At 55.2% G+C, this 57,671-nt stretch carries 52 protein-coding genes and 1 pseudogene (1 of these 53 running past the window's edge); 37 read left to right on the top strand and 16 right to left on the bottom strand.

The window, feature by feature from the left end:
• The 24 genes from ACQ4N7_RS06485 to ACQ4N7_RS06370 all read left to right on the top strand — a co-directional run.
• Positions 1–143 carry the 3' portion of a glycosyltransferase gene (locus tag ACQ4N7_RS06485; protein ID WP_430710799.1) on the top strand. It extends 742 nt beyond the left edge of the window, so the window shows 143 of its 885 coding nt (coding positions 743–885); its start codon lies beyond the left edge, outside the window; its stop codon occupies positions 141–143.
• 58 nt (positions 144–201) lie between these two features.
• Positions 202–1,110, top strand: a complete 909-nt coding sequence (locus ACQ4N7_RS06480; RefSeq protein ID WP_430710798.1) for a sulfotransferase — start codon at positions 202–204, stop codon at positions 1,108–1,110.
• A 230-nt stretch (positions 1,111–1,340) separates the two neighbouring features.
• Complete coding sequence (locus ACQ4N7_RS06475) at positions 1,341–2,267, top strand: sulfotransferase family protein (protein ID WP_430710797.1); 927 nt, start codon at positions 1,341–1,343, stop codon at positions 2,265–2,267.
• Positions 2,264–3,388: a glycosyltransferase gene (locus ACQ4N7_RS06470; protein WP_430710796.1), complete on the top strand. Its 1,125-nt coding sequence runs from the start codon at positions 2,264–2,266 to the stop codon at positions 3,386–3,388. Before ACQ4N7_RS06475 ends, ACQ4N7_RS06470 begins: the two co-directional genes overlap by 4 nt.
• Before the next feature lie 68 nt (positions 3,389–3,456).
• Complete coding sequence (locus ACQ4N7_RS06465; RefSeq protein ID WP_430710795.1) at positions 3,457–4,332, top strand: sulfotransferase domain-containing protein; 876 nt, start codon at positions 3,457–3,459, stop codon at positions 4,330–4,332.
• A 104-nt stretch (positions 4,333–4,436) separates the two neighbouring features.
• A complete protein-coding gene (locus tag ACQ4N7_RS06460; RefSeq protein WP_430710794.1) occupies positions 4,437–5,333 on the top strand; it encodes a sulfotransferase family protein in 897 nt (298 codons plus the stop codon).
• A 387-nt stretch (positions 5,334–5,720) separates the two neighbouring features.
• A complete protein-coding gene (locus tag ACQ4N7_RS06455; RefSeq protein ID WP_430710793.1) occupies positions 5,721–6,719 on the top strand; it encodes a glycosyltransferase family 2 protein in 999 nt (332 codons plus the stop codon).
• Positions 6,720–6,884: 165 nt separating this feature from the next.
• On the top strand, positions 6,885–7,796 hold the full coding sequence (locus ACQ4N7_RS06450) for a glycosyltransferase (RefSeq protein ID WP_430710792.1): 912 nt from the start codon (positions 6,885–6,887) through the stop codon (positions 7,794–7,796).
• Positions 7,797–7,808: 12 nt separating this feature from the next.
• Complete coding sequence (locus ACQ4N7_RS06445) at positions 7,809–8,915, top strand: glycosyltransferase family 2 protein (RefSeq protein ID WP_430710791.1); 1,107 nt, start codon at positions 7,809–7,811, stop codon at positions 8,913–8,915.
• A gap of 317 nt (positions 8,916–9,232) precedes the next feature.
• The gene (locus ACQ4N7_RS06440; RefSeq protein WP_430710790.1) at positions 9,233–10,354 is read left to right on the top strand and encodes a glycosyltransferase family 4 protein; all 1,122 of its coding nucleotides are present in this window, start codon (positions 9,233–9,235) and stop codon (positions 10,352–10,354) included.
• Between the two features lie 37 nt (positions 10,355–10,391).
• Complete coding sequence (locus ACQ4N7_RS06435; protein ID WP_430710789.1) at positions 10,392–11,303, top strand: sulfotransferase domain-containing protein; 912 nt, start codon at positions 10,392–10,394, stop codon at positions 11,301–11,303.
• Between the two features lie 206 nt (positions 11,304–11,509).
• Positions 11,510–12,781: a glycosyltransferase family 4 protein gene (locus ACQ4N7_RS06430; RefSeq protein WP_430710788.1), complete on the top strand. Its 1,272-nt coding sequence runs from the start codon at positions 11,510–11,512 to the stop codon at positions 12,779–12,781.
• Between the two features lie 17 nt (positions 12,782–12,798).
• Positions 12,799–14,043 (top strand): glycosyltransferase family 4 protein, encoded by a 1,245-nt coding sequence (locus tag ACQ4N7_RS06425; RefSeq protein WP_430710787.1) that lies wholly within the window; start codon positions 12,799–12,801, stop codon positions 14,041–14,043.
• Positions 14,044–14,050: 7 nt separating this feature from the next.
• Complete coding sequence (locus tag ACQ4N7_RS06420; protein WP_430710786.1) at positions 14,051–15,175, top strand: glycosyltransferase family 4 protein; 1,125 nt, start codon at positions 14,051–14,053, stop codon at positions 15,173–15,175.
• Between the two features lie 297 nt (positions 15,176–15,472).
• Positions 15,473–16,636, top strand: coding sequence for a hypothetical protein (locus ACQ4N7_RS06415; RefSeq protein ID WP_430710785.1), 1,164 nt, complete (start codon positions 15,473–15,475; stop codon positions 16,634–16,636).
• A 128-nt stretch (positions 16,637–16,764) separates the two neighbouring features.
• Complete coding sequence (gene hpsJ-C / locus ACQ4N7_RS06410) at positions 16,765–17,370, top strand: HpsJ-like protein, cyanoexosortase C-associated (protein ID WP_430710784.1); 606 nt, start codon at positions 16,765–16,767, stop codon at positions 17,368–17,370.
• A gap of 10 nt (positions 17,371–17,380) precedes the next feature.
• Entirely contained in the window at positions 17,381–18,298 is a 918-nt protein-coding gene (crtC, locus tag ACQ4N7_RS06405) for a cyanoexosortase C (RefSeq protein ID WP_430710783.1), read from the top strand.
• A 495-nt stretch (positions 18,299–18,793) separates the two neighbouring features.
• Positions 18,794–19,564, top strand: coding sequence for a cistern family PEP-CTERM protein (locus ACQ4N7_RS06400; RefSeq protein ID WP_430710782.1), 771 nt, complete (start codon positions 18,794–18,796; stop codon positions 19,562–19,564).
• Positions 19,565–20,036: 472 nt separating this feature from the next.
• Positions 20,037–22,613 (top strand): DUF4347 domain-containing protein, encoded by a 2,577-nt coding sequence (locus ACQ4N7_RS06395; protein ID WP_430710781.1) that lies wholly within the window; start codon positions 20,037–20,039, stop codon positions 22,611–22,613.
• Positions 22,614–23,139: 526 nt separating this feature from the next.
• Complete coding sequence (gene hpsJ-C / locus ACQ4N7_RS06390) at positions 23,140–23,769, top strand: HpsJ-like protein, cyanoexosortase C-associated (protein ID WP_430710780.1); 630 nt, start codon at positions 23,140–23,142, stop codon at positions 23,767–23,769.
• 432 nt (positions 23,770–24,201) lie between these two features.
• Positions 24,202–25,383, top strand: a complete 1,182-nt coding sequence (gene sat / locus ACQ4N7_RS06385) for a sulfate adenylyltransferase (protein WP_430710779.1) — start codon at positions 24,202–24,204, stop codon at positions 25,381–25,383.
• 149 nt (positions 25,384–25,532) lie between these two features.
• Positions 25,533–26,096, top strand: coding sequence for an adenylyl-sulfate kinase (gene cysC / locus ACQ4N7_RS06380; RefSeq protein ID WP_430710778.1), 564 nt, complete (start codon positions 25,533–25,535; stop codon positions 26,094–26,096).
• Between the two features lie 387 nt (positions 26,097–26,483).
• Complete coding sequence (locus tag ACQ4N7_RS06375) at positions 26,484–28,382, top strand: SLC13 family permease (RefSeq protein WP_430710777.1); 1,899 nt, start codon at positions 26,484–26,486, stop codon at positions 28,380–28,382.
• Between the two features lie 178 nt (positions 28,383–28,560).
• Positions 28,561–29,520, top strand: a complete 960-nt coding sequence (locus ACQ4N7_RS06370; protein WP_430710776.1) for a 3'(2'),5'-bisphosphate nucleotidase — start codon at positions 28,561–28,563, stop codon at positions 29,518–29,520.
• Between the two features lie 143 nt (positions 29,521–29,663).
• Here the strand turns inward: ACQ4N7_RS06370 and ACQ4N7_RS06365 are convergent, their stop codons facing one another.
• The 4 genes and pseudogenes from ACQ4N7_RS06365 to hflX form a co-directional block, all read right to left on the bottom strand.
• Positions 29,664–30,623, bottom strand: coding sequence for a bestrophin family protein (locus ACQ4N7_RS06365; protein ID WP_430710775.1), 960 nt, complete (start codon positions 30,621–30,623; stop codon positions 29,664–29,666).
• Positions 30,624–30,661: 38 nt separating this feature from the next.
• Positions 30,662–30,924 (bottom strand): annotated as a pseudogene (locus ACQ4N7_RS06360) (Txe/YoeB family addiction module toxin).
• Positions 30,921–31,157 carry a type II toxin-antitoxin system Phd/YefM family antitoxin gene (locus ACQ4N7_RS06355; protein WP_430710774.1) on the bottom strand — a complete coding sequence of 79 codons (237 nt, stop codon included), beginning with the start codon at positions 31,155–31,157 and terminating at the stop codon, positions 30,921–30,923. Before ACQ4N7_RS06355 ends, ACQ4N7_RS06360 begins: the two are co-directional and overlap by 4 nt.
• A gap of 86 nt (positions 31,158–31,243) precedes the next feature.
• Positions 31,244–33,010, bottom strand: a complete 1,767-nt coding sequence (gene hflX / locus ACQ4N7_RS06350; protein ID WP_430710773.1) for a GTPase HflX — start codon at positions 33,008–33,010, stop codon at positions 31,244–31,246.
• Between hflX and ACQ4N7_RS06345 the strand changes: the two genes are divergently transcribed.
• From ACQ4N7_RS06345 to ACQ4N7_RS06335, 3 genes are all read left to right on the top strand, one after another.
• Positions 33,004–33,180: a hypothetical protein gene (locus ACQ4N7_RS06345; protein WP_430710772.1), complete on the top strand. Its 177-nt coding sequence runs from the start codon at positions 33,004–33,006 to the stop codon at positions 33,178–33,180. The genes hflX and ACQ4N7_RS06345 overlap by 7 nt on opposite strands.
• 234 nt (positions 33,181–33,414) lie before the next feature.
• A complete protein-coding gene (locus tag ACQ4N7_RS06340; RefSeq protein ID WP_430710771.1) occupies positions 33,415–33,864 on the top strand; it encodes a CAAD domain-containing protein in 450 nt (149 codons plus the stop codon).
• 129 nt (positions 33,865–33,993) lie between these two features.
• Positions 33,994–35,295 carry a hypothetical protein gene (locus ACQ4N7_RS06335; RefSeq protein WP_430710770.1) on the top strand — a complete coding sequence of 434 codons (1,302 nt, stop codon included), beginning with the start codon at positions 33,994–33,996 and terminating at the stop codon, positions 35,293–35,295.
• 82 nt (positions 35,296–35,377) lie between these two features.
• Here the strand turns inward: ACQ4N7_RS06335 and ACQ4N7_RS06330 are convergent, their stop codons facing one another.
• The 7 genes from ACQ4N7_RS06330 to ACQ4N7_RS06300 all read right to left on the bottom strand — a co-directional run bounded on the left by ACQ4N7_RS06330 (position 35,378) and on the right by ACQ4N7_RS06300 (position 42,490).
• Positions 35,378–36,652, bottom strand: a complete 1,275-nt coding sequence (locus ACQ4N7_RS06330) for a serpin family protein (protein WP_430710769.1) — start codon at positions 36,650–36,652, stop codon at positions 35,378–35,380.
• Between the two features lie 227 nt (positions 36,653–36,879).
• A complete protein-coding gene (locus tag ACQ4N7_RS06325) occupies positions 36,880–37,995 on the bottom strand; it encodes a tRNA (guanine-N1)-methyltransferase (protein WP_430710768.1) in 1,116 nt (371 codons plus the stop codon).
• Positions 37,992–38,291 carry a DUF2103 domain-containing protein gene (locus ACQ4N7_RS06320; RefSeq protein WP_106867967.1) on the bottom strand — a complete coding sequence of 100 codons (300 nt, stop codon included), beginning with the start codon at positions 38,289–38,291 and terminating at the stop codon, positions 37,992–37,994. Before ACQ4N7_RS06320 ends, ACQ4N7_RS06325 begins: the two co-directional genes overlap by 4 nt.
• 39 nt (positions 38,292–38,330) lie before the next feature.
• On the bottom strand, positions 38,331–38,648 hold the full coding sequence (clpS, locus tag ACQ4N7_RS06315) for an ATP-dependent Clp protease adapter ClpS (protein ID WP_430710767.1): 318 nt from the start codon (positions 38,646–38,648) through the stop codon (positions 38,331–38,333).
• Positions 38,649–38,798: 150 nt separating this feature from the next.
• A complete protein-coding gene (locus tag ACQ4N7_RS06310) occupies positions 38,799–40,067 on the bottom strand; it encodes a sensor histidine kinase (RefSeq protein WP_430710766.1) in 1,269 nt (422 codons plus the stop codon).
• Between the two features lie 147 nt (positions 40,068–40,214).
• Positions 40,215–41,264: a thiamine-phosphate kinase gene (gene thiL / locus ACQ4N7_RS06305; RefSeq protein WP_430710765.1), complete on the bottom strand. Its 1,050-nt coding sequence runs from the start codon at positions 41,262–41,264 to the stop codon at positions 40,215–40,217.
• 92 nt (positions 41,265–41,356) lie between these two features.
• Entirely contained in the window at positions 41,357–42,490 is a 1,134-nt protein-coding gene (locus tag ACQ4N7_RS06300; protein ID WP_430710764.1) for a peptidylprolyl isomerase, read from the bottom strand.
• Between the two features lie 295 nt (positions 42,491–42,785).
• On the opposite strand from ACQ4N7_RS06300, the gene efp reads away from it, so the two are divergent.
• From efp to pyrF, 3 genes are all read left to right on the top strand, one after another.
• Positions 42,786–43,343, top strand: a complete 558-nt coding sequence (gene efp, locus ACQ4N7_RS06295) for an elongation factor P (protein WP_194050656.1) — start codon at positions 42,786–42,788, stop codon at positions 43,341–43,343.
• 111 nt (positions 43,344–43,454) lie between these two features.
• Positions 43,455–43,946, top strand: a complete 492-nt coding sequence (accB, locus tag ACQ4N7_RS06290) for an acetyl-CoA carboxylase biotin carboxyl carrier protein (protein WP_430710763.1) — start codon at positions 43,455–43,457, stop codon at positions 43,944–43,946.
• Between the two features lie 19 nt (positions 43,947–43,965).
• Complete coding sequence (gene pyrF, locus ACQ4N7_RS06285) at positions 43,966–44,691, top strand: orotidine-5'-phosphate decarboxylase (RefSeq protein ID WP_430710762.1); 726 nt, start codon at positions 43,966–43,968, stop codon at positions 44,689–44,691.
• A gap of 607 nt (positions 44,692–45,298) precedes the next feature.
• Here pyrF and cofH read toward each other — a convergent pair.
• The 3 genes from cofH to thrC form a co-directional block, all read right to left on the bottom strand.
• Positions 45,299–46,540 carry a 7,8-didemethyl-8-hydroxy-5-deazariboflavin synthase subunit CofH gene (gene cofH, locus ACQ4N7_RS06280; protein WP_430710761.1) on the bottom strand — a complete coding sequence of 414 codons (1,242 nt, stop codon included), beginning with the start codon at positions 46,538–46,540 and terminating at the stop codon, positions 45,299–45,301.
• 151 nt (positions 46,541–46,691) lie between these two features.
• The gene (locus tag ACQ4N7_RS06275; protein WP_106868885.1) at positions 46,692–46,967 is read right to left on the bottom strand and encodes a MoaD/ThiS family protein; all 276 of its coding nucleotides are present in this window, start codon (positions 46,965–46,967) and stop codon (positions 46,692–46,694) included.
• A 135-nt stretch (positions 46,968–47,102) separates the two neighbouring features.
• The gene (thrC, locus tag ACQ4N7_RS06270; protein ID WP_430710760.1) at positions 47,103–48,407 is read right to left on the bottom strand and encodes a threonine synthase; all 1,305 of its coding nucleotides are present in this window, start codon (positions 48,405–48,407) and stop codon (positions 47,103–47,105) included.
• Between thrC and ACQ4N7_RS06265 the strand changes: the two genes are divergently transcribed.
• The 5 genes from ACQ4N7_RS06265 to ACQ4N7_RS06245 all read left to right on the top strand — a co-directional run bounded on the left by ACQ4N7_RS06265 (position 48,406) and on the right by ACQ4N7_RS06245 (position 52,477).
• A complete protein-coding gene (locus ACQ4N7_RS06265) occupies positions 48,406–48,834 on the top strand; it encodes a hypothetical protein (RefSeq protein ID WP_430710759.1) in 429 nt (142 codons plus the stop codon). The genes thrC and ACQ4N7_RS06265 overlap by 2 nt on opposite strands.
• A 164-nt stretch (positions 48,835–48,998) precedes the next feature.
• Positions 48,999–49,670 (top strand): global nitrogen regulator NtcA, encoded by a 672-nt coding sequence (gene ntcA, locus ACQ4N7_RS06260; RefSeq protein WP_017297200.1) that lies wholly within the window; start codon positions 48,999–49,001, stop codon positions 49,668–49,670.
• Positions 49,671–49,815: 145 nt separating this feature from the next.
• Positions 49,816–51,240, top strand: coding sequence for a DUF3084 domain-containing protein (locus tag ACQ4N7_RS06255; protein WP_430710758.1), 1,425 nt, complete (start codon positions 49,816–49,818; stop codon positions 51,238–51,240).
• 208 nt (positions 51,241–51,448) lie between these two features.
• A complete protein-coding gene (locus ACQ4N7_RS06250) occupies positions 51,449–51,838 on the top strand; it encodes a PadR family transcriptional regulator (protein ID WP_106868888.1) in 390 nt (129 codons plus the stop codon).
• Positions 51,839–51,937: 99 nt separating this feature from the next.
• Positions 51,938–52,477: a cofactor assembly of complex C subunit B gene (locus tag ACQ4N7_RS06245; RefSeq protein WP_430710757.1), complete on the top strand. Its 540-nt coding sequence runs from the start codon at positions 51,938–51,940 to the stop codon at positions 52,475–52,477.
• 101 nt (positions 52,478–52,578) lie between these two features.
• Here the strand turns inward: ACQ4N7_RS06245 and ACQ4N7_RS06240 are convergent, their stop codons facing one another.
• Entirely contained in the window at positions 52,579–52,905 is a 327-nt protein-coding gene (locus ACQ4N7_RS06240) for a DUF3155 domain-containing protein (protein WP_106868889.1), read from the bottom strand.
• 243 nt (positions 52,906–53,148) lie between these two features.
• On the opposite strand from ACQ4N7_RS06240, the gene ACQ4N7_RS06235 reads away from it, so the two are divergent.
• Together ACQ4N7_RS06235 and ACQ4N7_RS06230 are read left to right on the top strand one after the other, a co-directional pair.
• Positions 53,149–54,714 (top strand): GAF domain-containing sensor histidine kinase, encoded by a 1,566-nt coding sequence (locus tag ACQ4N7_RS06235; RefSeq protein WP_430710756.1) that lies wholly within the window; start codon positions 53,149–53,151, stop codon positions 54,712–54,714.
• Between the two features lie 235 nt (positions 54,715–54,949).
• Positions 54,950–56,116 (top strand): pyridoxal-phosphate-dependent aminotransferase family protein, encoded by a 1,167-nt coding sequence (locus ACQ4N7_RS06230; RefSeq protein ID WP_430710755.1) that lies wholly within the window; start codon positions 54,950–54,952, stop codon positions 56,114–56,116.
• 96 nt (positions 56,117–56,212) lie between these two features.
• Here ACQ4N7_RS06230 and glyQ read toward each other — a convergent pair whose 3' ends face one another.
• Positions 56,213–57,100, bottom strand: coding sequence for a glycine--tRNA ligase subunit alpha (glyQ, locus tag ACQ4N7_RS06225; protein WP_430710754.1), 888 nt, complete (start codon positions 57,098–57,100; stop codon positions 56,213–56,215).
• Between the last annotated feature and the right edge of the window lie 571 nt (positions 57,101–57,671).

Here is a 57,671-nt window from a genome sequence, read left to right as displayed (position 1 = left end):
CTCCGGTTAGCCACTTGCGGCACATTCTTCTTCGAAGTGATATCAAAAGTATTGGCAAACGGATTTTAGTGATCTATGTCTATATGTATTTAAAAGTAGCCAAAGCGCTAGTAAACGTTCGACTCTATTGGAGTAATAGCTAGAGATTAATTAGGCGATATAAACGCTCTTGCCTATCAATATTCCTTAAAGGAAATTAAAATGCATCAAAGTCCAGTTGATTTTTTAGGTATAGGGGCTCAAAAAGCAGGTACAACCTGGCTTTGGAGTATTCTAAAAAGCCATCCTGATGTTTGGATGCCGCCCAAAAAGGAATTGCACTATTTTGACCGCGATCGCAAGTACCCATCCTGGAGTTATTTATCAGAAAAGCACCTTCTTAACCGCCTCACTGGATCAGAAACCTACCACAAAGAATTTCGTCGGTTGCTGAAAGAAGATCTAACCAGTGCCGTCCGATCGGGTAGCTTGCAACAAATGCGCTGGATGATGCGTTTTTACTTTGGATCCTATGATGACCCATGGTACTTATCATTATTTGCTGACGGTGAGAATCTGCTCAAGGGTGAAATTACTCCTGATTACTCTCTAATTGATTTGGAAGATATTCAGGCAATTAAAGCTCTATTGCCAAAGCTAAAAATTGTTTTGCTGTTGAGAAATCCTATAGATCGAGCGTGGTCTCAGGTGCGATTTGAGTATACAAAAGGGCGATTTGATCAACTCGACGAATCAGCAAAAATTAGGCATATCTTAGATCAGCCTAAAGTGTCTAAGCGCAGTGAATATGTTCGCATGGTCAATGATTGGATCTCGGTTTTTGGCAAAGAATCGGTGTTTGTCGGTTTTTATGATGAAATAGTTTCTAACCCGCAAAATCTAATTCAAAAGGTTTGCGATTTTCTTGATTTAGACGCTTCTAAATTACCTCAAAAAGACTTGAGTGAACGAAAAAATGTGTCTGTGGCGAAAAATATTCCGGTGGAAATAGAATTTTTGCTAGCTGGGAAATACAGACATGATATCCAAGAGTTAATGAATGTTTTGAATAGTGATTATGTGGTGAAATGGCTTGGTAAAACAGAATCTATATTGTCTAGGATGGCTTAGTAAAATCCTAGTGAGCTAAAAGTTTAAGTGCGCCTATGGCCAACAAACTATAAATATTCTAAGAATAATTACTTGGGCAAACCTGGATCGCGATCGCACACCAAGTTTGAAATTGCTATCCGATGTTCACCGCTGCATCTACCCCTAGAGGTGTCACGCCATAGTCAAGAAGCAGGTTTCCTATTGCACCAGTTGGGATATTCATCTTAACGATGAAAGAGAGTACGTCTATGTCAACACTGGCTCCTATTTTTTTGGTTGGTTGCCCTCGCTCAGGCACTACCCTGCTACAGCAAATGCTGGATGCTCATCCAGAGGTTGCGATCGCGCCAGAAACGCACTTTATCCGCAATTTTTGGCTTAAGCGTGAGCAATATGGCAATCTGGAGAACGATCGAGCCTACCAGGCATTGCTTCATGCCATTGTCGCTCTGCCCGAGTTTACTGAAATGGAGCTATCGGCTGCTGACTTTGTAGCGATCGCTCAAACCCTTGAACGCAGCTACAAAAACCTGCTGGGTCTATTGCTCGATCAGTTTCGTCAAAAGCGTGCCGTCACTATGGTTGGCGAAAAAACGCCAAATCATCTGCTCTACATGCAAATACTTCAGGAATTTTTTCCTGAAGCTCGCTTTATTCATATTATTCGAGACCCTCGCGCCGTCGTCAATTCTTGGAAAAAGGTACCCTGGACCACGGGTAGCGTTGTTGGTGATGCAGGTGTGTGGCGACGCTATATGGCAACAGCTCGGCAGTGCCCCCCTGCCCATGGCGCTATTTACAGCCTGCACTACGAAGCCCTGGTTTCTGATCCTGAAGCAAGCCTCAAAGCAGTTTGCCAGTTTTTAGGTCTCCCATTTCAGATGGCCATGCTGGACTACTATCGGCAAGACCCCAGAGGAGTCAACGTTAGCCGTGAACCTTGGAAGGGCAACGCCGTTAAGCCCGTCAGCTCCGACTCGCTAACTCGATGGCAACAGGAAATGACGGCCGAAGAAATTGCCACCGTTGAATGGGTAGCCAAAGCAGAGATGACTGGCCTGAGCTACGAACCATACGCCTCAAACTGGCAGGTCTTGCGGGTAGCAACCCAACTTAAAACCAGGCGTACCCTCGATCGAGCTAGGCAGTACGTAGAAAAACAGATAAAGCGATGAAAATTGGCTACCTACACCTAGGCCAGCCCGAGCACGGGCTGCATCGCTACGGTTGTCTGCTGGCAGCAGAGGCTAAGCGCAGCGAGAATCTGTCAGTTTTAGAAGCTCAGGCTCAGCTGGGCACCAACTGGCTCAACAATCTCAAAACTCTCTGGCAAACCGCCAGGGCCTTGACTGATGCAGATATTGTTCATATTCAGTACAACCAGGCCATTTGGGGCAACAATTTTAGCGTAATCAATCTGATAATATTTATGGTCGGGTGTCAAGCGCCGTTGGCTGTTACGCTACACGATGTCTATTGGCAGCAGCACCCCTTCAAACTCCGCAACATTGCCACCTTCTTGAAAGCAATGTATGGGTTTAAGGCATCTGCTCTCCGACTGCTAATTGATCGCGCTAGTTTGTTGTTTGTCTGCACCAAAGAAGAGAAAAAAAGGCTGCTATCTATAGACAGTATCAGAAAAAAAGTAGACAAAAAAATATTAATCATTCCTCATTTTGTAGAGGCTAGAAGCCTTTTAATTGATAGGCATCAAGCTCGAACTCTACTCAACATTAAAGAAGATGTTGTAGTTACTCTGCTGGGATGGATTCATCGTCGCAAGGGTCATGAAATACTGGTAGAAGCGATGGCTAATCTGCCTGAGAACGTAAGGGTTATATTTGCAGGGAAATGTAGCCCTGGTTCCGAAGCTTTCTTAGAAAGCCTATTTGCCCTAGCAAAATCGCTCGGTGTAGCCGATCGGTTGCAGGTGACAGGTTATCTAACTGAGGATAATCTCAACTTGTACCTTGCCGCTACCGATATTGCTGTATGTCCATTTAAAACCTGTTCGGCCTCAGGCTCACTGTCTACCTGGATTTCGGCCCAGAATCCGAATATTATTGCCTATGATCTTCCTCAGATCGAGGAATATAACCATCTGGTACCCGAATCGATAAATACCTTCGATCTCTATACGGGCGAGGCTTTATCTAAAGCTATTTTTGAGTTGATTTCACGCCAACAGGTTTCAATCGATAGAGTGAGTGAGTTAAAAGAAAAGTTGAGCCTGAATTCTGCTTTCAACAACCATAAAGATCAATTCAATGAATTGCTGAGAGGACGGCTTAAATAGACTATTTAGTTTAATGTTTTGATTGTGTATTTAGTAGCTTTTAATTTTTTAGACATTTGGAGTTAGCTGTGGCCACCGCTATACAAAACTATCTGCTTATCTTTGGTGCTATGAAGTGTGGCACTACCAGTCTGTTTAATTATCTAGCTCAGCATCCCCAGATTGCAGAGTGCATTAGCAAAGAACCCAACTTCTTTACCCATGACAGGTCATGGGAAAAAGGTTTTGGATACTATCAAAGTCTTTGGCAGCTCAACCCTGACCAGCATCAAATTGCTATGGAAGCTTCGATCAATTATTCCAAGATACCGCGATTGCCCAATGCAGCCGATCGCATCCTAACGACGGCAAAAGCAGAAAACGTCAAGTTTAAGTTTATTTATATTATTAAGAACCCGGTCGAACGCATTATTTCCCACTGCACCCACGACTTAGAAGAGCGCTGGTCTATTCGCTACAAGCAGCCGATTGTCAAGGGCATTCCCTACCCGGCTATTGAGGTTTCAAAGTATGCGATGCAGCTAGATGAATACTTTAAGCGGTTTGACTCTGAAGATATTCTACTGCTCAATTCTGACGATCTCAGAAAAGAACCTGGCAAAATTCTTAGCCAGGTCTGTCAATTTCTAGGAGTTGATGCCGATTTTGAATTTTCTGACCTGGGCAAACAGCACAACAGCTCTACGGGCAAGAAAATTACCAATCGAGCCTGGCCGACTGTAGATAAATATCTGGCCTCTCCGGTGATTTGTCGGTTGCCCCATAGCTACCGAGAGCCTATCATGACAACGGTACGCGGCTGGTTTAGCACTGGGCGAGTGCAGGAAAAGTTTAGGCTTTCTGAGGAACAGTACAGCTTCATTTTGGATGAGTTGCGCGACGACATGAAGCGACTACAGCAGGTCTACGGCGTTGATATTAGCCAGTGGGGATTAGAGGTTTAAATTCAGTTCAAAAGCCGTCTTTTGGTAGATTTCATTGCTTAGCTATTTCTTTAGATTAGTGGAGTATTAACTGATAATAAATATCGATTTCAAAGGTTATACCTATGACGTTGCCAAATTTTTTAATCGTTGGGGCGGCTAAGGCAGGAACCACGTCGCTCTATCAGTACCTGGCTCAGCACCCTCAGGTTTACATGAGTCCCCGCAAAGAGCCCAGGTACTTTGCCCCGGAGTATTACACGACCTTTTATCACCATGCCATTGGCAACCTTTACCGCGAGAAGGGCCTGTCGCGGCAAGAGTATGAAGCATTGTTTGACGGTGTAACCAACGAAATTGCTATTGGCGAGGCCTCAACGGAATATCTATTTTTTGAGAAGTCAGCGGAGCGAATTAAGCAGACTATCCCCGATGCCAGAATTTTGATTGTGCTGCGGGACCCCATCGAGCGAGCCTTTTCTGCCTACTGCTTTCACCTGCGCGATGGTCGAGAAACGTTGAGCTTTGAAGAAGCTTTAGTACAGGAACCCGTTCGGGCCGAACAGCATTGGCAGGTGGGATGGTTCTATAAGCAGGGGGGCTTTTATTACGAGCAGGTAAATCGTTACTACAAGCTGTTCGAGCACGATAAAATTAAAATTATTCTTTGGGATGATCTTAACCAAAATCCTCAGGCTGTCTGTGCTGAAGTGTTTGATTTTTTGGCAGTAGATCCTGGTTTTGTGCCTGAACTAAGTCGGGCAAATAAATCACTAAAACCCCGTAACTTGACGCTAAATCGCTATGTCTTTAAGAATAGAAGCCTGAAAAAGCGAATAAGATCACTGCTGCCTACAGAGACGTATGCTGCTTTTTCAAAGCCCTTGAAAAAAATCTTTTATACCCAAAAAGATCCGATTCAGCCCCAGCTAAAGGCCCAGCTAAGAAACTGCTACCACGATGACATCTGTAAGCTAGAGCGGCTGATTTCGCGGGATTTGTCGCATTGGATAAAGGAGTGATGAGTAAATAGGTCTGGTTATCTACACGATGCATTGAGCGAAGTCGAAATGCTCTATCCGTTGCTGAGCAAGGGGTTGAGCGGAGTTGTTCACATCGTGTCTTCCGAAAGGAGAAAACCCGAAAACTTAAGCTGGGTCTAATTTGCCCCTCCTCCTTATAGCCATTGTCAGAACGTTTGGGATACAACCAGTATTCTGAAAGCGATGGCTATACGCTGTTTCTCTCTCGCTTTTGGCGAGGGATTTGGGGTAAGGACTAAAAAACTGGGATGCTCCTAGTCTCCTAAGTGCAATGGCCATCGCTATATTTGCTTGATTGAAGATGCCTAGGGCGCAGAGACAACCGTAAAAGCTAAAGATAGAAGTCATATTAGGTCTTTAAGTACTATGGAAAAGGAATATGTCGATGAGGGGCGATCGCTGCCATTGGTGAGCGTCATCATCATGAACTATAACTATGCCGAATTCTTGCCTGTGGCGATTGAGAGCTGCCTGAGGCAGACTTACCCCAAAGTCGAGACAATTGTGGTCAACGATGGCTCTACTGATGGGTCGGCTCAGGTGATTGAAAGCTACGGCGATCGCATCATTCCCCTGCTCAAGCCCAACGGTGGCCAGGCTTCAGCCCTTAACGCGGGTTTTGCTGCGAGTAGTGGCGACATCATTTGCCTCCTCGATGCCGACGATCTATTCTTGCCAGAGCGGTTGGCCCACGTGGTCGAGCTGTTTCGGTCAGCCTCTGACGTGGACTGGGTATTTACCGAGTCCGCCCCCATTGAAACTGAGGATATTGGTTTAGAGAAATTAGATTCTCTATTCGAGACTATTCGCGCTATGCCAGTGAGCGAACAGATTGAGAAAATCGATTTTAGACAACAGCTGAGACAGGGTAAAATTCCTGGTTTTACGCCCTCCACCTCCAATCTTTGTTTTTCGCGTCGGATAGCAGAAAAGCTATTTCCACTGCCTGCGATCAAGGGCCTTTCTGGTATGGCTATCACAGATTTGTACATTAAAACCCCTGCGGTGGGGTTAAGCGTGGGCTATAGAACGACAAGAAATTTAGGCGTTTATAGGTTTCATAACAACTACTATAAGAACCTCAATGTCGATAAGAAACGACGCATGTTTGGAGAGATTTACACGACCACGGGCTACTGGATTAAACAAAATTTTCCTGAGCTGAGCAAAATTAGCCAGAAGTTGTTAGCTAAGGGCTATGCCACCTACCGCAGCAGCAGCCATGCCAGCGACTATTGCGCCGACGCTGACTGTGACCAAATGCTGCAAACCTATCTGGCTCAAAGCAATTGGCTTAAGCGCCTAGAGATTTATTTGATGATTGCCTACTACCGTTTCCGGTTGCGCTTTAAGAGCTTTGTATAGAGATAGGGATAGCGGTGGCTCGCTTGCGAAAAAGCTGTCTAGCCGACTAGGCAAAGCCGGGGTCCGAGTTGACTCGGAACTAGGCGCTCACTTGCCTAAGTGAGCGGTGCTCTAGTCAGGGCTAGCGATCGCGACAGAACTTGCTAATCAACTCTAACCCAGGCTATGTCTATACCTTCGTATCCCTTTGTTTCGATTATTATTCCGGTCTATAACGACAATGCCCACCTGGGCCTTTGTCTTCAGGCTTTGGCCCAGCAAACCTACCCCGATGATCGCCACGAAATCATTGTGATTGATAACAACTCTGATGAGGACGTCGCGGCAGCCGTGGCCGGGTTTGAGCGGGTGAGGCTGGCCCACGAGCCGCGACCTGGCTCGTATATTGCCCGTAATCGAGGGATCGAGCTAGCTCAGGGTGAGATTATTGCCTTTACCGATGCCGACTGTATTCCCCAGCCAGCCTGGCTAGAGCGGGGGGTTGCCACCCTGCTGAGCGAGCCCAATGTGGGATTGGTGGCGGGGCATGTTGAGCTGTTTGCCCAGGACCGCGATCGCCCCAACCCCTACGAGCTTTACGAGACCATTGCCCTGGCCTTTCCGCAGGATCAGTTTTTGGCTAACGATCACTTTGGCGTCACCGCCAATCTGTTTACCTTCAAGCATGTGCTGGCGGCCGTTGGCCCCTTTGACGAATCGCTCAAGTCTGGGGGGGACAAGCAATGGGGACAGCGAGTCTATGCCGCTGGCTACCGCCAACTTTACAGTCGCGACGCCCAGGTTAATCATCCGGCTCGCAACACCTGGGATGATCTGCGCAAGCGATCGGTGCGGATTATGGGGGGACGGTACGATATGTTAACTCTGGCAAAACAGTCAAAAATGGCTCTGCTGAAGGATTTTATTGTTTTTCTAAAGCCACCCTTTCGCTTTTTCTGGCGCACTTGGCAAGATACTCGCCTGCGGGGCTTCGGCCAAAAGTGGCAGTTTACGGTGGTCATGCTGCGCCTGCGCTGGGTGGCCATTCAGGAGCGATTTAGGTTGCAGTTTAGCAGCGGCGTGTCTGAGCGCAGCTAGGGAGGAGGCCCAATGTCGATTGAGCAGTCAGCGCCGCTGGTTAGCATTGTTATCAATAACTACAACTATGAGCGCTTTTTAGCCGAGGCGATCGAGAGCGCCCTGGGCCAGACCTACCCCAGAGTTGAAGTGATCGTGGTGGACGACTGCTCTACCGACGAATCGCGGCAGCTAATTGCAGGGTATGGCGATCGCATCATTCCTGTGCTGCACACCACCAACGGTAAGCAGGGGGCCGCCTTCAACAGCGGCTTTGCGACCAGCACGGGCGACATCATTATTTTTCTCGATGCCGACGATTACCTCTACCCCCAGGCGGTCGAGCACATCGTCGCCGCCTGGCGACCGGGGCTGGCTAAGGTTCACTATCGGCTGGATGTGGTTGACAGCGGCGGTACCCAGCGGGGGTATACCCTGCCTCCGGTCAGCCTGCCGTTGGCGGCGGGCCAGGTATGGCGCACCCTGCTCAAAATGGGCACCTACAACGGCACCCCTACCAGCGGCAACGCCCTCAGCCGCCATGCCCTCACCCAAGTCACCCCGATCGCCTGCGAGTATGCCACCACCTCCGACGACTATTTGTCGGTGCTGATTCCGCTCTATGGCGAGGTGGCTACGGTAGAAGAGCCCCTGGGGGCCTACCGCATTCACGACAGCAATCAGTGGGCTATGGCGACCATCAGCAGCAGTCGATTTCACCGCTTTATTCGCCACGATTTACAGCGCTGCGAACTACTGCAAACCTGGGCACCGCGCCTGGGCTACGCGGTGCCAGAAGACCTGTACATGCGCTCTTTTGGGCGGGTGTGGTCGCGGCTGTCGTCGCTGCGGTTTGACCCACAGGGGCATCCGGTACCGGGCGACACTCGTTGGCGGTTGACCTGGCTGGGCATTCGCGCCCTGTGGCGCTACTCCGACTACAACGCTCCTAAACGGCTAATTTTTAGCCTCTGGTTTCTGTGGGTGGGGCTGATGCCAGGCACGTTGGCTAAACCTGCGATCGTGTGGTTGTTTGCCCCCCATCAGCGGCCTCAGGCGGTTCAGCGACTGTTGACGGGGGTGCGCAGTCTAGTCAGTGCTCCTGCGGGGGCTGGGGTGGTGAGGTCTGATCCGAGCTAGGTTGAGCTGAAGTTGGCTCACCCCACAGAACATGATCTGAAGCTTGAGTTTGTTCACTCTGATTTATGGTCATTGTGCTTAGGACACTGACCCTTGCCACGGTAAACATTGGGGCATCGCAATGGCGTATAGCCATTGCTTCAAGGGTATCGATTGTGTCTTAACCGCTCTGGCGATGGCTATACGACCTGTAACTTGCTAGGGCACAGCACGCTGAGTTCTACGGCAAGGGCAGGTATTCAACCGCATTCAGCCTCTTTTGGGGTTGTTAGGGCGGTTATTTGTGCTTTGAGCCTGCTGTTTTTATTTTAATTCCTATGCGTATTGCTATTTTGCGGCGGGCTCCCGGAGCCTCAGTCAGCATGGATATCTATGCCGATGCAGTGGTAGCCGCGCTCAGGGCCGTGCGGCCCGATTGGGATTTTGTGGAAATTGCTCCGGCCGGTGACGCCCTGCGGCAGGTGCAGCAATCCTGGCGAGGGGGGCTGCACAAGTACTACCAGCGCTACTGGTGCTACCCGCGATCGCTGCGGCACCTCAAGGCCGATATTGTCCACATCATCGACCACAGCGATGGCTACCTGGTGCCGCGTCTGGCCCGCCTGGGGCTGCCGACGGTGGTCACCTGCCATGACATTATTAACTTAGTTCGCCCCGACTGGTTTCAGGGCCGGGCCAGGCTGCCCTGGGTGAGCATGGCCACCTGGAAGTACGCCCTGCGCGGTATGGCCCAGGCCGATCGCATTTTCACCGTCTCCCACTACACGGCCAAAGACGTCACCCACCATTTGGGCATTCCGCCCCAGCAGATGACCGTCACCCCCAACGGGGTTAACCCTGGTTTGGGGCTACAGTCGGCGGGCGATCGCGCCCTGGTGCGGCAGCGCTACGGCCTGAGCGAACCCACCTGCTGCCTGCTCAATGTGGGGTCAAACAATCCCCGCAAAAACCTGGAGGGCATTCTTCAGGCTCTAGCGCAGCTGCGCGATCGCATGCCTGTGCATCTCTGGAAGGTGGGCAGCGACTTTACCCCTGCCCAGCGGCAGTGGATTGACGACCACGGCCTCCAGGGGCATGTCAGCTATCTAGGGCAGCCCGACCTGGCTACCCTAAACCAGATTTACAGTGCCGCCGACGTGCTGATGGCTCCGTCAATCTATGAAGGGTTTGGTCTGACAGTGCTGGAGGCCATGGCTTGCGGCACCCCTGTCGTGACCTCAACCGTGACCGCGCTGCCAGAGGTGGCAGGGGAGGCGGCCCTGCTGGTTGACCCGCTGGATGCGGGGGCGATCGCCCAAGCGGTGCGACAGCTGTGGGACGATTCTCAGCTGCGCTACACCCTGGTAGAGCGAGGGTTGGAGAGAATAAAGCTATTTACCTGGGAAAAAACCGCCCAAAAGATTACGGATGCCTACCTCGATGTCCTGAAAAAGGGATGAGACCGTCGATTGGAGCCAGGTCGCTTAGAGCTGAGTTGTGTTGCCAACGCCAAGGAGGGATGCCCCATTGAGTTACCTATTAAAGAATAGTCTTCGACTTCAGGCTAGAGATACACTGTTTCTAAGCCGGTACCTTAAAGAAAAAATTACTAGCCCAGGTGCATCTAAACAGCTTGTTATCTGTAATTCTTATCCCAAAAGCGGCACCCACTTACTGTATCAAATTCTCTATTCAATTCCGGGCCTAAAGCAGTGGGATGACATCGTTTCGGTGCAGGCCCTGTGCGGCATCATGAACACTCCAGCCCACATTCGCTGGAAGATTGGTTCGGCCCCGAGCCAGTCTATTGTTCGCAGTCACCTCATGTATAGCGACGAGGTGCTCAATATCTTTAGCGAGCATCGCTGCAAGCTGTTCTTTATCTACCGAGATTTACGCGATGTGGCCGTGTCCCACGCCCGCTGGGTGACTAAAGAAGAGCGCATTTTTCTGCACCCGCTGTATCGCCAGCTGCCGGATTTTGACCAGCAGCTCATGCACACTATTGAGGGGGTTCCTCTCGGCTCGCCCTTGGGCTCAAACCTCTCACAACCCGATATCGGCCAAGACTTTATGCGGTGGAAGGGCTGGCTGAGCCAGGCCGACACCCTCGCTATTCGGTTTGAAGATTTAGTCGGCGAACGGGGCGGCGGTTCTGAAGATAAGCGTCTGTACCGGGTCGAGCAAATCTTAGATCATCTTGGGGTGTCGGTGCCTAAAAACGAGATTGAAACCCGGTTTTCGTCGCGAGCCATGAACCCGGAAGAGTCACACACCTACGTCAAAGGCGGCAAAGGCTCAATTGGCGGCTGGCAAAAATACTTTAAAGACTCCCACAAACAAGCGTTTAAGCGAGTTGCTGGCGAGCTACTGATTGATTTGGGCTACGAAACCAGTCTTGATTGGTAGTTATAACGCTTTAGATATAAGTAGGAGGGCCAACCTAAATCCAGTTAAGTTTCCGGGTTTTCTCCCTTCGAGAGACACGTCGTGAACGACTCCGCTCAACCCTCTGCCCAGCAACGGATCGAGCATTGAGCGAAGTCGAAATGCGTTTTATAGATAATCAGATCTACTTACTTAGCCCCGCTGTCTATACGTAAGGAATAAGAACTATGACGACGCCATTTCGCCTGGGGGTAGTGTTTACTCACCCCACGCAGCACCATGGCCCACTGTGGAAAAAGCTGAGTGAGCAGCCTAATTTATCGGTCAAGGTGCTGTATCTCTCGGCTGAAAATCAGCAGGCTGGGGATAAACTTTTGGGCAATAGCGCCCAGGCTTGGGATGTGGATTTGCTCAGCGGCTATGACTATCACTACTTGAAAGATCTCTCTGGCAAAGTACCCGGCACCCGCCGCAAAACCATCATTAGCCCAGAGCTGATTGACCAGCTAACGCCGCAAAATTTTGATGCGGTATTTATGCAAAGCTTTGTCAACTATTCCTACCGATTGACGGCGCTGCTCTGCAAGCTGCGAGGCATTCCGCTGATTATGCAAAACGACGCCACGATTCTCTCTGACGGGCGCTATAGCCGACCGCGACGGGTGGTGATGTCGTTCATGTACCCCTGGATGATGAATTTAGCTGACTATTGGCTCTCCTGCGGGGACCACAACGAAATTCACCTCCGCCACTACGGCATTGCCGACGACAAAATTATTCGGGGCTGTCATCCGGTAGATGGCGATCGCTACCGCCAAACGATCACCCACCGCCAGGCTGACATTCAGCGCGTTCATCGCCAGCATGCCTGGGACGACGATACGCTGCTTTACGGCTTTGTGGCCAAATACATCGAGCGCAAGTCGCCGTTTGAATTTATTGAGGCGATCGTCAAGGCTCACCAGCAAAATCCTCGCATGCGCGGCATTATGCTGGGCGGCGGCGATCTGGAGCCTGAGATCAACGCGCGCCTGGCCCAGCTCAACGGCGAAGTCATCAACGTGGGATTTGTCAACCAGTCGGAGCTGCCGCTCTACTATGCCGCCATGCACTGCTTTGTGTGTACCTCGCGCATCGACCCTCACCCGCTGGTGGTGTCAGAGGCGATGGCCTCTGGCTGCCCGCCTATTTTGAGCGATCGCTGCGGCAACTGGGGCTACAGCGACACCGTGGTTCACCGCCACAACGGTCTGGTGTACCGCTATGGCAGCGTCAGCGCCCTAGCCGCCGCAATGGTCGATATGGCTGATGCCGAAACTCGCCAGCGCTACAGCCAGCGCTCCATGGAGGTTTTTGATGGCCAAGACCTGAACTTTGCAGTGCAGTCGTTTATTCAGGTGGCCAACCGCATTCGCCAGCGGCGCGGCCTCAGCCCCAATGTTGGTCAGCCCGAGATGCCCCCGGCCCGGTCTGCAACCGTTCCCACCCTGTCCCACTAGCTTAAAAGAGCGTACCGATGAAGGTCCTAATCTCTGCTTATTCCTGCGAACCTGGGCGGGGCTCCGAGCGGGGCGTCGGCTGGAACGTGGCCCGCGAAGTCGCCAAGCGCCACGAGGTCTGGGTTCTGACTCGACCCGACGAAAGCAAAGCTGCGATCGAGGCCGAGCTGGCTCGCAACCCGGTACCCAACCTACACTTTGTCTACTTTACGCTGCCCTTCTGGCAGGACAGCATGCGGTGGGGCCAGTCGGGGGCCATGCAAATTCACTACTACCTGTGGCAGATTCAAGCCTATTTCGTCGCCAAAAAGCTGCACCAAGACATCGGCTTTGATCTGGCCCACCACGTCACCTTCGTCAAATATTCCAGCCCTAGTTTTCTGGCCTTTTTGCCCATCCCCTTGATCTGGGGACCAGTTGGCGGCGGTGAAACCGCCCCAGCTCCGTTTTGGCAAGACTTTAGCCTGCGGGCGCGGTTCTACGAACTGGGCCGCGATCTGGTGCGTAAACTGGGCGAGATCGATCCCTTCGCCCGCCTCACCGCTCAAAAGAGCGCTGTGGTAAGGGCTACCACCACCGATACCGCCGCCCGACTGCGCCAGATGGGGGCACAACAGGTTCAAATCGTGCCCGAGGTTGGCCTCCTCGAAGACGAGTTGTGGGCACTCCGGCAGTATGCCTTACCCCCTGATGCACCCGTGCGGTTTATTAGCATGGGGCGGCTGCTGCACTGGAAAGGCTACCACCTGGGGCTGCGGGCCTTTGCTGAGGCCAACCTGCCCAGTGCCGAATACTGGCTGGTGGGTGATGGACCTGAACTTCAGGCTCTACAGACAATGGCGCAATCCCTTGGAGTGGCCGATCGCGTCAAATTTTGGGGTCGCCTCAGTCGCGAGGCAACCCTCGAAAAGTTGAGCGAGTGTCACGTGCTGGTGCACCCCAGCCTGCACGACTCAGGCGGTTGGGTCTGTATTGAAGGAATGGCTGCCGGCAGGCCCGTGATTTGCCTTGATTTGGGCGGCCCAGCTGTGCAGGTGACGGCAGAAACCGGGTTCAAAGTTGCGGCCCAGACCCCGGCCCAAACCGTTAAAACCATGGCCGAAGCGATGGTCTGTCTAGCCCAAGACCCTGCCCTGCGGGAAGCCATGGGGACTGCCGGGCGTACCCTAGTCAGCGAAAACTATGGCTGGCGGGTCGTGGGAGAACGGCTAGATCACCTCTATCAGGCTACCGCCCGCCCTGTCGCCGTCGAGGTGAGCTAAGACGCCTATGCATATTCTGATTCCCGTTCTCCATCGACCGGAAAGACCAACTGGGGTCTGCCGCCACGGGGTTAATTTGGCCCAGTGCCTGGCCGATCGCGTTGAAGTTAGCCAGGTAACCGTGATTATCGGCAGTTGGCAAGTTGACTACTTTGCCAACAGCTTTGATCTAGGCTCGCCTAAAATTAAGCTGCTTGACGTTGATATCAAAAATAGTTCTGTTAGCCGCAACGTTTGGTTCCTGAAAGAACTCCCTCGCCTGGCTAATCAACTCCAGCCTGATATCGTGCATCTCTCGTTTCCGTTTCCGATTATTCACCGCTGGTTTAAAGCTCCAGTGGTTGCGACTGTTCACGATCTGTACCCCTACGAGTGCCCACAAAATTTTGGCTACCCGCAGGTTTGGTTCAACCAGGGGTTTTTGCGGCAGTGCGTCAGTCAGTGCCACGGCATCTCCTGTGTGTCTCAAGTTACCCTCAGTGCTCTAAAGGCTTACTTTCCTGCGTTGTCTGCCCAAAAGCCACTCAGAGTAATTTACAACTCAGTAGATTTTGCCGAAGGTGAACCTGTAGCGCCAGCTCAGCTTGGCCGCGATGCCGACAAGCCGTTTCTATTGGGGGTGGCCCAGCACCGCAAGAATAAAAATTTAAATCTATTAATTCAGGCCTACGCCCAGCTCAGGCATAACTCGCGGCTGACCCCATGCACAAAGCTTTTGCTGGTTGGCAGCAACGGCCCTGAAACCGACGCACTCTATCAGCTGGTGCAAACCCTCAATCTACAGGGGCAGGTGCGGTTTTTATCGGGTCTGAGCGACGGCGAACTGCGATGGTTGTACGAACATGCCCAACTGTTTGTGATGCCTTCTTCCACGGAAGGGTTTTGTCTGCCCCTGGTAGAAGCTCAATCCCTTGGCTGTCCGGTTGTTTGCTCAGACATTCCTATATTTCATGAGATTGCCTCTCCCCATTGTCGTTATTTTTCCCTGGCTGAGACGCCAGTATCAAACCTGGTACAGGCCATAGAACGTCGTTTGGCTCAGCCAGTGCCGAGGGAGAGCTACATCAATCCTGCTTTTTTGAAAAGAACCGTTGCTCAGCACTATCTGGACTTGTACAGTCTCGTTCGCTAGCAAGCCTAAAATCACTATTCCAGGGCATTTACCTAGACTATGTATACACCAGTTCTATTTTCAAAGAATAAAGGACGACTGAGGGCTGTAACCCTACTGCTGTGGGGCTACGCTACGATTTTTTACCCTCGCCTACTGACAAATTTTGGGGCTCCATCGGCGCTTAATTTTGTGCATTTTGCGCTCATCCCTTTGATAACTGGAGTTGTGCTGCTAACGGCTCCTTTACGCGATCGCGTGCAGGCCAGGATCGTCAGAGATCTATCCTTCGCGGTGGGTCTTTTGCTAGCTGTTATGATGGCTAGTGCCTTACTCAACCGGGCAGGCTTTATTAATGTTTTTATCTACTTCATAATTTTGGCTGAGCCTTACATGCTGTTGGCAGCCATGGTGATGGCCCCCTTAACCGGAAAAAATCTGGAACGGTTCCGCCGATGGATTCTGATCTTTGCGATTTCTAACGTTGGATTGGCTTTTATTCAGTGGATCTTTATTCCTGTAGGGTTATACCCTAAACCCGATGGAGGTACGGTACAGGATAATATTGCCGGGGTTTTTGGCGGTGGTGGTGGCAGCGCAGGCAACTACATCTCCTGTACGGTAACCATTTATGTGGGCCTGTACGTACTTAACTACTATAAACAAAAGCCGCTGTGGATACGTAGTTCTCTACTTATTGCAGGAATTCTTCAGACCCAAATCTCAGACTCAAAGCAGGTATTTCTCGCTCTCATGGGAGGGGGAGTCTTGCTGGTGCTCACTAAGGTGCAGTACTTTCGCAAGCTGGTGATCTACGCCATGGTGATGGCCGTTTTAATTGGCGTCTTTTACTGGGCGGTGGTTAACCTCGACTACGCCTTTTTGGCCCCCTATCGCAACTGGATTTTGCGCGATGGACTGTATGGACCAGACGGCGAAGCAACTCTGACTAAAACCGCTGCATTTCGCATTATTCCAACCTACTATACATCGCTGCTGAACTGGTTTTTTGGTCTCGGCCCTGGCCACAGCGTCAGTCGACTGGGGGGATGGATCTTGAGAGACTATGCCAGCCTGCTAGCCCCGCTGGGTTCAACGACTCATCCGGCCTCAGAAGCCGTGTTTAACGTTGTCACCAGCGGCTGGATTGCTCGACAATCTACAGTGTATTTTCCTCTATTTACCTGGTCTGGTATTTGGGGCGATCTGGGTTTTCTGGGCCTATTTAGCTACCTATACCTGGCCTACGTAGCCTGGCGCTGGTTCTGTGTAGATGACGCAGGCAAGTTCTTTCTGCTGAGTACAGTGGTGTTTGGCTTCATTTTGACCCAAATGGAGGAACCAGGTCAGGTAGTCACTATTGCTATTCTGCTGGGATTGCAGTGGCATGAGGCGCGGGAGGCACGACAAGCACGATTCTCTCTGGCTCAGCATCGCCTTCGGCAACAGGTGACTAATTCCCTTGAAACTTTAGATTCATAAATTTCTTGCTTAGTCTGCTTGGCCCATCCAAAAGCATCCGGGTTTGGGTTGCCAACGCAGAATGTTGTTGTAGAAATGGCTGAGGCGACGCGTTTGCCTCTACGTTGCGTTTACCTTTGATCTTCACTATGACCAGTATCCCTGGAATTTCCGTTGCCTCAACACCAAATGGCCCACTCTACACAGCCAAGGCTGTTTTTACCGTTGTGGGTATCGCTTGTATCGTTGGGTTTATCCTCAATATTTTGACATCTGCCATTCCACCTGATCCGATGGCTTTAGAGTGGCGGGTTGGACTTATGGAGCAGGTTAGCGGACGCGGAATTCTGCTGTTTTTGGGAACGGGGCTGATTTTATATGGCAGCTTAGAGCAGCGATCGCTGGCTCGTATTCTGGCATTGGTTTGTCTGATTGGTGGTGTTTTATTTCTGCTGTCAGGAGTACTGGTTATTCGGGATGCGTTGACGCTTCAAAATCAGGCTTTGGGCAACATTGATAGCCAACTTGAGCAACTGCAATCCCAAATTCAATCTGCGGACCTTCCTCCCGAAATCACCCAGAGCCGTCTGGATGAAGAACTGGTTCAGATTGAAGCCCAGGCCAGCGACTTTAAGCAAACTGCCCGCAGCACCACAACCAAGTCAATGGTGTCAGTTTTAGGCAGCCAGATTGTTCTTGGGCTGGGGTTTTTAAGCCTGGGTCGCTTTGGTACTAAGGCTACTCGCAGTACATAACTCTTGACCTATGAAGCTGCAAACATATCTGCAACCTGCCCTAGCCTGGTTTACGTCGCTTGCAAGCGATCGCCACGGGCGATTTGTGTTGCTGGGTCTAACGGTTGGTTTGGGCTATCTACCCGCCTGGATAGGCTACCTAGTGCCTAGAGTTTTGCAGGGCAAGGTGGGCTGGTTCTTGATTTTGTGTATGCTGCTGTTAGCGGGTGCCGAACTCTGGAATCGCCGCGCTGTATTGAATAAATTACAGGCTTCCGAGGAAGATCGACTGCTAGGCCATCTGCTGATTGTAGCTGGAGCAGGGCTATTCCCTTTTTGCCGCTTCGCGCTGTGGCCACAGGCATTTTTGTGGATGATTATCTTAGCTGGCATAGCCTGTAGCACCTGGGGAGCAGGTATATTTCGGCAATTTTGGGTGCCAACCTTTTTGATTGGTCTAACCACCTATCCGCGGATTGGGTTTGTATCTCGCTTTATTTGGGATTTTGTTGCCCCCTACCAATTTTTAGAAATAAAGATGGCCGAGGTCAGTGCGGTAGCGATGCGGGCAATTGGGTTTCCCGCCGTGCAGCAAGGGGTTTATATTACGTTCCCGGAAGGCGCGGTTGAGGTGGGCTGGGGTTGCAATGGCCTCGATATGGCGCTTTCAATTGCGGCAACCGGGTTCATTATGGGAATTTTATACAAGCAAAAGCCTCGCCAGATGGCAGCGCTGATTGTGGTTGCTGCGCTAATTTCCCTGGTGTTTAACATTCCTCGGCTGATGCTGGTGACTATTGCCCACGTGTACTGGGGCGAGTGGTGGTTTAATTTTTGGCACGGCTTTTGGGGTGGCCAAATTTTTGTTGGAGTTTTGCTCACGGTATACTATTACGCAATGATGGCGCTGATTGAGCGCTCTGAAAAAGCTGTAAAATCTAAGACTTAATTGAGCGCTGATTAGGTTACTCTGTTCAAACTAAGGGTGGCTGAAATTTAGCCGAACGAGTGTTCTGCTACTAGGATTAAACGCTGTTTTAGCTACTAATCAGTTCTTGTGATGACTGGGAATCTTTTAATTTCTATTCTTAGGCTAGAGATAGAGCTATATTAGAGAAAAGCTATGTTTGTAGAGCTTAGGTGAAGCACGAGTTTGGGGCTAGCATTTGTACGGAGATCAGCTTATACTTGCCTTATGGGTAAATACTGAGAAACAAAAACCAATTTTCTTGCACTACCAAAATCCATGAACGCTAGTTCTTGATTTAAGGGGCACTACCAGCAATAGCTAGGACATATAGGCAAGGACACTGTGTCCGAGGCATTAAAAGTCTCAATTTCCAGTGCGAGTGCTGATGTCCTGTATTTTTGATCAGAATGCTCAGACAAAATATTGTCCGCTGACATTCCTGATCTTTGTTCACCAATACCCCTTTTGAGGACTATGAAATCTATTTCAAGTTCGATTTTGTTGGCGGCCTTGGCCACTGGCGCTATGGTAGGGGCCGACCTGCTGTCAGCCCAGTCAGCACAGGCTCTGAGTTTTGACTACGATGCCAATACAATTACGCTGGACAGTACAAGCCTAAACACACCATTCACTGTATTTTTTTACGGTGGACTAATTGGCGCAAATAATGCTTCAGATCCTCTCAAAACGCAGGATCTACAAGCGGAAGCTATCCTAACCCTGACTGATTTCTCGTCTGACGCGGCTCAGTTCAACATCATCGTAAATAACAATTCTGGTGGAGGAATCACGGATTCCAGAATTTCTATTTTCGGGTTTGATGTATCAACTCCCAGCGGTCAAGGAACCTTTGATTTTGCTGGCAGTAACGGTGATGGCACTGTCAAAGCTTCTGGCCAGACACCTGGTATTTTCCCTGGCGGCTCCCTGGATATTTGTTTCAAGGGTGGCGGCAATGCCAACAATTGCACTGCCGGTGGCGGCGGCGGTGTCCTACAGGGCAACTCTTTTTCCTTCTCGCCAACCCTGGCCTTTAACGCCCCTGGGGTGACTTCTTTTACCCTGAGTAATTTCTACGTCAGATACCAAGGTATCGAGGGCGTTGTCGATGGGATAACGCTAGGCGATGCCAGTGGAGTCGGTAATCCTGGTGTGGTGCCGACTCCGGCGCTGCTGCCCGGTTTGCTGGGGCTTGGCGTAGCGGCCCTGCGCAAAAAGCAGGGTGATGCTGCTGAAGAGGCGTAAAGCTTGTCTTTAATGATTTGACGAGCGTTCTTAACGCATAAGGGTGTAGTTATGCTACGCCCTTTTTTTGTGGCTAGATAGGTTCGATTAGCACCAGCAAAAATACAGAAACAGGCTTGATACGTGCAAGAGATAAAGACGGTAGTTGTACGGACGACTTTAAAGATTTTATAAAGTTAGTCTAAACCCATATAGTTGAACGAACTGGTTGTTGTCGATGCGATCGCAATTTCCTCTTCCTTCACTATTCAGGGCTTTATCTACCCGTGCTTTTGGGTTGTCTCACGTGTTTTTGCTAAAAATCATTGTTTCTTTCCTGATTTTAATTTGAGGGCAAATAAATTTGCCATGATTCAAGCTTTGTGTTAGTTTTTGGACTGAAAAAGCTTTTTGAATTTGAATCAAAAGGTAATTTCTTGATTTTTGGAGCACACGATGAGACGACATTTGACGCAGATTCCCTGGAGAAAAAATGACGACTCAAAGTGTTCCCGCTGGTGGCAAAGGTATTGTCTTTATTGATGGTGCTGTAGCCGATGTTGATACCCTACTGGAAGGTAAATTACCTGGCTTAGATATTGTTTTTCTTGACTCGGCTAGAGATGGTCTTGGTCAGATTACCGAAACCCTGCGATCGCTCACCGAGCTAGACAGCATCCACATTGTTTCCCACGGTGAGGCGGGTAGCCTGCGGCTAGGGGCGACTACCCTCAGCGGCGATAGCCTCAATGCTTACGGTGCGGCTTTAGGCAACTGGCGCAGCGCTTTATCTGCCACCGCCGATATTTTGCTCTACGGTTGCGATGTTGGCGCTGGCAGCGTGGGTCAGTCGTTTGTGAACCGCTTTAGCCAGCTGACCGGAGCTGATGTTGCCGCCTCTGATGACATCACCGGTGCCGCCGGAGACTGGAAGTTTGAGCTGGTAACTGGCCAAGTTGAGGCCAATACTGCGTTTAGTGCCGAAGCCCAGACCAGCTATGCTGGCAACCTGTCCACAATAACCGTGACTAACGCCGCCAATAGCGGGGCAGGTTCATTACGGGCAGCCCTAGCGTCGGCACCAGCAGGCAGCGTAATTAGGTTTGCGTCGGGGCTGGCGAATCAGACCATCAAACTGACCAGTGGTGAGCTTGTACTCAATCGAGACGTAACTATTGATGCCACTGGAATTGCCAACCTCACTATCAGCGGCAACAACACGAGCCGCATCTTTCAGGTTGGAACCTCTCAAACGCCTATTAAGGCGACCTTTAAGGGATTAACCCTGATCAATGGCAACGGTAAGGGAGCCCAAGTGCCCGGTATGGGGGGTGCCATCAACGCCAGCAATTTTGCTCGGATTACGCTGGTTGACAGCCTCCTTAAGAACAACAAGGCAGGGCGGGGCGGGGCGCTTCAGGTGGGGTCTGGGGCTCAGGTCACCATCTTAAATAGTGTCTTCGACCGCAACGATGGCAGCCTGACCAACAATGGCAAGAGCGGCGGGGCCATTTCGACCAACAGCGCGGGCGGAACGGGCGGCTCCGGCTTTTTGGTGATCGAAAACTCTCGGTTCACCAACAATCGGGGCTTCAACGGCGGCGCGCTTTACAACATCTCAATGCCAGTGAGGGTCAAAAACTCAGTCTTTAAAGACAATACCGCCATTGGCAACGGCGGCGGCGCGATTTTTAGCGATGGGGCTGGCCCCGGCGGCCCCGGCACCACCAGCGGTGGCACCGTTCAGATTCAGGGCAGCTGGTTTGAAGGCAATCGGGCTAAGGGTGGCGGCGGCGCGATCTACGCCTGGGGTTATGGCTCAGACAAACTAGTGGTCGAAAACAGCACGCTGCTGAAAAATACGGTTAGCCTGAGCGGTAAAAATCTGGCTCGCGGCGGTGGGATAGAGGCAAACGGTGGTCTGGTTACCCTGCATAACGTGGGTATGGCCAACAACGTGGCGGAGATCCAGGGGGGTGGCCTTTGGGTTCAGACTAAGAAGGCCGTCGCTGTTACTAACAGCACCTTTTCTGCAAATCGGGTGACCAAAGACGCTGGCGGCGCGATGTTTCTCAATACGGATGCGGCTGCCCCGGTCAATATCACTAATGCCACAATTGTTGGCAATGTAGCCGGACGGGCCAATGGGGCGCTGTGGATGAACTACAGCAACAAGGGGTCGATTACCCTGCGTAACTCAATTGTGGCATTTAATACAGCAGGCGATCGCAGCCAAAATCAGGTTGGTTATCCTCCCCGCGATGGCGGCGGCAACATTGAGTTTCCGGCCCCCAGCGGGTCTGGCAAACGAGTGGCGGCCAGCAGTCGCATTGTCGATCCGCAGCTAGGACCGCTGATGAAGATTGGCGACGACCTGGTGCATCCGCTGCTGGCAGGTAGTCCTGCTATCAATGTCGGCGTTAAAGGCACTGGGGTGCCCGCGCAAGACCAGCGCCAGTTTGGCCGCGATTCTCTAGCCGATGTGGGTGCCTTTGAGCGCGGCGGACTGCCGACGACTGGCGGCAGCGGCATCGACGTTCTTTTGGGTACTTCAGCCAACAATAGCCTCCTGGGCAGCGGCGGCAGCGATACCCTTCTAGGCCTGGGCGGGGCCGATACCCTGACCGGCGGTACCGGGGCCGATCGCATTGTCTATACGGGGCGATCGCAGGCCGAGGCTCTGAGCCAGTCAACCCTGGCGGCGCTCGATCGCATTGTTGGGTTTGATGCCACCCAAGGCGATCGCATTCAGCTTGATTACAACCAAAATTTGCTCACGTCTGAGCGGCCAACGGGCGTGTTCAATGCTGGCTTGAAGACTGGCACGACGCTAGAGCAGGCGGCTCTAGCTGCGTATAGCGATAAAAACCAGTCTGCCAGTGGAGCGCAGGCCATGGCAGCAAACCAGGCGGTGTTTTTCCGTTGGGGAAGCCGCACGTTTTTATCGATCAACGACGGTGCCGCTGCCTTTTCTAAAAATACCGATCTGGTGGCCGATATCACCGGGCTGCGAATGGTCGGAGGGGATGCTAACGCAGGTACATTAAACGCTGCCAATTACTTCGCTTAGCTGCTCTAAGCCAGCAAGGGGTAATTCAACCAAAAACAAGCGGCGTAGTTAAGCTACAGGAGCCTCTGCCACTGTGGTAGAGGCTTTTACATAAGTAGGATGGTCAAATTAAACCCGGCTTAAGCTTCCGGGTTTTCTCCCTGCGGGAGACACGTCGTGAACGACTGTGCTCAACCCCTTGCTCAGCAACGGATCGAGCATTGAGCGGAGTCGAAATGCGTCGTATAGGTAATCAGACTTACCTCTTTGCAGGGATATCCAACCCATAAATATTTAGTAAAGTTGCGTAAAATCTGGCGGAACTAGGCGCAGCTTAGCGAAAAAAGCTCGGTAAGGCCGCAGTCTAAGTAGCCTCTAAATGACCTGTAGGATGCGCTGTCGTGCAGCGTAGCGCCTCAACCTGCGACTACGAGAGGTTGGGGCGTTAGGTATTGCCATGACAGCGCCCTGTTGTTTGGTCAAGAGCACTCACTTAGTGGCTCTCCTGCTGCCCTAAATCTCAGCGATATGTACCGGGAGTTTTGATATGGTTGGTGCTTCGAATTCAGTTTCTTCTAGCTTTGTAGATGGTCAAGGTATTGCCCGTATTGTCGGTATGACTTGTATTGTGGGCTTTGTTGTCGATATGACAGCTCTCGTCTTTCCGCTGGGGGCGGGTACAGCTTGGCGAGTCGGGCTGCTACTACAAATGGGCGATCGCAGCATTGTGTTGCTAATTGGTATTGCCCTTTTAATCTATAGCGCCTGGGAAAGTCAGGGCCTGCGAAAACTACTGGCCTACCTATCGTTAGGTTTGGGCGCATTCTTCTTGCTTATGGGCATGCTGGTTGTGCGGGATAGTTTTGCGCTTTATTCTCAAACGATCGCCAATATTGGCAACCAGGTTTCACAGTTAGAAACTCAGGTTGAAGCCAGTCGTTCTAATCCTGAAATTACCGCCAACGCCACCGAGGATGATTTTACCAATGCGGTGCGGGCAATTGAGACCCAGGCTGAAACCCTTCGGCAAAACGCTAAAACTAGCATTACGCGAAGTGGGGTGGCCAGCACCAGTAACTTTGCGGTAGTAGGTATTAGCTTACTTAGCCTAGGCCGTCTGTCGGCGGGCGCAAAAGGGCGAGGTGGCATGCGCAGCACCAAGAAAATGCGGCGATAGGTTTAGCAAACAGATTTAAGCCTGTTTGTTCGGTAGCCCTTTTGCTGAGGTAAGCATCGTTAATCTGTGGGTGCGCGATCGCGATGCCGTAACAGTTAATTAATCCGGCAGTTTCTAAATCCGGACTGTTTTCAATATCTTTAATAAAGGCTTAGGTAACGCTAAACCTCAGGAAAAATACTGAGAGATTTGAAGATTTAGCCTGAGCCTTTAATGGATGGACGTAAAGATATTTAGCATCGTTGTTCTACTCAGATTTGAGCTAAATCAAAGTAGAACCGGCGAAAGCTGTAGTTTGGTGCTGCTATCGAAAGTTTTAGATGTAAAGCACTAGGGGTTTGACGCCAGTGGGCTGAGCCAACCGTCACTGTCTGAGGCGGTGGAGGTGGGTACAACCCTGACGCTAACCCGATAACTCTAAAGGAGGTTGTTTTGAAGCCATTGAATTCTACAATTGCCCCCCACGGCGGTGAGTTGATCAATCGTACGGCTACTGCGGCCCAGCGCCAGGAGTTTTTATCTCAAGCAGACGTGCTGCCTCGGGTGCAGCTCGATGCGCGATCGCAGTCCGACCTCGAAATGATTGCAATCGGGGCCTTTAGCCCCCTGACCGGGTTTATGGGCCAGGCCGACTATACCGGCGTAGTCAACGACATGTATCTATCCAGCGGGCTGCCCTGGTCGGTACCCATTACCCTGTCGGTCTCTCAAAACGTAGCCGATAGCCTAAACGAGGGCACCCTGGTGCGTCTCGACAACGAGCGCGGTGAGTTCATTGGTGTACTGGAGCTAACCGAAAAGTACACCTACGACAAAGCCCACGAAGCCCAGCAGGTCTATCGCACTACCGAAGACAAGCACCCCGGCGTTGCCGTGGTTTACGCCCAGGGCGAAGTAAACCTGGCCGGGCCGGTGTGGCTACTAGAGCGTCAGCCCCACCCGCAGTTTCCTCAGTATCAAATTGACCCCGCAGCATCGCGGGCTATGTTTGAGGCCAAGGGCTGGAAAACCATCGTGGGCTTTCAAACCCGCAACCCCATCCACCGTGCCCACGAGTACATTCAAAAATGTGCGCTCGAAACCGTAGACGGACTGTTTCTGCACCCGTTGGTGGGAGCGACCAAAAGCGACGACATCCCCGCCGATGTGCGCATGCGCTGCTACGAAATTTTGCTGGAAAAATACTTCCCTGAAGACCGGGTGATTTTGGCGATTAACCCGGCGGCGATGCGCTATGCCGGACCGCGCGAAGCCATTTTCCACGCTCTGGTGCGCAAAAACTACGGCTGCACCCACTTTATTGTGGGTCGCGACCATGCTGGGGTGGGTGATTACTACGGCACCTACGACGCCCAGCACATCTTCGATGAGTTTAAGCCAGGGGAACTGGGCATTGTGCCCATGAAGTTTGAGCACGCCTTTTACTGCACCCGCACCGAGCAGATGGCTACCAGCAAAACCAGCTCCAGCTCCCCCGAGGAACGAGTTCACCTGTCGGGTACCAAAGTGCGCGAAATGCTGCGCCGGGGTGAGCTGCCACCGCCGCAGTTCTCCCGTCCTGAGGTGGCGGCTGAGCTAGCCCGCGCTATGCAGGTGCCCGCCGGGGTGAGCTAAGAACCCCTCGTTTGAGGCTGTAGGTTGGGTGGAGCGCAGCGGCACCCAACGATCCCAACCCTTGTTGGGTTTCACGTTGTTTCACCCAACCTGCCACTGACTACTGCGAAGACTGATGGTGGGCAGTGCCCACCCTACTGTTTAATAGTGTGAGAAATATTATGCAACAGCGTGGTGTAACGGTTTGGTTTACCGGGTTGAGCGGTGCTGGAAAATCTACGATCGCCCAGGCTCTGGCCGAAAAGCTGAAGAGCGAGGGCTATAGCCTAGAAATTTTGGATGGCGACATTGTGCGCACTAATTTAACGAAAGGGCTGGGGTTTAGCCGAGAAGATCGCGATGAAAATATTCGTCGAATTGGCTTTGTCTCTCACCTGCTAACACGCAACGGTGTGATTGTGCTGGTGTCAGCGATTTCGCCCTACCGGGAGGTGCGTGAGGAAGTGCGCGATCGCATTGGCGACTTTTTAGAGGTTTATGTCAGCGCCCCGCTCGACGTGTGCGAAGAGCGCGATGTCAAAGGGCTGTATAAGCGGGCCAGAGCAGGTGAAATCAAAGGCTTTACCGGCATCGACGACCCCTATGAGGCACCGCTAAATCCTGACATTAATTGCCAAACTCACCAGGAAACCTTGGAAGAAAGCGTCGCTAAGGTGATGGCGGCGCTGCAGCCCTATCTGCAAACCCACCGACGGGCCGAGGCGTTGGTTTAAGCCGCGTTCTTCTGCCGGTCAAAGGTGCGCTTTTTCCCAGAGTCTGCTCCATGTGTAGGGTGCATTCTCGGCCTAGAAATCCGCGCAAGGCCTCGCAAATTCTGCATTGGGGCCGCAATGCACCGCTTACGGTATCGAGATACTCGCTTGACGTAAGCGGTGCGTTACGGCCAGGGCAAAGCGTATTACCGTATCGAGATGCTCCCTTGATGTAAGCGGTGCGTTACGGCCAGGGCAGAGATTTTGCCTGTTTGCAGAGTCAGTCTGGGGCCGGGAACGCACCCTACGTATGATCGAGCTTTCGGCGGGTTCGATGGAACAAAATCTCTCTGTTTGATGTGTCCTGAAAATAGTCTTTAGTCATTTATTAAAGCGAGACATTGCACTATGCAAATCAGGCAGATTAGGCAATGGCGACTAACATTTAAACCTAACTCGTATGGATTATGGATAGCCCTGGCTGGGGTGGGGCTGGCTGTCGTTGCTCTGGGGCACCTCAACCCTGACGCATCATTAGGACTGTCGTGGCAGGGTTGGTTGACGTTAGCTACCATCGCCCTCACCTTTGGAGCCAATGCCCTCACCAACCTGCCTGCCGAAATTGTTTTTTTGGGGGGGCTGGCCGTCTTGTTAATTACAGGCATTCTGGATGCTGACACCGCGTTGGCAGGCTTTAGCAACGCCGGTATGGTCACCGTGGGGGTGCTTTATGTCGTCGTCGCTGGGCTTCAGCAAACCGGCGGATTGACCTGGGTTTCTCAACAGGTGCTGGGGTTGCCCAAAAGCCAAAAGCGAGCGATGGTGAGGCTGATGGTGCCGGTGATGGGTTTGAGCGCGGTGCTCAACAACACTCCGGTTGTGGCGATGTTTATTCCAGTCGTGGGGGACTGGTGCCGCAAGCTCAAGATCAACCCGTCTAAGCTAATGATTCCGCTCAGCTATGCCTCAATTTTTGGCGGGGTTTGTACCCTGATTGGCACCAGCACCAACCTGGTGGTCAACGGTCTGCTCATTGATGCCACTGGCAGCGGTATTGGCCTGCTGGATATTGCCTGGGTGGGAGTGCCCTGCGCGATCGCCGCCTTCATCTTTTTACTGCTGACCCAGCGCTGGCTGTTGCCCAACCGCAAGTCGGCCTTCAACACCAGCGATGACCCTCGTCAGTACACCTTAGAGATGTGCGTGCCTGCCGGAAGCCCCATGGCCGGTAAAACGGTAGAGCAAGCGGGGCTGCGCCATCTGCCAGGGCTCTACCTGGCCGAAATTGTGCGTGGCCCGCAGGTCATCCCCGCTGTTGGCCCTAAGGAAGTGCTGCGCGATGACGATCAGCTGGTGTTTGTGGGGGCGATCGATTCGATTGTTGATCTGCATCGGCTGCGGGGGCTACAACCGGCCACCGACCAGGTGTTTAAGCTCGATACCCCTCGCCTGGGGCGCTGCCTGACCGAGGCCGTTGTCTCAGATACCTGCCCCCTGGTTGGCAAAACGGTGCGAGAGGGCGAGTTTCGCACCCGCTACAACGCCGTGGTGCTGGCCGTAGCTCGTAACGGCGAGCGGCTGCGGGGCAAAATTGGCGATATTCGCCTGCGCACTGGCGATGCCCTGCTGCTCGAAGCTAACCCCGTGTTTGAGGCTCAGTATCGCTCCTCTAAAGATTTCTATCTGGTCAGCACGGTGCCCGATTCGACCCCTATTAACCACGACAAGGCCCCCATAGCCCTGTTCACTATGCTGGGCATGATTGTGCTGGCCTCCTTTGGCTGGATGTCGATGCTGCATGCGGCAATTTTGGCGGCGGTTGTGATGGTGGCTACGGGCTGTTGCTCTCCCCACAAAGCTCTTGCGAGCATTGAGTGGTCGGTGCTGCTGGTGATTGCGGCCTCCCTGGGGCTGGGGCAAGCGATGGATTCAACCGGAGTGGCGACAGCAATGGCCGATGTGTTGCTGGGGCCAGCCGACAGCAACCCCTGGGTGGCGTTAGTTTTGGTCTATGGTGCCACTACGCTATTAACCGAAATTGTCACCAATAATGCGGCGGCGGCGCTGATCTTTCCGGTGGCGATCGCCCTGGCCAAGAGCTTAGGCGTCGATTTTATGCCCTTTGTGATTGCCATTATGGTCGGGGCCTCGGCTAGCTTTGCCACCCCCATTGGTTATCAAACCAACTTGATGGTCTACGGCCCTGGCGGATACCGATTTACCGATTTTTTACGGGTCGGTATTCCTATCAATCTGCTGTTTTGGCTGATTACAGTCGTGGTGACGCCCCTGGCCTTTCCGTTTTAGCCCGCCATAATGGCTTGGCTAATTGTTCATATCGTTCCTGCGCTCTGCGAGGAATGCTTCAAATGGCGCTCCTGCGCCCCCGCCTGAGGAGACGCAGGAGCGTCCGGGGAGGTGGTGTCAACGCTGGAGCGTTGGCACGATAAAGATAAAACTATATTCCTAATTAACCTGAGGTTTTATGGCTTACGAACAAGAGAGAAAAGTTGCTATTGAAGCCGTTCGGCAGGCGGCAACGCTCTGCGAAGCAGTGCGATTAGAAATGGTGCCCGAGGCAATTGAGAAACAGGATAAAAGCCCGGTGACCGTCGCCGACTATGGCTCGCAGGCCATTATTTGTAGAGCGTTGGCCACGGCCTTTCCGCAAGATGCTGTCGTGGGTGAAGAAGATGCCGCTACGCTCAGTGAGCCAGCCCTAGCGCCAGTTTTAGCCAGCGTTACCGCTCAAGTTAACCGCGTTATTGCTGGGGCAACCGATGACGACGTACTGAGCTGGATTGACCACGGCAACGGCGAGGTTGCATCCCGCTACTGGACTCTCGACCCCATTGACGGCACCAAAGGCTTTTTACGGGGTGATCAGTATGCGATCGCTCTGGCTCTAGTGGTCGATGGTGACCTGAAAGTCGGGGTGCTGGGCTGCCCCTTTCTCAGCTTTGATGGCCAGGAACCCGGTTTGCTATTTGCGGCGGTGCGGGGCGAAGGCACCGTCATGATGCCCCTGGCTGGCGGCACACCCAAACCCATTCACGTGGCCAACGCAACCGATGTAGAGCGCCTGCGTTTTGTTGAAAGTGTTGAATCGGGCCACGGCGATCAGACTCAGCAAAAGGCGGTTGCGGCAGCGGCGGGAATTACCGCCCCATCCATTCGCATGGATAGCCAGGCCAAGTACGCCGCCGTTGCCGCCGGACAAGCGGCGCTGTACCTGCGTCTGCCCTCGCCTAAGACCCCTGACTATCGAGAGAAAATTTGGGATCATGCAGCGGGCACCCTGGTTGTGCAAGAGGCCGGGGGCAAGGTTACTGACATGCACGGCAACCCTTTAGACTTTGCCAAATCAGCCCGGTTTGAAAACAACCGAGGGGTAGTCGTGAGCAATGGCGCTATCCACGAGGATGTGCTCAAGGCCTTGAACTAGAACGAAATTAGGACAAGTACCCTGTAGGGGCAAACAACCGTTTGCCCCTGCAAATCGGGCGTAGGAAGGCAAGATTTTGTATAACCTGAGTTCCCAGGATTAAGCGATCGCCGGGGGTAAATGTTCAGGTAAAAGGCACTCAACTACTGGCTACTGCGCCGCGATTCCCCAGCGGGTACGCTTTGATCTCGCCCCACTCCCGGCACCAGCGAGATCAAATCCTCAATATTCTGCTGCATGGTGCGGCAGATCGCGTCTAGCGGCAGGTCGTTGGGGTCGTGGCCGAAGGGGTTTTCGATCTCAATGCCGATCTCTTCAATGCCAAATACCGCAAAGCTAATCAGCCCCACCAGCAGGGGCGTACCCCAGCCCACCGAGTCCACCATTTGAAAGGGCAGGGCCAGGCAGTACAGCATCAGCAGCTGCTTGAGGTGAATGCTGTAGGCCACCGGCACAGGGGTTCTCAAAATGCGCTCGCAGCCGCCCAGGGCATCGACGAGGCCATCCAGAGTCTCCAGGCAGTAGGTGAGCTGGTAGGGGTTGAGGGTGCCTCGCGCCTGCTGGGTTTGCAGGTAGTCGGCCACCCAAAAGGCAATTTCTAGAGGGGGGCTATTCATCTGCCGCAGTTTGGCAAACTGATCGGCGCTTAGCAAATTGGCCAGTTCGGCACTGGGGGGCTCGCCGCGCAGGTGCAGCTTCATCGCGACGGCAAAGGCGGGCAGCAGGCGCACGGCAGCTAGCTTGGCCTCGCGATCGCCGGGTTCAGGCGTAGCGATCGCCACCCACATTTGCCGGGCCAGGTTGCGGGTCAAATTCACCACGCTGCCCCACAGCTTGCGCCCCTCCCAAAACCGCTCGTAGGAGGTGTTGGTGCGAAACACCAGCAGCAGACCCAGCACCAGGCTGGGCACCAGCGACCCCAAAATTGGCGACGCCACCGGCCAGCCCCGAGCGTAGAGCAGCAAAATGCCTACTGAGAAAGCCGCGCACAGCAGCACCCGAGGCATGACCGCCGGAATTACCGATCCCCGCACGCTAAACAGCAGCCTGAACCAGTCCTGCTCGTAGCGGCGAACGTCGCGCTTGGTCGTTTGATCGGGCACCCGCTAACTCTCCCTCATAACTTCAAGAGATACTACACTCAGCCGTAATGGGTCCACATCCGCAGAACTTTTACGGTATTTTCAGCCTCTATAACTTCGTAAACGAGGCATGCTGAATATTAATTCGGCGTGAATAGGCTCCTGCAAGATCGCCAACGAGCTTTTCGTAAGGTGGCGGATTTTGATAGGGATTGCCCTGAACGATATCCAGCAATTCTTGTGCTTTGTAGCGGAGATTGCTAGCTGCAAGTTTCTTGGCATCTTTCTGAGCTTGTCTGGTGTAAACCAGTCGCCAAGTCACCAATCCAGCTCCTGGGCGCAGTCTTCGATTGGGGTATCTAACCCTGCTCTGATCGACTCTCGCATGCCTGGAATTGACAGCAGGTAAAGCGTTTCCTGTACGGCGTTCCAGTCTGACTCCGACAACAAAACAGCGTTACCGTGCTGACTGGAAATCACAATCGGTTGATGGGACTGACTCACTGATTCAATTAGCTCAGATAACTGTGACTGGGCTTCATGTATAGGCAGCATGAGGAATCACGCCTTTATTGAGAATTTACCGTGGCTTTCCTAACCATAGCTCACGCTATTTTCGATCTGGCCGCTGAAGTACAGGCTCAGACCGTGACGGCATAGTCGATCAGCTGCAGCAAGCGCGATCGCAGCGTCTCCAGGCCCATGCGCTCGGTGGCGGAGATAAATAGGGCGTTGGGGTATTCTTCCTGGGCGATCGCCAGGGTTTCGCTGCTGACCCGGTCAGCCTTGTTAAACACCAGCAGCATTGGCCCCGGCACAATCGGCATGTCTTTGAGAATGCGCATCACCCAGTGAATCTGGTCTTGCCAGGCCGGGTGCGACACATCGACCACATGCAGCAGGGCATCGGCTTCGGTCACTTCTTCGAGGGTGGCGCGAAAGGCATCCATCAGCGAGGCGGGCAGCTCTTCGATAAAGCCCACGGTGTCGGTGACCACTAGCTGGGTAGTTTCGTTGGTCTCGGGGTCGGTAATGGCCAGGCGGCGGGTGGTGGGGTCGAGGGTGGCAAACAGCTGGTCGGCGGCGTAGACCTCGGAGTTGGTCAGGGTGTTGACCAGGGTTGACTTGCCCGCGTTGGTGTAGCCCACCACGGCGATCGAGGGCAGGTTGTCGTCCTGGCGGCGGTGGCGCAGGCGGGCGCGATGGGCCTGGAGCTGGTTGACCTCCTGCTGCAGCTTATTGATGCGGCGCTGAATGGCGCGGCGCTCGGTTTCTAGCTTGGTTTCACCGGGGCCACGGGTGCCAATGCCGCCCCCCAGCCGCGACATGGCCTGGCCGCGCCCTTTGAGTCGAGGCATCTGGTATTCGAGCTGGGCCAGTTCGACCTGGAGCTTACCGGCCCCGGTTTTGGCCCGCTGGGCAAAGATATCGAGAATGAGTTCGGTGCGATCGACCACGCGCAGGCCCACCATGTCTTCCAGGTTACGCACCTGCATGGGCGACAGATCGCGATCGAACACGATCAGGTTGGCCCCCACGGTTTGGGCAGCCAGAGCAACTTCCTGCACCTTACCGGCTCCCAGTACGGTCTGGGGATGAGGGCGGGGGCGTTTTTGGTAAAGGGTGTCCATCACTTCGCCACCAGCGCTGTCGACCAGGCGCTCTAGCTCTTCAAGGCGGGTGTGAAAGTGGTCGTCGCTCTGATCCTGAGTAAAAAGACCGACGACGAGGACGCGATCGCGCTCGTCCTCTACCTGTAGCGCCGTAAACGCGCGGCTAAACTCGGCCTCTAGCCCTTCGGCCAGGGCGAGAAAGTCCTGCTGAGCGAGATCCTCCAAATCCATGGGGTCTGATACCAGCCAGCGCTGCTCGGGGTGGGGCACCAGGTGAGCCAGGTAGGCATTTTGAATGTAGCCCGTGGCACCGCCGCCCCGGCGGGTAAAGCCGGTGCCCGTCAGCGCCAGCACCGCCAGCACGTCGAGCCGCTGCAGGGCCATGGTGGTGAGAATGGCCTCGCTGGGCGGGTCGAGCTCAAACTGGGTAGTTACGCAGCGAATGCCGCTGAGGCGCTCGGCCCCGTAGCGCGGCAGCTCTGAGGGCGGAATTTGGGTTTGCCTGAGCGTACCCACGCCGACGCGAATCACCTGACCGCGCCGGTTGATGTAGGCGCACAGGGGGCTGTCGAGGTCGGTGCTGACCGCTGCCAGCCGCTGGGCAAACTCGGGGGTGACCACGCAATCGCCCGGCAGCCGCTGGTGGTAGAGGCGCTGAAGCTGCTTGAGCTGGCTGGGTTTGAGACCCTTCAGATTTCCGTAAACCGTTTCGATAGGGCTAGTTCCCTCCTGGGATCGATGGGATATGCCATAGTAATGGGGCCGAAGTGAGAGCGTCAACGACAGCCATGACATCACAATATTCTAACGATCGCGCTGGCGATCGCCGCCAGGGTAGCTTTATTCGCTGGTCAACCTCAGCTCGGCGGCAGGATCAGAGCGATCGGCTCGATCCCGGTTTTGTGGTCGATCGCAAACGGCTTTACAAGTATTTAGATTCTTTAGAGGGGCTCTCAGGCGAATAGGCCGTCCGGGGCCTGGCCTGGGCATCTGACCAGGGTAAAAAAATTGAAAATTGGCCGGTTTCGGTCTATAACACTCCTAAAGTTGAATACGCTCAATGAGAATTGGGTGTATCCTTGTTTCGAGTTTGACTCCGAGCCCATTTGAGAAGTGGGGTTCTGTCTGTGGAAGCTACATTTCCTGAGCTGGGCTCGGCATACTATTAGACCTTAACTAAGCCCCTGGGATAAGCCGTCATGAGTGACTATCAATCGGATACTGCATTTACAGAGCCCGTAACGCCGGTTCCCGACCCGGTACTTGACGATTCAGTAGTTGACGTAGCAACGTCAGAATCGACCGCTGAGAGCCTGGGAGAAGAGGCCACCCGCCAGGTGCAGATAGTGTGGGACAAAGTGTCTGGGCTGCTGGGCGATCTGCCAGACTACGTGTCTGTATTTTTTAAGCGCTATCGTCGGCCCATTGTGACGGTAGGTTTGATTATTGCCGCCATTATTGCGGTTAAGCTGGTGCTGGCTCTGCTCGACGCCATTAACGATTTTCCGCTGCTGGCCCCCACCTTCGAACTCATTGGGCTGATCTATAGCGGCTGGTTCCTCTATCGCTACCTGCTCAAAGCCTCCAATCGGCAAGAGCTGCTGGGCGACATTGCCGCCATCCGCGACCAGGTGTTGGGGAAAGGCTAAGTCGACAATCTCGGTACGGTTAACTGCCCCCTGTAATTCGCGATCGCCCTTCCTATACTGGTTGTAGATGCAACGGGTGGTTGCGCGGTCGTTAGAGCCCAGGGGGTTCGTTTGCTTATGGCGCAAGAAATGGCGCAGACAAAGACAATTACCCAAGCCGTAGAGCGTTTGGGCTATCGGGTAACCGTAGGCGATGTGGCCGCTGAAGCCGGTATGCCTTTGATGGAGGCGCAGCAGGGGGTATTGGCCCTGGCCTCTGAGGTGCAGGCGCACCTTCAAGTGGCCGAGTCGGGCGAGATCGCCTACGTCTTCCCTAAAAATATTCAGGCCATCCTGTGGAGCAAGTCCTGGCGGCTGCGATGGCAGGCGGCCTGGGAAAAGGTGTGGCGGGTCCTGTTTTACCTGATCCGCATTTCCTTTGGCATTCTGCTGATTTTGTCGCTGGTGCTGATTGTGGTGGCGATTGCCGTGATAGCGATCGCGGCCAGCAGCGCCGGGCGCGACGACAACGATCGCGGCGGTGGCGGCGGCGGCATGATCTTCCTGCCCCGCATCTGGCTGGGGCCAGACATTTTTTGGCTGTTTGACCCCAGGAGCGATCGCCGCCGTCCGCCCCGCACCAAGAGCGAAATGAACTTTTTAGAGGCGGTGTTCTCGTTTTTGTTTGGCGATGGTGACCCCAATGCCGACCTCAGCGATCGCCGCTGGCAGAGCATTGCCCAGGTGATTCAGGCCAGTGGCGGGGCCGTGGTCGCTGAGCAAATCACTCCTTTTCTGGATGATTTGGGCAAAGGCTGGGACCGGGATCTCGAAGACTTTATGGTGCCGGTGCTGAGCCGCTTTAACGGGGTGCCCCAGGTCAGCCCACAGGGCGGCATCGCCTATCAGTTTCCAGAACTACAGGTGACCGCCAACGAGCGCCGTCGCCTGCGGCCACCCCAGTTTTTGCGCGAAATTCCTCGCCGCTTTAGCCAGGCCAGCTCGGGCCAGATCATGGCCGCTGCCGGTCTGGGTGGGGTCAACCTGATTGGGGCGCTGGTGCTGGGCAGCCTGCTGCAAGACCAGACGCTGGTCTACCAATTGGGGGGCATTGTCGCCCTGGCCAATTCCCTCTACTGGGTGCTGCTGGGCTACGGCTCGGCCTTCTTGGGCATTCCCCTGGTGCGCTACTTCTGGGTGCAGCGGCAAAACCAGCGCATTGAGGCGCGCAACGCCGACCGCGAGCAGCGGGCCGCAGCACTCGACCAGCTGACGCCAGACCAGCGCGAAAAGCTCGCCTTTGCCGAAACCCTCACCGGGCAGACAGTGCTGGGTACCGACAACCTGGCCTACACCACCGAGAGCGACCTGACTGACCAGGAAATCGAGCAGAAAGACAAACTCGATGCCGAGTGGCAGCGGTTGCTGGAGCAGCGGCGGCAGGGAAGTTAAGGCATGAGGACGATGAGGAGATGAGGACGATGGAGAGAATTGGCTCTAATCTTCCTCAGCTTCGCCATCCCCTCATCTTTAGCTAACGCGGATCGACGATCGCGCCCACAAACAGCAGCGTGCCGGTGTTGCGATCGCGGATGGCGGCGATGAACGGGCGATTGACCACCATCTCGAAGGGTGAATCGGGCGGCAGGGCGATGGAGGTGGGCATGATGCCGATGGCGGTGCTGGCGGCGGCTTCGGTGCCTGCTTCGTTGACCTCGATAAAGGTTTTGTGGCGCACCTGGTTGATAAAGGCTTCGATCTCGGTGAGACCCGAGAAATTGGCCTGGCCTTCGGTGAAGGCGATGCCCATGCCAAGGGCTTCTAGGGCTGGGATCAGGTCGGCTTCGTACTCAAACTGAAATTTGGGCAGCTGGATGTTACCGGGGCGCGATCGCATTTGGTTCATCCAGCTCTGCCAATTTTCGGGCGTCAGCTGAGCAGAAAGCTCGGCCAGGTTGGTGCCAGGGGCGGGCAAGATTACCTCAAAGCTGAGGGAGCCGCTGCCGTAGGGCAGGCTTACGGCCTGAAACTGGTCATTCTCCAAATAAAGATAGTCGCCTGTCTGGGCCATCAGGGGATGCTGAATGGTGTCGCCATTGGCCAGGGTAAAGGGGCGATCGCGGGTTTGGTCGGGCTCAAAAGCCTCGCTCCAGGCTCCTTTGAAGTAGACAGCATTGACCAGCACCAGGAGCTGATCGGCGCTCAGCTGGTCAACAATGGTGGGAATGCGATCGCGGGTCTGGGCTTTGACCCAGGCGTTAATGCGATCGGCGGCGGCGGGCAGGCCAAAGTTGAGGGCGGCGACTTCGGCCCCGTAGGTGGTTTGCATCCGCTCGATGTAGTCGGCCCGCACGGGCAGATTCTCATTCACCCAGAGGGAATTGGCGATTTCTAGCGCCACCTCGGGGTCGATCTGGCTCAGGTGCTGGGTTAGGGCCTGGTTGCCCGCGTTGAGCTGATCGATGTCCAAACCCTGAATTTTGAGGGCGTCGGCGATCGCCATCTGAGTTTCGCCGCTGGCACCGTTGTAGGCCATCGCCAAAGCCAGGGCCACGCTGGTGGGCGACACCAGCACGTTTTCATCGGGCGTTTCTTGCCGCAGCTGCTCAAACAGGGCCAAGCCAAAGTCTAACTGGGCCTGGATCAGTTCTTGGTTCATAGCAGGGGCCGCAGGGGAGTTTTGGGCTGAACGGTTGGGGGCAGGGGTAGGGTGGGGGGCAGGGGGCTGAGCCTGAAGCTGAGTACAGCCCAGGGTTAGGGCGGCTAACCCAACCGAAAGCGCGGCCCACCTCATCCATCGGTGTTCCATAGCAAAGTATTGATTTACGCTGCCCCTACCTTGTCACGGGGAAGCGGGGCCAGTAGGTGCGGTTTCAGGAATAGAAACAGGGGCTGGCCTGTTCAGGTGAGATCGCCGTTACGGCTTTCTATCAAATCCGAATCGCATAAACCCCGATTCTCAGCAGGAGCTCATGTAGGGGCAAACGGTGTTTGCCCAGGCCAACCGGGGGTAGCTAAGGCGGGTTCAATAGCAGGCTAAACTGCCCTGGCGATCGCCACACAGTCCCCAAACGCCGCGTCGGTCTTTACCCCCTGCCAGTCCATCGACGGAATCGCCGCCCGATAGCCCTGGGCCTGTAGCGCCGCGATCAGCTGATCCCGGTTGGGAATATCCATTTGGCCCCGCCGCCCGATTTCGCCAAGGGGGTAGTAGTAGGGTGGTAGATCACTTTCCTCGGCCATTATCGCTAGCAGCCTGGCCTGCGATCGCCAGCCCCATCCCTCTGCTAACCCCTGCATCTCCGCCAGGGTTTCCCCATCGTGCAGTGATCCCAGCCACAGGGGTCCGCTCATTACAGGGGTTTCCTGCGTTCCGCAGGGGCAGGACATCCGGCCCAGGTGTCGCCAATCCACCGTTTGAAAGTGCCCGCAGCGGTGGCAGTAGGCCAAAAAGCCGTAGGTCTCCTCCGTCAGGGTTGGCTTGCTCACCAGCCGCACCATCACCCGGTGCACCTGGCCCGTAAACAGCGAAAATACGGGCTCGATCCCCAGACCTCGGGCGGCGGCGGTCTGGGCGGCATGGCCAATGATCAGCCGCAGCCCCTGCTCGTGAACGGCGGGGTGCGATCGCGCACAGGCCCCGTAGGTGCGTAAGCTGCGTTCTGGGTCGTGACCGCTGGTGGCGCGGCCATCGGTGCTGGTCAGGTAGAGCAGGCCGCCCAGGCGTGTGGCCCACAGCCCAGTGCTGACGTAGGGCGAGGGGCCACCAAAGTTGTCGATATCGACCAGGTCGTAAAAGTCGCGCTGCTGGTAGCAGGTAAAAAAGACCTGGTTGGCATCCTGATGGGTGAGGCGACAGGTGTTGGCGGGCAGGGCGGCGAGGTTTTGGCTCAGAATGTTGGCCAGATCGGGGTTGCCCTCGTTGGCCCAAACCCAGTCGGCCTCCGCCTCTAGCCCGTAGCGCAGGGGGCGCACGCCGCAGCCGGTCATGGCGTCAAGCACCCGCAGCTGCCCGTGGCGCTGGCGATAGACCGTGGCAGCCAAAATAGCCAGGTCGCGGGCGATCGCGCTCTGGGGCCGGTAAAAGGCCAACCCCACGCTAAAGGTGGCCTTGCCTTCTTGAACTAAATCCTGGGTTAACCCCACGGTCACCCGGCAGCCTCCACGGCACGGGCGATCGCCGTCTCCAGGGTGGGTTTGTCGAGCTCGGTGAGCACAAACACTTCTTGGACAGTCTTACCCTTGCGGGCAATCAGCTTAAAGCCGCCGCGAATGGGCACCGACACTTTGACGCGCAGCTCGGGCGAGTGGGCTCTTACGTTTGCTATGACTCCTGGGGTAACGGTGCCAATGCCGGACTGTTCTAAGAGGCGTTCGAGGATGGGAATCAGCCCGGGCAAATGGGTGGAGTGGTTCCAGACTAGGCGACCGTCCGAGGCTTGTGTCATATGAGGATTTAAGAAAGATTTAAGAAGATAGTACTTTGATTATGCTTTCTCGAGGGGTGCCATCGTCAAGCCAGCCCGAGTAAGTTGGGTGTGGTAAAGCTCGGCCTGCTCCAGCGGCCCGACCCAGACAATCGCCTGACCATCGTGGTGTACCTGATTGGTCAACTCCCAGGCGCGATCGCTGCCCATGCCCGGAATGTACTTCATCAGACAGGCTGCCACATGCTCAAAGGTATTGAAATCGTCGTTGAGCACGATAATTTTGTAGTTGGGGTACGGCTTGCGCGTGGTTTGGCGGGTCTTTTCAGGGGCGATCGCAGGCGCTGAGGAAGCCGCTTGGGGCAAAACCGAAATCATGGGGCTGATCCTGAACGTAATATCGGGCAAGTACTCGCTAAATCAGGGCTTAACCCCTAACAGTGTATCGAATTCTGCCAATCTTCCCCAGCCGTGGCCGCACCTTTACCTCCGTTGGCAAACAGCCTTAGTTAAGCGGGCTCGAAGAGGCTACAGCGACAGCACCCGCTCCAGCTTGGGAATGGTGAGGGGCAGGTCGATGTAGGCATCGGCGGCGGCCAGCGAGGCGATCGCCATATCCTGGGGGCACAAAATGGCAACCTTAATGGGCTGAGCTACCTGCGGCGGCTTGAGCTGCTGCAGGTGGGCGGCTAGGGCAGGGTTGCGGGCCTCGCGATCGCCCACAATGACTAGGTGGGGCGCGTTTACCGCCAGCTGCTGCTGCACCTCGGCCCAGCTGCGGCAGCCGTTCACCTGCCACCCGCAGGCTCGAACGTAGGCCACCAGCGCCCGGTGATGGTCAAGGTCGGTATCGACGACGACCAGGCGCTGCCCCCTCGACTCCTGCAGCGGGGCGCTGAGCGTTTGAGCGGCTGTCGCTGCGCTACCCCCTGGCCCCTGAATCGGCAACCGCAGAAAGAATCGACTGCCCTGCCCCACGGCTGACTCAACCCGCAGGTAGCCGCCGTGGAGCTGAGCCAGCTGGCGGGTCAGAGCCAGCCCCAGCCCCGCGCCATCGTACTGACGATTGAGTTCGTGATCGAGCTGGGTAAAGGGCTGAAAAATTTGCTCTAGCTGATCGGTCGGAATGCCAATGCCGGTGTCTTCAATTTTGAATTCTATCTGGGTATCGCGGCGCTGTACCGCCAGCGTGACCTGCCCCTGGCGCGTAAACTTGACGGCGTTCGACAGCAGGTTGAGCAACATCTGGCGCAGACGACGCTCGTCGGCCCAACAGGTGTCGGCATCAGTCGCCCCTTGGTAGGCTAGCGTTAGCCCCTTCTCGACGGCGCGGGGCTGAATCATGGCCAGGCACGATTGACACAGCTCTGGCAGCGATACCTCCGTCAGCCTCAGGTGCTCCTGGCCTGCCTCTACCTTAGACAGATCGAGAATGTCGCTGATAATGGCCAGCAGGTGCTCACCGCTGCCGTGAATGTAGTTTAGGTACTCCACCTGTTTGGCATTGAGCGGACCAACCACCTGGCGGGATAGCAGCGCCGACAGCCCCAGCACCGCGTTGAGGGGGGTGCGCAGCTCGTGGCTAATCATGGCCAGAAATCGGCTTTTGGCCTGGCTAGCGGATTCTGCTGCCTGGCGCTGCGCTTCGAGAGCCTGGGTGCGCTGGCTCTGCTGAGCCTCGGCGAGATGACCCCGCTCGCGGCTGGCCTCGCGCCGCGCTAGCGCCTGCTGTAGCTGCTCAAAGGCGGCTTCATCTCGACAGAGAGGCCGCAGATCGTCCAGAGGGTTAGCGGTCATGGTAAACAGGCCGTCGGGCTGATGGGTAATCCTGGGATTTGGCCTCTGGCCAGGGCTACCCCCATTAAACCCCACCGAGCTGAGGCTGCCGCATTCTGAAACTATTGTTTAGGGCTGATATTTGGGCCTGATATTTGAGCCGGATGCCTAGGGCTGATGTTGGGGCTGGCCCTCCGGTGGAGAGGCCGCCGCGAAATGCTGGAAGCCCTGGCTAAAGCTAAGGACAGTGGGGGGAGCCGCGTTTGCATGCCGTAGCTCGACGCCCACGGTCGCTGTCGTTTCGCCAACGATGGCGCAGTCGCCCCCCAGGCTAGCCCGCAGCGCTGTGGCCAGGGGCCAGGGTAGACACAGCACCAGCTCAAAGTCTTCGCCGCCGTAGAGGCACCAGTCGATCGCCTGCGATCGCCCCACCCAGGCCGCCACCGCTGGGTCAATGGGCAAGCTCTCCGCCTGCAGCACCGCGCCGACCCCGCTGGCCTGGCACAGGTGCAGCACCGCGTTGGCCAGGCCGTCGCTGGAGTCCATTGCGGCGATCGCGTCTGTATTGGCCTCGTTCCCCAGCACTTGCCACAGGGCAGCGATCGCATCAAAGCGGGGCCGGGGCCGCTGGTGGGCTGCGATCCAGCGATCGCGATCGGCAGCGGCTACCTCCGTGCCCCGCTCTGGGTGCAGCAGCAGCTCCAGCCCTGCCCGCGACAGGCCGTGGTGACCTGTGGCCACAATCGCCTGCCCCGGCTGAGCGCGGTGGCGGTAGAGGGCGCGATCGGGCCGCACGCTGCCCAGGGCCGTGATGGCAACGCTTTTAGTGTCGGCGCGGCAGAGGTCGCCCCCCAGCACCACGCCACTCCAGCGGGTGAGGCCAGCGGCCATGCCCTGGTACAGCCCTTCTACCCAGCTCAGGGGAGTGTGTCCCGGCAGGCTGAGGCCCACGGTGATGCCCACCGGAGCGGCCCCCATGGCGGCCAGGTCAGAGAGGTTGGCGGCAACGGCACGCCAGCCCACATCGGTGGGGGAGGTAGTGCGATCGCTAAAGTGCACTCCATCCACCAGCACGTCGGTGGTCACCACCAGTCGCTGGTTGGGGGGCAGGGCGACCACCGCTCCGTCATCGCCAATCACATCTCCAGGGCAAAACCGGAACAGCCGCTGCAGCAGCCCCAGTTCCCCCAGGTCAGCGATGGTCTGTGAGTTGCTCACGGCAGTCAAAAATAGAAATTTATACTGAATCCTGCATGTATGCCCCTACAAATCTCTGTTTTAGATCGGGGTTCCTCAAGGCGGATTTGGTACTAGGTAGGTTCTACCAGGTTGTCGGCTCCGGCAACCACCCGAATCGACTCAATGCGATCGCCCTGGGTGAGCTGCTCCAGGACCTCTTTGTTTTCAACCACGTAGCCAAACACCGAGTAGCGCCCGTCCAGCAGGTTCAGCCCCGCTGGCGTCATCTCGGGTTCAAACAAGAAAAAGAAAAACTGCGACGAGCCGCCGTTGGGGTCGGTGTTGGGGCGGGCCATGCCCAGGGTGCCAAAGGCCGAGAAGGGCAGCACTGGCGCATCTAAAAAGCGACCGATCTCTTCTAGAGTAGTGCCGTAGACCGGGGCCTCGTCGCCCTTGACCAAAATTTCGAGCGGAATCGCCCGGTAGGCCTTGGTTTTGGGGTCGATAAAGCCGTCGTCGGGGCCAGCCGGGTCGCCCGTTTGCAGCACGTAGTTGTCTTCGGCTCGGGTAAACTCCATGCCGTCGTAGAAGCCCCGCTGCACCAGGTCGATAAAGTTGCCGCCGGTCACCGGAGCGCTGTAGCCGTCGATGACCGCCTGCATAGTGCCCTTGCTGGTTTTGATTTCTACCGTGGCGCGGCCCTTGAGCTGGGGCAGGGTGTCGTACTCGGGCGGCACGGCGTAGGGAAAGTCTTGCACCATCAGCTCTTCAATCTGGCTGACGTCGTCGAGTATGGCCGCTCGCCTGAGCCAAACGGTTTCGCGATCGCGCAGATCGACCGCCTCCCGCAGGGGCACCAGCTGAGCCTCTATATCGTCGAGGTAAGAGATCGCGGCCGCCCGTTTGCCGCTGGGCACCGACGCCAGGATGGCTTCCCGGTTGCGCATCAAGACCCGCTCAACCTTGGTCAGGTCTTTGCTAATGGGTCCCCAGCGCTTGCTGCGCAGCCAGTCTGAGAGACCTTCTAGCGTGGCCTGCACCGACCGAATATCGGGATTGTCGATGGGCAACGAGTAGCGCAGCAGCGCCCGACCGTCGGTAATGGCGTTGCCCGGTGGTAGGTAGGCCACCAGCTGACCAGTCGGCAGGGCCGTGGCTGCGGCCGCCGGACCTAGCCACAGGCAGACCATTACCACCAACCCCCACCCCAGCCGCGCCAGAAGCCGCGCTAGAGTACTTCCGCCTAAACCCAGCCGTTTGTTCATTGCCTGCATGTTCCTGGCCATAACGTCATTTTCCGCCTCCGGCGGCCTCTGTCCTGCAGCGCACTGCGCCCCTACAATCTTGTCATACTCTGGAACACCCCTGGCCATAGCTCTTTGCCCCTGGTTTCCTGCCTCAGATCGTTGTCCTCTGGCCGAGGCATTTTTGTGGCCTCAGCTAGGCCCTAGAGTCGGGACGTTCTGGTGGGCTTTGGTTAAGGGCAAAATCCTGTGGGAAATGGCCGCAGGGGGGTAAAATGAGATGCCAAATAAAGACTGTCCACCGTTAGCCAGCGCCATGATTTCTAGCAACGACTTTCGCACCGGTACCTCCATTGAGCTAGACGGCTCCGTCTGGCGCGTGGTCGAGTTTCTCCACGTTAAGCCGGGTAAAGGCTCCGCCTTTGTGCGCACCAAGCTCAAGAATGTCAAATCTGGCAACACCGTTGAAAAAACCTTCCGAGCTGGCGAAACCGTACCCCAGGCGGTAATCGAAAAGCGCGACATGCAGCACACCTACCGCGACGGTGAAGACCTGGTCTTCATGGATATGGAAACCTACGAGGAAGTGCGCCTAACCACCGACGAGATTGGTCCCCAGGTGAAGTATTTAAAAGAGGAAATGGCCGTCAGCGTGGTGAGCTGGAATGGCCAGATCTTAGAGGTTGAACTGCCTAACTCCATCGTGCTAGAGGTTACGCAAACCGACCCTGGGGTAAAGGGCGACACCGCTACCGGCGGCACCAAACCCGCCATCCTCGAAACCGGGGCTCAGGTAATGGTGCCTTTGTTTATCTCGATTGGCGAAAAAATTAAGGTGGATACCCGCACCGATACCTACCTGGGCCGCGAGTAGGGTACTGTCGTCAATATCGTTTACTGGCGTCAAGCATCTGGGCTACCTCTGGGCTCAGGTGAGCCGCCAAACTCTTTATAAAACCTGATTAGACCGTATGAGACTTACGCCGTGGAATTAAGCGTCACCGACCTGAGAGAATTAGTCGCTGCCCTGAGTCAGAGCGATATTGTTGAACTCACCCTCAAAAGTTCAGATTTTGAGCTTACCCTGCGTAAACCCGGCGCTATGGTAGCGGTGGCAGCGGCCCCTGTCGCCTCGGTGCCGGGGCCAGAGCTGGTGGTGAGCGCTTCGCCGTCTGTCGTCGAGCCGACCCCGGCTTCCCCCACGCCGCCAGTCGCACCACCGGGCAAAGGCAGCGATTTAGTCGCCATCAACTCTCCTATGGTGGGCACATTCTATCGATCTCCGGCCCCCGAAGAGCCTCCCTTTGTAGGGGTGGGCGATCGCATCAGCACCGGGCAGACGGTGTGTATTATCGAAGCGATGAAGCTGATGAACGAGCTAGAAGCCGAGGTCAGCGGCGAAATCGTCGAGATTTTAGTCGAAAACTCTCAGCCCGTAGAGTTTGGCCAAACCCTGATGCTGGTGCGACCCGTGTGACCTTTGCCCTGGTGTGTCTATGACTGTTGACCAGCGCATTATTGTGCCTTTAGATGTGCCATCGGCCTCGGCGGCCCTGGCCCTGGTTGAGGCGCTGCCCCAGGTAAGCTTCTGGAAGGTGGGGCTAGAATTATTTGTCAGCGCTGGCCCAGCGCTGATTGAGGCCCTCAAAGCGCGACAGAAGCGGATATTTCTCGATCTCAAGTTTCACGACATTCCCAACACAATGGCGGGGGCCTGTGCCGCCGCAGGCCGCTATGGGGTCGATCTATTTACCGTCCACACGGCGGCGGGTAAGGAGGCTATGGTGGCGGCGCAGACCGCTGCGATCGCCGGAGCGGCAGCGGCAGGCGTCGAGCCCCCCACGGTGCTGGGGGTTACGCTGCTGACCAGCATTGCCCCCAATGTTCTGGCGGAGGAGCTCAGAATCCCGCTCGAATCGACCAGCTACGTGCTGCAAATGGCACGGCTGGCCCAGGACAGCGGCCTTCAGGGGGCAGTCTGTTCACCCCAGGAAGCCAGCCAGCTGCGGCGCTTTTTGCCCGCCGACTTTGCCCTGGTCTGCCCTGGGGTACGGCCTACCTGGGCCAGCAGCCAGGACCAGCGGCGCACCCTCACCCCCCTGCAGGCGCTGCAGGCTGGAGCTACCTACCTGGTGATTGGTCGCCCTATTACGGCTGCCCCCGACCCCGCCGCCGCCTTTGAGCGCATCTGCGACGAATGCTCTACCGCGATCGCTCCCTAGTGCAGCAGCCCCGCTATCACCGGCTGCTGGCTGTGGTCCTGGGCCTGGCTGCTCTGGTAGCCCCAGAGGGCGGCCTGGCCCAGTCCCCGCCTCCAGACTCGCTCTACCTCCGGCCCCCCAACCGCTGCCCCAGCGATCTCCAGGGGCTGACCGCCGGGCTGTTGAGAGATCTACCTGGCTACGCTAACCGGGTGGCCAGCCGCAACCTGCGCATTCCGGTAGAAGAACCCAGCGTGGCTCCTCCCAACATTGTTGTGATCGCGAGCCTGCCCGACTTCACCCCTATCGATCTGTCTGACTATTCCCCAACGGATTCCCCAGCAAATTCCTCAGGCAGTGAAAATCCAGACAGTAATTTTGCAACCCGTGGCGACAGTTCGCTGCAGCAGGTATTCTTCACCACCCTAGAGCGCCAGTACTGGCGGAACCAGCTGGTGTCGCTGCAAAACTACCACTGGCTATTTCTGGTGCAAAACCAGGACGGCTGGTACATGGCGCTGCTGTACTCCAGCCTCGATCGCTATACCGTGAATGCTAACCCCCTGGAGCGAGTTGCGGGCCAGCGTTCGCCCACTCCACCTGAGGAAAGCAGCGACGGCATTATTGGTCAGGCGATCAGGCTCTGGCTGCGCGACTGTCGAGCCGGGGCAGTGTTTCCTGTCGATCCTGAGGGCACCGCTGTTTCCCCAGACGATGCGGCACCGCCCGATGCCGTCCCGCTGGATGAAACCAGTCCGTAGAGAGTGTCGCGCTGACGGGCGGGGCGGTTCAGGCTGGCGATCGCACCCCGCAGCTCATCCACCGTCATGCAGGTGCCTCCCTGGGCTCCAGCCATCGTGGTGATGTGCTCTTCCATCAGCGTGCCGCCGATATCGTTGCAGCCCCAGGTCAGCGCCTCGGTGGCCCCGGCCAGCCCCAGCTTCACCCAGCTGGGCTGGTGGTTCACAATCCAGTTGCCCAGGTAGATGCGGGCTACCGCCATTAGCAAGAGCGCATCGGCTAGCACCGGCTGGTCGCGCCCTACGCGGCGGCGCAGGGGCTGAGGGGCCTCCTGCCCAACAAAGGGCAGCACAATAAACTCAGTGATCGCCGCCTTTTGGCCCCCTTCGATCGACTGACGCTGAAGCTGACGCAGCTTTTCCAGGTGTGTCAGCTGCTGAACTGGGGTTTCGATGTGGCCCGACAGCATGGTGCTGGTAGTTGGTAGGCCAATGTCATGGGCCTGGCCGATAATTTCCAGCCAGGTGGCCGAGTTAATTTTCTCCGGGCACAGCACCCGCCGCACGGTGTCGTCGAGCACCTCCGCTGCCGTGCCCGGCAGCGAATCGACCCCGCCATCCCGCAGGGCCAGCAGCACGTCTCGGTAGCTCAGCCCGTCCTGGCGAGCAATAAACTGCACCTCCTGGGGCGAAAAGGCGTGCAGGTGCAGGGCCGGATAGCTGCCTTTAATGGTCTCGGCCAGCTTCAGGTAGTAGCGCAAAGAGCTGCCGTCGATTTTGGCGGCGGGGTTCAGCCCGCCCTGCATGCAGATTTCGGTCGCGCCCACCGCCACCGCCTCAGCCGCTTTTTCAAGGATGGGAGAAAAATCGAGCCAGTAGGAGCCCTCGGCCTCGGCATCGCGGCGAAAGGCGCAGAAGTTGCAGTGCTGCTCGCAGATGTTGGTGAAGTTGATGTTGCGGTTGACCACGTAGGTCACTGTTGCCCCGACCTGGCGCAGGCGCAGGGCGTCTGCCGTCTGCCGAATCGCCGCCCGCGCCGCTGGGTCGCGCTGCTGCAGTAGAGTCACTCCGTCAGCGGCTGAAATATCAGCCCCAGCCAGAGCTTCAGCGAGAATCGGTTCAATATCCATAGGGTAAAGTAGGCCGCTGCCCATAACGCACCTCTCTATTGTGCCTGCTGTGGCGGTTGAGCGCTGAAGGGGGTGGCTCCGCTACAAAAACGCGATCGCCCCAGGGAAGCTCATACTCCCTGAGGCGATCGCGCAGACTACCCTAAGCTCCTTAGCCTCCGGCTACGGCGGGCACAATGCTAACTTCGTCCCCGTCGCTGAGGGCCGTCTCTTTGCCGTCGAGAAACCGAATATCTTCGCTGTTGACGTAGAAGTTGACAAAACGGCGCAGCTCACCGGCATCGTCACAGAGGCGAGCTTTGATGCCGGGACAGTTGCTCTCCAAATCGTTGAGCAGTTCGACGATGGTGCCGCCGCTGCACTCAAGGGCAGCCTGGTTGTTGGTGAACTTTTGCAGGGGGGTCGGAATGAGTACTTTTACAGCCATGGTGGTGTCTATTACAGAGGTCTGAGAATTGTAGGGTCTAAGAGCAGTCAAAAAAATGATCCCGCAGCGATCGCCAGGAGATCAGGCACTGGGAGAATCGGGCGGGCCGAGCGGCCCGGCCCGATAGCAGCGGTACTAGACGGGTACCTGCTGCCACTCCAGGCGGTCTAGGGTACGAGACCGCTCGAGCGCCCGCTCAAAGCTTTCCAGCTTGGGCTCAATCGTGAAGGGTTCGCCGATATAGCCCTGCACGGCCTCCTGAGTCTTTAAGCCGTTGCCGGTGATATAGACCACCGTAGATTCTTCAGGGTCAATTTTACCGGCTTCCACCAGCTTCTTGAGGACTGCAATGGTGGTGCCGCCAGCGGTCTCGGTAAAGATGCCTTCGGTCTCGGCCAGCAGCTTCATGCCTTCTACCACTTCAGCATCGGTGACCGACTCAATGTTGCCGTTGGTCTTGCGGGCAATGTCGAGGGCGTAGATGCCGTCGGCGGGGTTGCCAATGGCGATCGATTTGGCGATCGTGTTGGGCTTCACCGGGGTGACAAAATCGCGCCCTTCCCTAAAGGCCTGGGCAATGGGGGAGCAGCCATCGGCCTGAGCCCCGCTAAAGCGCACCGGCTTGTCGTCGACCAAACCCACCTTAACGAACTCCTGAAAGCCCTTGTAGATTTTGGTGAATAGAGAACCAGAGGCCAAAGGAGCCACAATGTGGTCGGGCAGTCGCCAGCCCAGCTGCTCCGCTACTTCATAGCCCAGGGTTTTAGACCCTTCCGAGTAGTAGGGGCGCAGGTTGATGTTGACGAAGCCCCAGCCGTGGGTGTTCGCCACTTCAGAGCAGAGGCGATTGACCTGGTCGTAGTTGCCCTGTACCGCCATCACGGTGGGGTTGTAGATCAGGGTGCCCAGTACTTTGCCTGCTTCCAGGTCGGCGGGAATGAAGACGCAGCAGTCTAGCCCGGCATGGGCCGCGATCGCCGCCGTCGAGTTAGCCAGGTTGCCCGTACTGGCGCAGGAGACGGTTGTAAAGCCTAGCTCTTGTGCCCGCGTTAGCGCCACCGATACCACCCGATCTTTGAAGCTGAGGGTGGGCATGTTGACGGCGTCGTTCTTTATATAAAGTTCTTTTAGACCCAGCCGCCGAGCCAGGCGGTTAGAGCGCACCAGGGGGGTCATGCCCGTACCCACATCAATGGGGGTGTCGGTGCTAACCGGCAAAAAGTCTTTGTAGCGCCAAATTGACAGCGGCCCAGCCTGAATGGTGCTGCGCGTTACCCGCTGACGAATCGCATCGTAGTCGTAAGCTACCTCTAGCGGACCAAAGCAAACGTCTTCGCAGACGTGCTTAGCGCCCAAGTCGTAGGTTTCGCCGCACTCCCGGCACTTTAGAGCCGAAAAGGTAGGCGTGGTGGCGGTGGAGCGTTCGATGGACTGCGTCATGGCGGTTTCTCTAGAGTCTGGTAGTTGTCTGGCTGAACTAGGTTATTCAGAACGTAACACCAATCACAAGACCTGGTCAAACATACCCGACTTTTTTGGTCGGGTACAGTCTAATCCTTTGCCGCTAAAGAGTTTTCGCCCTTGCCTGGCAATCTGCCTGAGTTGTTCTGTGAACTTATCTACCTCTGCTGCAGCTGTTTTAGTTCAATCTTTTTTCCCTCACCTGCTTTTCCAGCTTGAGCAGATAGAGACCGAGCTAAGCGATGTACCCAGTTCAGCCTGGGATCTGGAGCCTTCACACCGGCAAAACCCCACACCTCGACTGGAATTTGGCTTGGCAACCACGCTGACAACAGAAAAACCACGGCCAGGAATCAGCAAAGTAGCGTGCTATACAAACGCCTCCCAGGTAGTTGAGGTTAAGTGATCTAAAGTCATGGAACGTTTGCATTATCTAATGTGCCAGACCGATTAAACTGCTCTATGCTTGGTGCCCAAGGTGGTCTGTACTGAGGGCTTAGCCTTAGTTTCGCCGCGTAGAACAGCAATTTCAGTGCAGATGCCTTCTGTGATGCTCTTAGCAGAACGTTTATGGTAGTGACCCAAGATAAGCCGCTTGCCAATGTCTTCCGCCAGCTGTCTGGGGGGGCGTTTCCCCCGGTCGTTGAGTCCTACGATCGCGGCAAGACTATTTTCTTTCCGGGAGACCCCGCTGAGCGGGTCTATTTTTTGCTCAAGGGAGCCGTCAAGCTATCGCGGGTATACGAGGCCGGAGAAGAAATTACGGTCGCTCTGCTGCGAGAAAATAGCGTATTTGGGGTGCTGTCGCTGATTACGGGCAATCGGTCCGATCGCTTTTATCACTCTGTGGCGTTTACGCCGGTCGAGCTGCTGTCGGTGCCCATCGAGCAGGTTGAGCAGTCCTTAGAAGAAAATCCTGAGCTGGCTCTGCTGATGCTACGGGGCCTGTCATCGCGAATTTTGCAGACCGAAATGATGATTGAGACGCTGGCCCACCGCGATATGGGATCGCGGCTAGTCAGCTTTTTGCTGATTCTCTGTCGCGATTTTGGCGTCCCCAGCCAGGACGGCATCACGATTGATCTAAAGCTCTCTCACCAGGCGATCGCCGAGGCCATTGGTTCAACTCGGGTCACCGTTACCCGCCTGCTTGGCGATCTGCGTCAGGAGGGCATGATCTCTATTTATAAAAAGAAGATCACCGTGCACGACCCGGTAAATCTCAGCCAGCAGTTTACCTAGTAGTTGATCTAGAGGGTGGTTAAGCCAGGTGCACAATGACGGTCTGGTCTAAGGCTGGGGCTGAGGCGGTTGGTCGGTTACACCTGGGCGTACAAGAGCCCAACCCATGCAGTAGAGTAAGTGCAAACTCCCCTGTGGCTGGTGCATGGTTTCTGGGTACGTATTGATTTTGGCGGTATTGATGCTTGGGGGGGTGATTGCTACCCTGGGCGATCGCATTGGTACGCGAGTGGGCAAGGCCCGCCTCAGCCTCTTTAACCTGCGCCCTCGGCAAACGGCGACCGTGGTCAGCACGGCTACAGGGAGCATCATTTCAGCCTCGACGCTGGCTCTGCTGTTTGGGGTGAGCAGCCAGCTGCGTACCGGTGTATTTGAGCTGGGCCGTATTCAGGATGATTTGGCCAGTGCCGAGGCCGATCTGGCCCAGGCCCAGGCCACTCAGGAGAATGTGGAAGCCGATTTAGAAGCGGCCACCGCTGAGCGTCAGCGGGCCCTAGGGCGGCTGCAGGAAGTGAACGAATCGCTCAATCGAGCCGTAGAGCAGCAGGAAGCGACCGAGGACGAGCTGCGCCAAACCCTCGGCCAGCTAGACACCGTCTCACAGCAGGCCGAAACGCTGCGACAGTCAACCGCAAGGCTGCGGGTAGAGCGCGATCGTCTGCTGCAGCAGCAGGCCACCATTGGCCGTCAGATTGCCCAGCGCGATCGCGCCATTGCCGAGCTTGACCAGCAGATCGCCCAGCGCGATCGGCAGATCGCCGAGCGCGAACAGCTGCTAGTCGACCTTGAAGCCCAGCAAGACTTTCTACAGCAGCAGGTGGCGGCGCTGCAAACCCAATATCAAGGGCTTTTTCGCGGCAATATTGCCCTCAACCGCAACCAGGAGATTTTGACAGGGCAGGGGCGGGCCGAAAACCGCGCCCAGGCCGAAGAATTTGTGACCGAATTTTTGCAGGAAGCTAACCGCATCGTTTCTCGCGCCATTGCCCCCGGTACGCCAATTGATCAGCAAATTCTGCTGATCGGCAATCGCGAAGTCGAAGCCCTCATCGATCGGTTGGCCACAGGCGAAGACTACGTGGTGCGACTGCTGTCGGCAGCCAACTACATTACTGGCGAACCCTGCGTCCTACAGCGGGGCGAGCCCTGCATTCAGGTCTTCTTCGACGCCACCCCCAATCAGCAAGTTTATGCAGAGGGCGAGCTGTTGGCTACCGTAGCGCTCGATCCACCGCCGTTTGAAGATCGTCAGCTGATCGAGCGGCTCAATCTGCTGCTGGCCGCCACCCAGTTTCGGGCCCGCCAGGATGGCATTGTCAGCGACAACCTGCAGGTGGCCGACAATCGCCCCGAAACCATTTTGAACTTCTTAGAAATGGTTCAGCAGTCGGGTCAGGCTGTTGATTTTCAGGCTATTGCCGCCACCGATATCTTTACGGCGGGGCCAATGCAGATTAATTTGGCCGCCGTTCGTGACGGGAAAATCCTATTTCAGACCAGCGTAGCCCCTCCTCTGCTGGAGAACGGCGTTGAAAACGGTGGTAGTCGCCCTAATCTAGAGGGCCGTTAGCCTCATTAGGATCCAAATCTAATTATCCTTGGTGGCGAATATTTAATAATGTCTAAAAAAATTTCTAGATAGTTACCATATGCCTCTACTTCGATACTGTGGGGATCACCTGTGTTTAGAATTAGCCTAACTGTCAGCTGCTAATTAATTGCTTTTAACCCTGGCCTGTGTCAAAGCAGGCGAACTTTAATATATCTGGAGCGATCCCATGAAATTTGAGGATATTTATCAGTTCTTCGAGGATCCACCGCCAATCTACCTCAACAAAGAGCTTGCCGTCTGCTACGTGTTGTCGGTGCTGCTCCAGCAAGATTCCTACGGTACAGAGTTGATCCAGCGGTTGACGCACCACTATCCCCACTATCGCTTATCTGACACCGTGCTGTACGGGGCGCTTAAGTTTTTAGAAGACGAAAACGCCATTGATGGCTACTGGAAAAAGGTAGAAGGTCGGGGCCGCCCCCGCCGCATGTACCGCCTCAACCCTGACTGGCGGCTGCAATCTGAAGAACTGGCCGAGTTCTGGAAAACCTATATGGGCGATCCGGTACGGCCCACTACCACCCAAAGCCCCGCTTACTCCTCCCCGCGCCGATGACGGGCCACGGCTAAATCCTCAAGGGCCATCAGCCAGACTAGGACTACCTGAATGATCCATCATTCCGTACCCTAGAAAGGTACCCCAGTTGGCCCACCCGTGACTGAAACCGTAACCTACTCAACCCTGCTTCTAACCCTGCTCATGATAGTGGGGTTAGTCTTTTTTATTCGGGCTTCTACCAAAGATCGTATAGAAACCCTAACACTGACTCGCCCCGTAGCGCCGTTTACCCTGCTGCAAACGCTGACCACCCATTTTGAGAACCGGGCCTACCAGGTGACGGCTGCCGAGGCCGAAACTCAGCGCATTGTGCTGAGCGGGCGAGTGCGGCCTAGCCTATTTTTAGCTGGTTTTTTAACCCTGCTAGCCGCCATTGGTGGGCTGTGCTTTGCGCTTGTGCTGACCAATTTATGGCCTGCCTATGGGACTGTATTTTTAGGATTGATTGGAGTAGCGCCAGTGGCCGGCTGGTTTTACTGGCGAGGGTCTGACCGCGATGAAGACATCGTTCTTCAGGTGCGCCCGGAGGCTTCTTCAGAAGACCCCATCAACCTGTCTGCCACCGTCACCGTCACTGCCCATCGCGACGAACTGATTGCCCTAGAGCAAGACTTGAGCCGTGAAAAAAAAAGCTAGCCCCTTAAGGCCAGCTTTTCGGTACTTAGCTTTGCGCTATTGAATACGATGACTCAGTTAACCTCGCTAAACCAGCTAGGCCGGTCAGCAGTCTATCTGGTTTAGTGAGTCAGGGTCTCTAGGGCTGAAGCGTTCTCCTCATCTTCTTCGCCGAGCAGGACCCGCAGACTGGGGAAGAGAAAATGGTTCTCTTCAACGTACTGGGCTCCGAACAAACCCTTCTCGGCCCAAAAGTACCGGTCAGTAGTGTGCTCGTTCCGTTTGACCAGCAGCAGGGCTGGGGGGGCGATGCCCTCGGAATGGATGAAATTCCGAGCTGCGGTTACGGGTTTTTCGTTGCCGCTCTCAATACTATACTGAGGAACAGCCTCTAAGATGCGACGGCCTTCTAAGCGACGACGACTCTTACGCTTGCGTCTCCTTGCCAAGTTGCCTACCTCCCTCTCAGTGGATATTTGGATGTAGTTTCGGTTACAAAATTTGTTAACCAGGCCAAGTATATAGGCTCAAAATAAGAATTTCAACTTCTCTTAAAAATCGTGCTCAAAGTGCTACAAACCATGGCTTGTAAAGGTTACAAGGGTGTTCAATGGAAATAGGCTTGAACAGAATTGTTAAAAAATTGACAAAACTTTAATTTTTCTTCCGTCAAACTCTTAAGTTGCTTTGCCATGATTGGCTCCCCTAGCTCCGAATTTATGGCTCTGTGTCAGTCTCAGGTTCTCCTGCTGACCCAGGCTCTGGGGGCAATGTCGACAGTAGTCTACCTAGTCGAAACTACGGCAGACTCAATCAACCCGACTCTGGTGCCCCTGGTGGTGTACCCAGAGACTGCCGACCTCTGGAGTGGCTTGCGAACAGGGTTAGCGGCGGTCTCTGAGGGCGAACACGAGAAGGGCGAAAACGAGGCTAAAGGCAGCGGTCAAGAGCCGTCTCAAGCTGCAGTTCAGCTGGACAAGTGGCCGTCTCACCCTGGGACTACCCATCTCAATCAGTCGGCCTACTCTTCTACTGATAGTCTGAATGACCACCGTGACCAACGCGACGAACGGCTTGGAGATAGAGTAGTTTCGCTGCCCTCGAGTTTAGCCTCCCCAAGGGCAGGGGCCGATTCGACTGCCTATCCTCTGGTGCTGCCTTTAACCCATGAAGGGGTTGTGCTAGGCATGATGGTCAGCACCCGTGACGCTCAACCCTTCACGCCCGATGATTATCAGCAGGCGGAGCAGGTGGCTACTACCCTAGCGATCGCCTGCGTTATGGATCAGCGCAGTCAGTGGCTCCAGCGCCAGCTCAACCAGCGCCAGCTTAACCAGGCTGATCAGTCTGAAACATTTCATGATCTGCTGCACCAGTTTCGCAACCCGCTAACGGCGCTACAGACCTTTGGCAAGCTGATGGTCAAACGCCTGCCCGCCGAAGACACCAATCGCCCCATCGTCGAAGGTATTGTGCGTGAAAGCCGACGGCTGCAAGATTTGGCCCAGCACTTTGATGACGCTGTAGCGATCGCCGACGAAACTCTCGCCCAGCCCACCAGTCCTTCGGTCGGTGGGCTACTACTGCCTGGCGCAATCGGCGATTTTGGCGGGCAAGCTGCGGCTGCATCTGACGAGCAGGGAGCTACCAGTGGGCTAGCGATCGCCCCTGCCGGTCATGGTTTGGGGCGATCGCTAACCGTAAAACCTGGTGCGATCGCCGATGTGGCTCTACCCCTGGTGCAATCAATTCTGCCGCTGGCCCAGGAGCGAGGTCTGCACCTGGTGCACCATATTCCTGACGCCCTACCGAATGTCTGGCTTGATCCAGCTGCCCTAAGCGAGGTGCTGCACAACCTGATCGACAACGCGCTGAAGTACACCTCCCCTGGTGCGCTGGTGTGGGTGACGGCCGGGCTAGTGCAGCGGCTAAACACGCAGGTTTTCCAGGGCGTTACCGTCGGCGATACGGGTGAGGGCATTCCCCCTGACGATCAGCCGCAGCTGTTTACCCGTCATTTTCGCGGCGTGCAGGCTCGCGGTGATATTCCTGGTACAGGATTGGGTTTGGCGATTGTTCAAGACCTTGTACAGGGTATGGGGGGCCACGTTGATTTAATCAGCCCGGTACAGGGTACCCCCTGGCTGCCTCCTGAAGCCGCGGCCTACCCCTCCCGTCCGGGAACGTTGTTTGTGGTGTGGTTGCGAGTCTCCCCTAGAGAATCGTTATCAGAGCCGCGTACCCAAGCAGATGCCTGAGCCCAAACGCGATGTTTTGGTGTAGTCGTTCCCCTAGCTGTGCTTAACGCTACTAAAAGCCGCTTCCATAGGAGAATAAAACCAGCTCGTCTACCCGGCTAGCGCCTTTGGCGTCCTCATGCTCGACGTCGTATCCCTCTGGTATTTCCGACTGTAGACCCCTAAATCGCAGGCTCTGCAGTAGAGACATTTCTGCATTTATATAGTCAATCCAAAATTAAACACTGGTGAATTTATGTCAACCACCCTCTCCCCTGTCCCTTCCACTCGGCTGATGCCGCCGACTTCCCTTAATCCCCTGGTCGTGCCCGATCGCTTGCTGCTGGGGCCAGGTCCTTCCAATGCTGATCCCCGCGTGATTGCGGCTATGAATCAGCAGCCTATCGGCCACCTTGATGCCGCCTATCTGGCCATGATGGACGAGGTACAAGACCTGCTGCGCTACACCTGGCAAACCACCAATCCCCTCACCTACGCCGTAGCCGGTACAGGGTCAGCGGCAATGGAAGCCACGATTGCCAATGCCGTCGAACCGGGCGATCGCGTCCTGGTTGCCGTCAAAGGCTACTTTGGCCATCGCCTAGTCGATATGGCCCAGCGCTACGGAGCCGACGTTGTCACCATTCACCGGCCCTGGGGTGAAGCCTTTACCCTTGAAGAACTGACTGTAGCCTTGGATGAACATCGGCCTGCGGTGCTGGCGATCGTCCATGCCGAAACCTCCACCGGAGTGCGTCAACCTCTTGAAGGGTTAGGATCCGCCTGCGCCGCCCATGATTGTCTGCTACTGGTCGACACGGTGACGAGTCTGGGCGGTGTGCCAATCTTTCTCGACGAATGGCAGGTCGATCTGGCCTACAGCTGTAGTCAAAAAGGACTGAGCTGCGCCCCCGGTATTTCTCCCTTTACCATGAGCCCTCAGGCCGTAGCCAAACTGGAAAACCGCCGCCAACCCGTTGCCAACTGGTACCTCGATGCCAATCTACTGCAAAAATACTGGGGGCCAGAGCGGGTCTACCACCACACCGCTCCTGTCAACCTTACCTATGCCCTGCGCGAAGCCCTGCGTCTACTCGCCGAAGAAGGTTTAGAGGCCCGCTGGCACCGCCACCAGCAAACCGCCGCCTATTTCTGGTCTGGGCTAGCTGACCTCGGGCTCACCTGCCACGTAGACGAATCGCTGCGTTTGCCCACTCTCACCACAGTGCGTGTGCCCGATGGCGTTGATGCCAAAGCTGTGAGCCGCCAGCTCATGGCCGACTACAACATTGAAGTCGGCGGTGGTTTAGGAGAATTAGGCGGTAAAGTTTGGCGAATCGGTTTAATGGGCTACAACAGCCAGCCTCAGCACGTTGATACCCTCCTAAACGCTCTAGGCACTGTGCTGCGTCAGTCCACCTAACGCACCGATCCACTGGTTTCTGTAGTAGCTGACCTGGCATATTTAATAGTGAAGAAGGCAGTCTATGCTGGACTGCCTTCTTCACCAAACAGTCTTCTAAGCCACATTTCGTTGAGCACTTTCTAGCAGAGGAAATCCTAGCTTTTCCCGCTGTTCAAGGTAGAGCTGTGCCACCCGGCGCGCTAATCCTCTCACCTGACGAATGTAACGGGTGCGCTCGGTCACCGAAATGACTCCCCGTGCGTCCAGCAAATTAAACGTGTGAGAGCATTTGAGCACGTAGTCATAGCTCGGCAATACCAAGCCCCGATCCATCAGCTGCTCCGCCTCCTGCTGATATAAATCAAACAGGGTAAACAGCAGCTCTGAATTTGACGCCTCAAAGTTATAAGTTGAGTTTTCAATTTCAGCCTGCATGTAGATATCGCCGTAGGTCAGTTGGTCGTTCCATTGAATCTTGGCGATCGCATCCACCTCCTGCAGGTACATGGTTAGCCTCTCCAGTCCGTAGGTCAGCTCAATCGACACCGGCCGACAGTCAATCCCCCCACACTGCTGAAAGTAAGTGAACTGGGTAATCTCCATTCCATCCAGCCACACCTCCCAGCCCACGCCCCAGGCACCAACCGCTGCATCCTCCCAGTTATCCTCCACAAATCGAACATCGTGATCTTCAGGTTTAATGCCCAATGCTCGCAGCGACTCTATATATGTTTCTTGAATATCGCTCGGCGATGGCTTAAGCAACACCTGGTACTGAAAATAGTGCTGGTAACGGTTTGGATTCTCCCCATACCGCCCATCTGCCGGTCTCCGGCAAGGTTCCGCGTAGGCAACCGCCCAAGGCTCTGGCCCTAGAGCCCGCAAAAACGTATGTGGGCTTTTCGTCCCCGCTCCCTTTTCCGTATCGTAGGGCTGCATAATCACGCAGCCCTGCTTGGCCCAAAAGTCGTTCAGCGTTGCAATGACAGACTGAAAGTTCACAGATTCCCCCACTGGTCCAGGCTTTGGCTCAATACTTTTACTAGTATTCAACAGACCTGCCCCAATAGATCGTGACGGCGTTGAACTCCTCACCGTTACCCTAGGCTTCAAATCAAACCTGTCCTCAGAACCGCCTGCTCATGCTGCCTTCGCGTGATTTGCCAGAGTTGTCTGTATCCCCAATTACAGAGCCAGGCTAACATCGCCGCAATGCCCTTAACCCTTGCCCACGGTAGATCTCAGGACGCTAGCCGTGCCGCTCTGTGGACGCCCTCGCCCCCTAGATGCAGTGTAGGCAAAAAGTTTTTTTCGGGAAAAATCGCCTAAATTGACTTGAAAGCTCGTCCTAGAATGTCAAAAACCCTTGCACCGCAAGGGTTTTGAACCAAAAAAATTTCTTTACCCTTTGCTCTTGACACCCAATATCAATCTAGATATATTGATAAAGCGCCTGAGAAAAGCGGCTCAAATGCGTCGCTCACCGAGGGTTAGCAGCGAACCTCGACAACTACATAGTCTAGAAACAAAGCCAAGGTTCCTGTCAAGGATTAAATTGGTTTAACGATAGCAT

The sequence above is a fragment of the Nodosilinea sp. AN01ver1 genome (genome assembly GCF_050565655.1).
Lineage (GTDB): Bacteria > Cyanobacteriota > Cyanobacteriia > Phormidesmidales > Phormidesmidaceae > Nodosilinea.
This window is presented reverse-complemented; position numbering and strand designations above follow the sequence as displayed.

Excerpts from the sequence above, each read along its gene's own strand:
- ACQ4N7_RS06480 (WP_430710798.1), top strand. The coding sequence starts at position 202 with ATGCATCAAAGTCCAGTTGATTTTTTAGGTATAGGGGCTCAAAAAGCA.
- ACQ4N7_RS06475 (WP_430710797.1), top strand. The coding sequence starts at position 1,341 with ATGTCAACACTGGCTCCTATTTTTTTGGTTGGTTGCCCTCGCTCAGGC.
- ACQ4N7_RS06470 (WP_430710796.1), top strand. The coding sequence starts at position 2,264 with ATGAAAATTGGCTACCTACACCTAGGCCAGCCCGAGCACGGGCTGCAT.
- ACQ4N7_RS06460 (WP_430710794.1), top strand. The coding sequence starts at position 4,437 with ATGACGTTGCCAAATTTTTTAATCGTTGGGGCGGCTAAGGCAGGAACC.
- ACQ4N7_RS06455 (WP_430710793.1), top strand. The coding sequence starts at position 5,721 with ATGGAAAAGGAATATGTCGATGAGGGGCGATCGCTGCCATTGGTGAGC.
- ACQ4N7_RS06450 (WP_430710792.1), top strand. The coding sequence starts at position 6,885 with ATGTCTATACCTTCGTATCCCTTTGTTTCGATTATTATTCCGGTCTAT.
- ACQ4N7_RS06445 (WP_430710791.1), top strand. The coding sequence starts at position 7,809 with ATGTCGATTGAGCAGTCAGCGCCGCTGGTTAGCATTGTTATCAATAAC.
- ACQ4N7_RS06440 (WP_430710790.1), top strand. The coding sequence starts at position 9,233 with ATGCGTATTGCTATTTTGCGGCGGGCTCCCGGAGCCTCAGTCAGCATG.
- ACQ4N7_RS06430 (WP_430710788.1), top strand. The coding sequence starts at position 11,510 with ATGACGACGCCATTTCGCCTGGGGGTAGTGTTTACTCACCCCACGCAG.
- ACQ4N7_RS06425 (WP_430710787.1), top strand. The coding sequence starts at position 12,799 with ATGAAGGTCCTAATCTCTGCTTATTCCTGCGAACCTGGGCGGGGCTCC.
- ACQ4N7_RS06420 (WP_430710786.1), top strand. The coding sequence starts at position 14,051 with ATGCATATTCTGATTCCCGTTCTCCATCGACCGGAAAGACCAACTGGG.
- ACQ4N7_RS06415 (WP_430710785.1), top strand. The coding sequence starts at position 15,473 with ATGGCTAGTGCCTTACTCAACCGGGCAGGCTTTATTAATGTTTTTATC.
- hpsJ-C (WP_430710784.1), top strand. The coding sequence starts at position 16,765 with ATGACCAGTATCCCTGGAATTTCCGTTGCCTCAACACCAAATGGCCCA.
- crtC (WP_430710783.1), top strand. The coding sequence starts at position 17,381 with ATGAAGCTGCAAACATATCTGCAACCTGCCCTAGCCTGGTTTACGTCG.
- ACQ4N7_RS06400 (WP_430710782.1), top strand. The coding sequence starts at position 18,794 with ATGAAATCTATTTCAAGTTCGATTTTGTTGGCGGCCTTGGCCACTGGC.
- ACQ4N7_RS06395 (WP_430710781.1), top strand. The coding sequence starts at position 20,037 with ATGACGACTCAAAGTGTTCCCGCTGGTGGCAAAGGTATTGTCTTTATT.
- hpsJ-C (WP_430710780.1), top strand. The coding sequence starts at position 23,140 with ATGGTTGGTGCTTCGAATTCAGTTTCTTCTAGCTTTGTAGATGGTCAA.
- ACQ4N7_RS06375 (WP_430710777.1), top strand. The coding sequence starts at position 26,484 with ATGCAAATCAGGCAGATTAGGCAATGGCGACTAACATTTAAACCTAAC.
- ACQ4N7_RS06370 (WP_430710776.1), top strand. The coding sequence starts at position 28,561 with ATGGCTTACGAACAAGAGAGAAAAGTTGCTATTGAAGCCGTTCGGCAG.
- ACQ4N7_RS06355 (WP_430710774.1), bottom strand. The coding sequence starts at position 31,157 with ATGCTGCCTATACATGAAGCCCAGTCACAGTTATCTGAGCTAATTGAA.
- ACQ4N7_RS06345 (WP_430710772.1), top strand. The coding sequence starts at position 33,004 with ATGACATCACAATATTCTAACGATCGCGCTGGCGATCGCCGCCAGGGT.
- hflX (WP_430710773.1), bottom strand. The coding sequence starts at position 33,010 with ATGTCATGGCTGTCGTTGACGCTCTCACTTCGGCCCCATTACTATGGC.
- ACQ4N7_RS06340 (WP_430710771.1), top strand. The coding sequence starts at position 33,415 with ATGAGTGACTATCAATCGGATACTGCATTTACAGAGCCCGTAACGCCG.
- ACQ4N7_RS06335 (WP_430710770.1), top strand. The coding sequence starts at position 33,994 with ATGGCGCAGACAAAGACAATTACCCAAGCCGTAGAGCGTTTGGGCTAT.
- ACQ4N7_RS06330 (WP_430710769.1), bottom strand. The coding sequence starts at position 36,652 with ATGGAACACCGATGGATGAGGTGGGCCGCGCTTTCGGTTGGGTTAGCC.
- ACQ4N7_RS06320 (WP_106867967.1), bottom strand. The coding sequence starts at position 38,291 with ATGACACAAGCCTCGGACGGTCGCCTAGTCTGGAACCACTCCACCCAT.
- clpS (WP_430710767.1), bottom strand. The coding sequence starts at position 38,648 with ATGATTTCGGTTTTGCCCCAAGCGGCTTCCTCAGCGCCTGCGATCGCC.
- ACQ4N7_RS06310 (WP_430710766.1), bottom strand. The coding sequence starts at position 40,067 with ATGACCGCTAACCCTCTGGACGATCTGCGGCCTCTCTGTCGAGATGAA.
- ACQ4N7_RS06300 (WP_430710764.1), bottom strand. The coding sequence starts at position 42,490 with ATGAACAAACGGCTGGGTTTAGGCGGAAGTACTCTAGCGCGGCTTCTG.
- efp (WP_194050656.1), top strand. The coding sequence starts at position 42,786 with ATGATTTCTAGCAACGACTTTCGCACCGGTACCTCCATTGAGCTAGAC.
- pyrF (WP_430710762.1), top strand. The coding sequence starts at position 43,966 with ATGACTGTTGACCAGCGCATTATTGTGCCTTTAGATGTGCCATCGGCC.
- cofH (WP_430710761.1), bottom strand. The coding sequence starts at position 46,540 with ATGGATATTGAACCGATTCTCGCTGAAGCTCTGGCTGGGGCTGATATT.
- ACQ4N7_RS06275 (WP_106868885.1), bottom strand. The coding sequence starts at position 46,967 with ATGGCTGTAAAAGTACTCATTCCGACCCCCCTGCAAAAGTTCACCAAC.
- ACQ4N7_RS06265 (WP_430710759.1), top strand. The coding sequence starts at position 48,406 with ATGGCGGTTTCTCTAGAGTCTGGTAGTTGTCTGGCTGAACTAGGTTAT.
- thrC (WP_430710760.1), bottom strand. The coding sequence starts at position 48,407 with ATGACGCAGTCCATCGAACGCTCCACCGCCACCACGCCTACCTTTTCG.
- ntcA (WP_017297200.1), top strand. The coding sequence starts at position 48,999 with ATGGTAGTGACCCAAGATAAGCCGCTTGCCAATGTCTTCCGCCAGCTG.
- ACQ4N7_RS06255 (WP_430710758.1), top strand. The coding sequence starts at position 49,816 with ATGGTTTCTGGGTACGTATTGATTTTGGCGGTATTGATGCTTGGGGGG.
- ACQ4N7_RS06250 (WP_106868888.1), top strand. The coding sequence starts at position 51,449 with ATGAAATTTGAGGATATTTATCAGTTCTTCGAGGATCCACCGCCAATC.
- ACQ4N7_RS06235 (WP_430710756.1), top strand. The coding sequence starts at position 53,149 with ATGATTGGCTCCCCTAGCTCCGAATTTATGGCTCTGTGTCAGTCTCAG.
- ACQ4N7_RS06230 (WP_430710755.1), top strand. The coding sequence starts at position 54,950 with ATGTCAACCACCCTCTCCCCTGTCCCTTCCACTCGGCTGATGCCGCCG.